The following is a 57,671-nucleotide window of genomic DNA, read 5'->3' as shown; positions in this document are numbered from 1 at the left end:
GGCAAGGCCGAGGCGCTGCTCGCGGCGGGGGTCGACACCCTGGTGGTGGACACCGCGCACGGGCACCAGGAACGGATGATGTCCGCGTTGCGGGCGGTCCGCAAGCTCGACCCCCCGGTCCCGGTGGCGGCCGGCAACGTGGTCACCGCCGAGGGGGTACGCGACCTGGTCGAGGCGGGCGCGGACATCGTCAAGGTCGGGGTGGGCCCGGGCGCGATGTGCACCACCCGGATGATGACCGGGGTCGGCCGGCCGCAGTTCTCCGCCGTGCTGGACTGCGCGGCGGCGGCCCGCGCCCTCGGCCGGCACGTCTGGGCCGACGGCGGGGTGCGTCACCCGCGGGACGTGGCGCTGGCGCTGGCCGCCGGGGCCTCCAACGTGATGGTGGGCTCCTGGTTCGCCGGCACCTACGAGTCGCCGGGTGACCTGTACACCGAACCGGACGGGCGACGCTACAAGGAGAGCTTCGGGATGGCCTCGTCCCGTGCGGTCAGCGCCCGGACCGCCGAGGACAGCGCCTTCGACCGGGCCCGGAAGGCGATCTTCGAAGAGGGCATCTCCACCGCCCGGATGTACCTGGACCCGGCCCGCCCCGGCGTCGAGGACCTGATCGACGAGATCGTCTCCGGGGTACGCAGCGCCTGCACCTACGCCGGTGCCCGCACCCTGGACGAGTTCCACGAGCGCGCCCTCGTCGGCGTCCAGAGTCACGCCGGCTACACCGAGGGCATGCCTCTCCCCACCAGCTGGTAACTCCCCCGGTCCCCTCCTGCCCTGCCCGGCCCCCGCCCCGGTCTCTGCCTCGCCCCGGCCTGACCCCGGTGATCAAGAGGTTTGCGTCATCTGCACCCCGCCGGTCGACTCTTTTCTCTTGATCACCACCCCGGTGGTCGGCGATCAAGAGGTTTGCGTCAACTCGGAGCGGTGATTTGACGCGAATCTCTTGATCACGGGGGCGAGAGGGGCGGGGCGTGAGGGGAGGCGCTGGGTGCCGGTGGGGGGTCAGGGTGGGGGGAAGAGGCGGCGGATGACGGTGCGGGCGGCGGTGCGGGGGTCGGCCTCGACGTCGGCGGGTAGTGCGCCGGAGAGCCACAGGGTGGCGAAGCCGTGCACGATCGACCAGGCGGCCAGCGCGTCCGTGCGCGCCTCGCCCGGCTCGGCCCGGTCCGGCGGCAGGGTCGCCACGCCGGTGTGCAGCGCCGCGCCGGCCCGTTCCTGGGCGGCCCGGACCTCGGCGGCGTCGGCCCGGTAGAGGTCGGGTCGGAACATCACCTCGAAGTGCGCCCGGTGACGGACGGCGAAGTCCACGTACGCCACGCCCACGTCGAGCAGGTCGTCGCCGGCTGCGGTCAGGGCGGCGGCGAGCAGGTCGAACCCCTCGACGGCGAGTGCGGTGAGCAGTCCCGCCTTGTCGCCGAAGTGATGGGTCGGGGCGGCGTGGGAGACGCCGGTGCGACGGGCGAGGTCGCGCAGGCTCAGGGCCGCCGGCCCGGCCTCCTCGATCGCCGTCACCGCCGCCTGGAGCAGGACGCGGCGCAGGTCGCCGTGGTGGTAGGGCCGGGTGACGGTCATGACACCAGGATAACTTTGCATTGACAAGAAGACCATCGACGATCCAATCTTGTCATCATAAAGATTTGCACCGAGGAGGCATCCGTGGTTCCGTTTATCGCCCTGCTCGTCGGAGCCGCCGTCGCACGCCTGGCCGGACTGGCCGGCGTGGACGCGCTCGACGGCTGGCACCCCGCACTCCGCGTCGGGCTGGCACTACTGTTCGTTATGACCGGTTTCGCCCATTTCATGTCACCCCGTCGGGAGGATCTGATCGCCATGGTCCCGCCCCGACTGCCCCGACCCGCCATGCTGGTCACCGTCACCGGGGTGCTCGAACTGGCCGGAGCGGTCGGGTTGCTGATCCCGGCCACCGCCCGTCCGGCCGCCGCCGGGCTGGCACTGCTGCTTCTGGCGATGTTCCCGGCCAACGTCTCGGCGGCCCGGCGACGCCTGACGCTGGCGGGCCGCCCGGTCACCCCGCTGGGCACACGTACGGCGATGCAGATCCTGTACGTCGGCACCGCTCTGACCATTCTGTTTGGCCCCTGACGGTCTGGGGGCTAACATACTCAGCGTGCAGAGGGAACCACTCATCGTCTTTCCCGCCGTGCTCCACGACGTGCCGCTCGGGCGACTGCTGTCGGTCGCCGGCCACCTCGTCGACCAGCACTGGGGTCGTTACCTGGCCGAACACCACGGTCTCACCCCGGCCGGGATGCGGGTGCTGTTCACCCTGAACCACCTCGACGACGCCACCCACCGGGACGTCGCCGACCGCTGCTTCGTCCGGCCGGCCACCCTCACCGGGATCGTCGACACCCTCGAACGGGACGGCTTCGTCGAGCGTCGCCGCGACGAGGCCGACCGGCGCAGCGTACGACTGGCGCTGACCGACAAGGGGCGGGAACACACCCGGTCCCTGGTCGACCGGATGCGCACCACCACCCCGCTCACCTCCGTCGACGCCGACCCGGCCCGACGCGAGGTGATCCGGGATTTCCTGATCGAGGTCATCACGACCATGTCCGACGGGGAGGACAAGAGGTTGACAACACAGCACCAGGACACGACCGACCACCCGAAGCCCGGGAGCCATCCGTGCTGATCAGCCTGCTGCGCCGCTATCTGCGGCCCTACCACCGGCCGCTGGGCGCGGTGGTGCTGCTCCAGTTCGTCGGCACGATGGCCTCGCTCTACCTGCCGAGCCTCAACGCCGACATCATCGACCTGGGGGTGGCCCGGGGCGACACCGACTACATCATCCGTACCGGCGGTTGGATGCTGCTGGTCAGCCTGGTCCAGATCGCCTGCGCGGTGACGGCTGTCTACTTCGGCGCGCGGACCGCGATGGCCTTCGGCCGGGACGTCCGGGCGGCGATCTTCGGGCAGGTCAACCGGTTCTCCGCCCGCGAGGTGGCCCGCTTCGGCGCGCCCTCGCTGATCACCCGCAACACCAACGACGTGCAGCAGGTGCAGATGCTCGTGCTGATGAGCTGCACCATGCTGGTCGCCGCGCCGATCATGAGCGTCGGCGGGGTGGTGATGGCGCTGCGGGAGGACATCGGCCTGTCCTGGCTGATGCTGGTCAGCGTGCCGGTGCTCGCCGTCGCGCTCGGCCTGGTCATCCGCCAGATGGTGCCCGGGTTCCGGCTCATGCAGACCCGCATCGACACGGTCAACCGGGTGCTCCGCGAGCAGATCACCGGCATCCGGGTGGTCCGGGCGTTCGTCCGCGAACCGTACGAGACGCAGCGGTTCGGGGTGGCCAACGCCGACCTGACCGCCACCGCCCTGCGGGTCGGTCGGCTGATGGCGCTGATCTTCCCGGTGGTGATGCTGGTGCTCAACGTCTCCAGCGTCGCCGTGCTGTGGTTCGGCGCCCAGCGGGTCGACTCGGGGCAGATCCAGATCGGCGCGTTGACCGCCTTCCTGGCGTACCTGATGCAGATCCTGATGGCCGTCATGATGGCCACCTTCATGCTGATGATGGTGCCGCGCGCGGCGGTCTGCGCCGAACGCGTCACCGAGGTGCTGGACACCGAGTCCACTGTGGTGCCACCGGCCGACCCGGTGACCCGGGTCGACGGGCACGGTGAGCTGGAGCTGCGCGGCGTCGCGTTCCAGTACCCGGGGGCCAGCGCGCCGGTGCTGCACGACATCTCGTTCCGGGCCACCCCGGGGCGGACCACCGCCGTGATCGGGTCGACCGGCGCCGGCAAGACCACCCTGCTGACCCTGATCCCCCGGCTGGTCGACCCGACCGCCGGCACCGTGCTGGTCGACGGGGTCGACGTCCGCGAGCTGGCCCCGGAGGAGCTGTGGCGGCGGATCGGCCTGGTGCCGCAGAAGCCGTACCTGTTCACCGGCACGGTGGCGAGCAACCTGCGCTACGGCAACCCCGACGCCACCGACGAGGAACTGTGGACGGCGTTGGAGATCGCCCAGGCCCGCGACTTCGTGGCCCAGATGCCAGGTGGCCTCGACGCGGCGATCGCGCAGGGCGGCACGAACGTCTCCGGCGGGCAGCGGCAACGCCTCGCCATCGCGCGGGCACTCGTCCGTAAGCCGGAGATCTACCTGTTCGACGACTCGTTCTCGGCGCTCGACCTGGGCACCGACGCCCGGTTGCGGGCCGCGCTGCGCCCGGTCACCGCCGACGCGGCAGTGGTGATCGTGGCCCAACGGGTCTCCACGATCATCGACGCCGACCAGATCATCGTGTTGGAGGACGGAGGCGTGGTCGGGATGGGCCGACACGACGAGCTGCTCGACACCTGCCCGACGTACGCCGAGATCGTGGCGTCACAGCAGACGGCGGGGGTGCCGGCATGACCGCCGTACCCGAGCAGAAGAAGGCCCCGGAGGAGACCACGCCGAAGCGGCTGCCGGCGGCCGGCCGGCGCGGCGGTGGGCCGCCGTGGATGAGCGCCGGCATGCCGGCGGAGAAGTCGATGAACTTCGGGCCGTCGGCCCGCCGGCTGCTCGGCCGGCTGCGACCGCACCGGGTGACGCTGACCGGCATCATCGCCCTGGCGGTGACCAGCGTCGGGTTCAGCGTGATCGGGCCGAAGATCCTCGGCCACGCCACCGACATCATCTTCGCCGGGGTGATCGGCCGGCAGCTTCCCCCCGGCACCACCGTCGACCAGGCGGTGTCCGGGATGCGGGCCGCCGGCAACGACAACCTCGCCGACATGGTCGCCCGGATGGACGTGGTCCCCGGGGCGGGCATCGACTTCGACGCCCTCGGCCGGACGCTGCTGTTCGCCCTCGGCCTCTACGTGGCCGCCAGCCTGCTGATGTGGTGGCAGGGCTGGCTGCTCAACGGGGTGGTCCAGGCCACCGTCCTGCGGCTGCGCGCCGAGGTGGAGGAGAAACTCAACCGGCTGCCGCTGCCCTACTTCGACAGGCAGCCGCGCGGCGAGCTGCTCAGCCGGGTCACCAACGACATCGACAACATCTCGCAGACCCTGTCGCAGACGCTGAGCCAACTGCTCACCTCGCTGCTGACCGTGGTCGGCGTGCTGGCGATGATGTTCTGGATCTCGCCGCTGCTGGCGCTGGTCGCGCTGGTCGCGGTGCCGCTGTCGGTGATCGTGACGCAGCAGATCGCCAAGCGGTCGCAGCAGAAGTTCATCGCCCAGTGGACCCACACCGGCGAGCTGAACGGCCAGATCGAGGAAGCGTTCACCGGTCACGAGCTGGTCAAGGTCTTCGGTCGCTCGCCGGAGGTGGAGGCCACCTTCCACGCCAAGAACGAGGAGCTGTTCCGGGCCAGCTTCGGCGCCCAGTTCATCTCCGGGATCATCATGCCGGCGATGATGTTCGTCGGGAACCTCAGTTACGTGGCGATCGCCGTGGTCGGTGGGCTGCGGGTGGCGTCGGGGTCGATGAGCCTCGGCGACGTGCAGGCGTTCATCCAGTACTCGCGGCAGTTCACCCAGCCACTGACCCAGGTCGCCTCGATGGCGAACCTGCTCCAGTCCGGGGTGGCCTCCGCCGAGCGGGTCTTCGCCGTGCTCGACGCCGACGAGCAGAGCCCCGACCCGGCCACCCCGGCCCGGGTCGACGTACCGCACGGCCGGGTCGAGTTCGAGAACATCTCCTTCCGGTACGACCCGCAGACCCCGCTGATCGACGATCTGTCCCTGGTCGCCGAGCCGGGTCACACCGTGGCCATCGTCGGCCCGACCGGCGCCGGCAAGACCACCCTGGTCAACCTGGTGATGCGCTTCTACGAGCTGGACTCCGGGCGGATCACCCTCGACGGGGTGGACATCACCACGCTGCGCCGCGACGACCTGCGCGGCCGGATCGGCATGGTGCTCCAGGACACCTGGCTGTTCGGCGGCACCATCCGGGACAACATCGCCTACGGCCGGCCGGACGCCACCGAGGAGGAGATCCTCGCCGCCGCGCGGGCCACCTTCGTGGACCGGTTCGTCCGTAGTCTCCCCGACGGGTACGACACCGTCATCGACGAGGAGGGCAGCAACGTCAGCGCCGGTGAGAAGCAGCTCATCACCATCGCGCGGGCGTTCCTGGCCGAACCGTCGCTGCTGATCCTGGACGAGGCGACCAGCTCGGTGGACACCCGTACCGAGGTGCTGCTGCAGCGGGCGATGGCGGCGCTGCGGTCCGACCGGACCAGCTTCGTCATCGCCCACCGGCTGTCCACCATCCGCGACGCCCACCTGATCCTGATGATGGAGAACGGGCGGATCGTCGAGCAGGGCACCCACCAGCAGCTGCTCGCCGCGCGGGGCGCGTACCACCGGCTGTACCAGGCGCAGTTCGCCGCGGCGGTGGTCGAGGACGAGGCCACGCCGGCAGCGGCGGCACCGGCTCCGGCCCGGGGCTGAGTGACAGACCGGTGCGGGGGCCGGGGGGGACGACGCCCCCGGCCCCCGCACCGTCAGCCGGCGGGGAGCAGCTCCGCCGAGCGGGCCGCCACCACCGCGCCGATCAGCCGCACCGCGTCCGCCGCCGGCATCGGGTCGAGGCTGCGGCCGTCGCGCAGCCGCAGGGCGACGGCGTCGGCGGCGGCCTCCCGGGCACCGACCACCCCGACGTACGGCACCCGGCGGTGGGCCGCGTCGCGGACCCGGGCACCCAGCGAGCCGCCTGCGTCCACCGCCACCCGCAGGCCGGCGTCGACCGCCCGCCGGGCCAGCCGGTCCACCGCACCGGCCTGCCCGGCGTCGACCGGCAGGAGCAGCAGCTGCACCGGGGCGTACCAGGGCGGGAACGCGCCCTCGTGCGCCTCGATCAGGTAGGCGAACAGCCGTTCCATGCTCCCGACCAGGCTGCGGTGCACCAGCACCGGCCGTTGCCGGGCACCCGCCGCATCGGTGTACGACAGGTCGAACTTCTCCGGTTTGTCGAAGTCGATCTGCACGGTGGAGATGGTCGACTCCCGACCGGCCGCGTCGACCACCTGGATGTCGATCTTCGGGCCGTAGAAGGCGGCCTCGCCGGGCGCCTCCACGTGGTCCACCCCGTCGAGGGCGGCCCGGAGCAGCTCCTCGGCGCGTGCCCAGGACGCGTCGTCGCCGACGTACTTCGCACCCGGCCCGCGCAGCGACAACCGGAACCCGGCCGGCCGGACGCCGAGCGCCGCGTGCGCCTGGCGGATCAGCCGCAGGATCTCCCGGACCTCGTCGCCGACCTGCTCCAGGGTGCAGAAGTTGTGCGCGTCGTTGAGCGAGATCGCCCGCACCCGGGCCAGCCCGCCGAGCACCCCGGACCGCTCCGCCCGGTACATCCCGCCCAACTCGCCGACCCGCAGCGGCAGCTCCCGGTAGGAGCGGCCCCGGGCCCGGTAGACCAGGGCGTGGTGCGGGCAGAGCGCCGGCCGGAGCAGCAACTCGTCGTCGCCCATCCGCATCGGTGGGAACATCTCGTCGGCGAAGTGGCCGAGGTGCCCGGAGAGTGCGAACAGCTCGCGCCTGCCCAGCGGTGGCGAGTACACGTGCTGGTAGCCGGCCCGGCGCTCCAGCTCGCGGACGTACTCCTCGACGGCGTGCCGGGCCGCCGCGCCGGCCGGCAGCCAGATCGGCAGCCCGGCGCCCGCCAGCGGGTCGGAGACGAACAGGTCCAGTTCGCGGCCGAGCCTACGGTGGTCGATCATGTCGCGCTCCTTGATCGGGTACGACCCGGAGGCGACCGTGCCCGCAACGCCACGAGGCCCCGGGCGGATCGCCCGGGGCCTCGTCGACGGAAGACGTCAGTGCGGCACGCCGGGATCTCCCGGCGTCGTGGTCACCACAGCACTGCGCATGCCGTCACCGTACGACCTCCGCGACGACCCGGCGACCGCATTTTTCAGCGCTTCCCGACGCGGGAGCACGCTGGACCGTGACGTGCGTACCCGTCGTGGTGGGCGGTGCGGGAAAGGGGGAGGGTCGCCGGCACGGGACCTGCCGGCGACCCTCGGCGGCCCGCTCGTCAGGAACGGGGGACCCGACGGTGTGGGGGCCGCGTACTCAACGGTACGCCGACGCCCTCCGCTTCGCCGTCCCCCTCCCGACGGCCGCGCCGGGCGGCAGCCGCCGTGCGGCGGGCGGCACACCACCCTGGTGTGCGCAGCCACGCGGTCACCGACGGTGGCCGTGGCCAGCGCGACTGGCCCGGTCTCCGGTGCGGGAAACCTCGGCAAGCTCATAAGGATCGCTTATATTTGGCAGGTGTGGGACGTCAGGCTGCATCCCGAGGTGGAGGCGTGGTTCCTCGACCTGTGCCGCGTCGATCCGGCCAGCGCGGATCTGGTGGGTGAGGCCATCGACCTGCTCGCCGAGCACGGCCCGGCGCTGGGACGTCCACTGGTGGACCGGCTCAAGGGCAGCTCGTTCCATCACATGAAAGAGCTGCGACCAGGGTCGAGTGGCACCACGGAGATCAGGATGATCTTCGCCTTCGATCCGCTACGTGAGGCGGTCTTCCTGGTCGCCGGCGACAAGTCGGGTCAGTGGCAGAGCTGGTACCGGAAGGCCGTGCCGCTCGCCGACGCAAGGTTCGAGGAACACCTGATCGCACTTAAGGAAGCGCAACGATGAGCAACGGTTCCGATTGGCGTGAGGTCAGGGCCAAGGCGCGTGAGATCGACCCATCCTGGGACGACCCCGAGCGGGTCACCCGTCGTGGTCGGTTCCGGGAAAGGATGCTCGCCTCCGTCAGCGGCGCGCAACTGGCCGACATCCGCCGACAGCTCGGCATGACCCAACAACAGCTCGCCGAGGCCGCCGGCCTGTCCCAGGCCCGAATCAGCCAGATCGAGAACGGCGAGCACACCAGCCTGGAATCGCTCCGCGCCTATGTCACCGGCCTCGGCGGCCAGGTGGACGTGGTCGCCCGCATCGGAAACATCCGGCTCAACGTGGCCTGACCGCACGCCGTCCCGGCCCGGGTCGGATATCGGCCGGAGCACGACCGACGCCCGACCCGGGTCAGGGGTCATTCGAGTTCGTGGAGCATGAGCTGACGGGCGGCCTCGGTGATCGAACCGGACAGGCTCGGGTAGATCGTGATGGTCTGGGCCAGCTCGTTGACGGTGAGGTTGTTCTCGATCGCCATGGTGATCGGCAGGATCAGCTCACTGGCCTTGGGAGCCACCACCACGCCACCGACCACCTGGCCGGTGGACGGGCGGCAGAACAGCTTGACGAAGCCGTCCGCCAGGTCGTCCATCTTCGCGCGGGCGTTACCGGTCAGCGGCAGCATCACCTGACGGGCCAGGGTACGGCCGGCGTCCGCCTCGTCCTGGGAGACGCCGACGGTGGCCAGTTCCGGGTCGGTGAAGACGTTCGCGGCGACGGTACGCAGCCGCAACGGCCGGACCGCCTCGCCGAGGGCGTGCCACATCGCGATCCGGCCCTGCATGGCGGCGACGCTGGCCAGCGGCAGGACCCCGGTGCAGTCGCCGGCGGCGTAGATGCCGGGGACGTTGGTACGCGACACCCGGTCGACGGTGACGTAACCGCCCTTGGCCAGCTCGACGCCGTACTCGGCGAGGCCGAGGTCGGCGGTGTTCGGGATCGAGCCGACGGCGATCAGGGCGTGCGAACCGGTCACCACCCGGCCGTCGGAGAGGACCACCTCGACGCCGTCGCCGACGCGTCGGACCGCGTCCGCCCGGGAGTTGTTGAGGATGGTCATGCCCCGGCTGCGGAAGACGTGCTCGATGGCCATCGCCGCGTCGGCGTCCTCGTGCGGCATCACCCGGTCCCGGCTGGAGACCAGGGTCACCTCGACCCCCATCGCCAGGTAGGCGCTGGCGAACTCGGCGCCGGTGACGCCGGAGCCCACCACGATCAGGTGGGCGGGCAGCTCGGGCAGGTCGTACACCTGCCGCCATGTGAGGATGCGCTCCCCGTCGGGCAGCGCGGTGGGAAGCTGACGCGGGGTGGCGCCGGTGGCGACCAGCACGGTGGAGGCGTCGATCGCGTACTCCGCACCGCCGTCGGCGGGGGTGACGACGACCCGGTGGGTGTGACCGAGAGTGTCCTCACCCATCCGGGCGGTGCCCGCGACGAAGGTCACACCCGCCTTGATCAGCTTGGCGTGGATGTCGCCGGACTGGGCCAGGGCGAGCCGCTTCACCCGCGCGTGCACGGCCGGCGCGTCGACCGTGACCGCCTCCAGGCCGTCGGAGTGGATGCCGAACTCGTCGGTGTCCCGGTAGCCGGTCACCACCTCCGAGCTGGCGATGAAGGTCTTCGACGGGACGCAGTCGGAGAGCACGCACGCCCCTCCCGCGCCCTCGGCCTCCACCACGGTGACGTCGGCGTCCAGCTGGGCGGCGACCAGGGCCGCCTCGTAGCCGGCCGGCCCCCCGCCGATGATCACGATGTGGCTCACAGCCCTCGCCCTTCCTCGGTGCTCACAGTGACTTTCTTCTCCCGAACCCGTCCGACACGCACTGTCGTATTCTCCCCCACCCGTTCGCCGGGCTATCGTCATCGCCGTGCGTCACTACGCGGCCTACGGCTCAAACCTGGACCCCGCCCGGATGCGGGCCTACTGCCCGCATTCGCCCATGGTGGGCGTCGGCTGGCTGGAGGGGTGGCGGCTGACCTTCGCCGGTGAGGACGTGATCGGCTGGGAGGGTTCCGTCAGCACCGTGGTCGAGTCCCCGGGTGACCGGGTCTTCGTGGCGCTGTACGACATCGACCCGTACGACGCCGCCCAGCTCGACGAGCTGGAGGGCGTCACCGCCGGCACGTACCGCAAGCTCACCGTGCGGGTCTCGACGCTGGACGGGGACGTCACCGCCTGGGTGTACGTCTTCGACGGCTACGAGGGCGGTCTGCCGACCGCCTGGTACCTGTCGGAGATCGCCAACGCCGCCGAGAAGGCGGGCGCGCCCGACGACTACGTCTCCGAGCTGCGGTCCCGCCCCACCGGCACCGCCTCGGCGTAACGCGTATCGCACCCGTCCAGTGTGCTCCCGGCGGCGGGGCGACCCGACGGCGACCCCGCCGGGCGTCACCCGGCCCACACCGGCCGGGTCCACGGCAGCCGGCCCGCACCACAGTCGGCACGCACCCGGGCTGGACCGCTCAGGCGGCGGGCACGCTGCGCTCGTACAGGTCGATCCAACGGGTCTCGTGCAGCCCGACCGACCGGTAGAGGGTGACCGGGGTGGTCGGGTTGGCCAGGTCGAAGCCGAGCCCGGCGTGTCCCCGGCCCTTGGCCGCGTAGACCGCGAACGCCCGCCGCAGCAGCGCCGCACCCACCCCGCGCCGCCGGTACGCGGGCAGCACCGACAGCGTGCGTACCCAGCCCATGTCCTGCTCCAGCGCCTGGTCCGACGAGTTGAGCGCGCCGGCCGGCGCGCCGTCGACCTCGGCGATGAACCACTCGTCCCAGACCCGCCCACCGTCGGTGAGCCGGTCCCGCCAGCCCTCGAACCCGGCCGGCTCGTAGTCCGGGGTGTCCCGGAAGGCGGTGTCGTGGATGTGGTGGAACAGCCGCAGGTCGGCCTCGTCACCGGCCCGCACCGGCCGGACGGTCACTCCGGGCGGGGGCGACGGCTCGGCGGGCAGGTCGGCCAGCGACCGGCTCATCCGCACGTACCGTTTGGCCCGGGTGAACCCGGCGGCGGTCAGCTCGCCGGCCCAGCGGGTCTCCGGCGCGCAGACGGCGGCCCGGACGGTCAGCGCGGGCCGGCCCCGCTCGGTGGCGCGTTCGGCGACCCGGTGCAGCATCCGGTCGAGCAGCACGGCCCGCAGCGCCGTCGCCCGCTCCGGGTCGACGAAGACGTCGACGTACTCGCGGCCCACCCCGGTCGGGTTGTCGACCACGCTCCAACCGACCACCCGCTGATCAGGATCGGTCAGCACCCACGAGTCGTGCTGCGGGTCGAAGAACGGCGCGCTCAGCGCGGCCCGGACGTCGTCGGCGTCGAAGTCGGGGTGGCCGATGGCGAACGTGTCGGCGGCGTGCACCACGGCGAGCAGCGCGGGCACGTCGTCCAGGGTGGGGCGGCGGGCGGTCCAACCGGCGGGAAGTGTCACGCCGCAGATCCTGGCAGCCCCGCCCGCCACCCCGCCGCCGATTTTCCGGGCCACCGGCCGGTCACGCCGGTCCGGGACCGACCACCGGCTGACCGGGCGGTCGGGGCGGCACCGGACCGGGCGTGTCGGACCCGGCCAGCGTCGGACCGGGCCGCGTCGGACCGGGCCGGGCGGCGGGTCAGCCGTCCGCGTCGGCGCGCAGCCGGGCCCGTACGTCGGTGAGCAGCTCGATCAACTCCCGGCCCTCCGCCGGGCGCAGCGCCCGGAACCCGGCCGCGGCCAGCCGGTCGGTCACCGCCTCGGCCCAGAGCCGACGCCGCACCAGCGGCCCGACCGGCGGATACGGCGGGGACCATCCGCAGGCCGCTGCCCCGGCCGCCCCCTCCGGTCCGGCCAGCACCGCCTCCAGCGGGGTCATCCCGGCGGCCCGCACGGCGAGCAGGTAGGCCCCGGTGAAGTGTTCCCGCAGCAGCAGCAGCGCCACGGCGGCGCGGGCACCCTCGGCGTGCGCGGGCAGCGGCATCGCCCGCCAGGCGGCGAACAGCGGCATGCCCGTCGCGTCGGCGGCGGCCACCACCCGTTCCAGCAGGGCGGTCAGCCGGGGTGTGCCGGGCAGGTCGTCGAGATGCTGGGCACCCCACCGGCAGCACTCGGTCAGGTGGGCGGTGGCCACCTCCAACGGCCGGACCACCCGCACGGCGGTGTCCCATCCGTCGGCGACCGCCTCCGGGGCGAGGAAGCCGAGTGCCGCCGCCACCGTCTCGGCCCGGATGTCGCCCAGTGCGCCGGCCCGCCCGGTGACGTAGAACGCCCAGCCCGGGATGCCCATCGTCCTGGCCCGGCGCAGGGTCCCCGGGCAGCGGGTGAACAACTCCCCCAGTTCCAGCACGGCGGGTTTGCTCCCGGCGGCCACCTGCTCCGGCGTCATCCCGCACGCCCGCAACACGCATTCATCGCGTTCAGTCTGCCTCCTCACCGCCCGCCGTGGGGTCCGCCTCCTCGGCGTCCACCGCCTCGATCGCGCCCTCGACCTCACCGGTGCGGCGGCGGGCCGCGGTCAGCGTCCGCTCGGCCGCCCGACGGGCCAGTTTCGCCCGGCTCAGCTCCTGTTCGGCGACGGCCCGACGACGCTCCAGTTCGGCCAGTTCCCCCTCGATCCGGTCGAGCGCCGCGACGCTGTCCCGCTCGGCCGTCGTCGTGCCGTCCAGGTCCCGTTCGGCCTGCCGCTGGGCGGCCCGCGCGGCCGTCAGCTCCCGGTCCAGGGCACGGCGGCGCTTCGCCCGTTCGGCCCGCGCGGCCCGCGCCTCCCGGGCCCGTCGCGCCCCGCCCCGGTGGGCCTCCCGCTGCGGTACGACGTCCGCCTCCCCGCCACCGGCACGCTCCGCCCCGCCACCGGCAGCCGCCGCTGCGCCACCGGTGACCAGTCGGAGCTGCGGGCGGGGGACCTCGCCGAAGCCGGAGTGGTGCACCGCCTTCAGCAGCCGTCCGGCGCGGACCTGTTCGGCGACCGCGGTGTCGGCGAGCGCCGCGTGCAGGGTGGCCTCGACCTCGGCCAGCGGGAGCCGGGCGGCGGGCGGCGCGTCGGGAAGATCGGCGGCGATCCGGCGTACCTCGGTGACCAGGGCGGCGACCAGTTCCCGCCGCTGGGCGGACAGTTCCCGCAGCCGGGGACCCTTGAGGTCACGCTGGGCGGTGCGCAGCGCCTCGGCCAGCGGCCCGAGGTCGGCGACCAGGTCGGGACGGTCCAGGGCGAGCAGGTTCACCAGCCAGGCCGCCACCGTGGGTCGTTTCCAGCCGGCGATCCGCCGGGCGGTGCCCGGGTCACCGGCCCGGCGGGCCTCGACGACGGCGGCGTCCCGGGCGGCGACGAACCGGTCGGGCGGGGTGCGGTAGAGCTGCCGGGCCAGCTCGGACTCGTCGACGGCCACGGTTCAGGCGTCGATCCGGCTGCCCGGCTCCAGCCGCTGGTAGTCGGTGCGGGACAGCGCCGTGTACTGCCGGTCGAGCACGCCGTAGCCGTTGTCGTTGAGCAGCGCGTCGTGCAGGGCGTACGCCCGGCGCGGGGCGACCGCCCGGATGAAGTCGACCACCTCGGAGAATTTCGACCAGGGTGCGTGGATCGGGGCGAAGAGGGTCTGCACCTCGACGTCGGTGGGGACGTGCAGCGCGTCGCCGGGGTGGTAGACCGTGTCGTCGAACAGGTAGCCGACGTTCTCCACCACCGGGATGTCGGGGTGGATGACGGCGTGCCGGCCGCCGACGGCGCGGACCGGGATGCCGGCGGCGGTGAAGGTGTCGCCCGGGGCGACCGGGGTGAGCGCCTGCGCCGCGTCGCCGAGCACCGCCCCGAGCGCGGCCGGCCCGTACACCGGCAGTGGTGCCCGGTCCAGCCGCCGGGTGAGCGCGGCGACGTCGAGGTGGTCGGGATGTTCGTGGGTGACCAGCACCGCGTCCGCCCCGTCCAGCGCCGCCGCCTCGCTGAACACGCCGGGGTCGACGACCAGCACCGCCCCGTCGCGTTCGATGCGGAGGCAGGAGTGCGTGTACTTGGTGAGCCGCATCGTGACTCCTCGAATATCGAATCGTGATGTCCTCAGCGCAGTCTGCCGGAACCGGAGCGGCCGTGCGCCGCGTCCGAGCTATCGCCCCGGAACCGGGGGACGGACGACGACGGGAGCGGGGATGACACTGAGGACGGCGGGAACCGGGGCGCGGGCCCTGGCGGCGATGGGGTTGGCGGCGCTGCTGCTGGCCGGGTGCGGGGCGGCCGACCGCGACGGCAGTTCGGCCGGTTCCGCGCCGCAGGAGAAGGCGCCGGCGCAGGGGGCGCCGGGGGGCGCTGCACCGGACCGGGACGCGGCGGCGGGACAGGCCGGTACGGGCGCTGCCGACCTGCGCGTCGACCAGCGGGCGATCATCTACACCGGAACCATGCGGGTGCAGGTGGACGACGTGGAGGCGGCGGCCCGGCGGGCGGTGGCGGCGGTCACCGCCAGCGGCGGGTTCGTCGGCGGGGACCAGCGGCGCAGCGTGTCGGCGTCCGCGCAGGCGGAACTGGAGCTGCGGGTGCCGGCGGCGAAGTTCACCGCGCTCGTCGACGAGCTGGCCACCTACGGACGGCAGCAGCGCCGCGAGATCCGTACCCAGGACGTCACCGAGGAGACCGTCGACCTGGACGCCCGGATCACCACGCAGCGGGCCCGGGTGGACAGTGCCCGGCGGCTGTTGGCCCGCGCCAACACGGTGTCCGAGCTGGTCTCGCTGGAGAACGAGGTGAGCCGCCGGGAGGCGGATCTGGCCTCGCTGGAGGCGAAGAAGCGTCGGCTGGCCGACCTGACGGCGCTCTCCACGGTCACGGTGACCTTCGTCGGCCGGGACGCCTCGACGGCCGACGACGGGCAGGAGGAGGACCGGACGGGTTTCATGGTGGGTCTGCGCGGCGGCTGGACCGTCTTCCTCGCCTCGATGGGCGTGCTGCTCACCGTGCTGGGGGCGTTGCTGCCCTGGCTGCTGCTCATCGGGGTGCCCGTGACGGCGGCCGTGGTGCTGCTGCGTCGGCGACGCCGCCAGCGGCGGCCCGCGCCGCCGGTGGGACCGGGCGGCGGGGGACACCCGCCGATGCCTGGTGGACCGGGCGGCGGGGGCCACCCGCCGGTGCCTAGCGGACCGCCGCCAGTGCCCGCAACGCGGTCTGCACCATGAGCCGCACCCCGACCGGGATGGCCCGCTCGTCGACGTCGAACGACGCGCGGTGCAGGTCGACGGTGGGGCCGCCGACCCGGCCGACGCCGAGCCGGGCCAACGCGCCGGGGACGTGTTCGAGGTACCAGGAGAAGTCCTCGCCGCCCATGCTCTGCGGCGTCTCCGCGATCCCCTCCGGGCCGAGCGCGGCGGCGGTGGCGGCGGTGAGGATGCCGATGGCGCGGGCGTCGTTGCTGACCGGTGGCCGACCCCGCAGGTATTCCAGGTCGACGGTGGCGCCGGTGGGCGCGATGACGTCCCGGACGACCTGAGCGACGATCTGGGGGGCCCGCTCCCAGGTGTCGCGGTCCATCACCCGCAGGGTGCCGGCCGCGCACGCCTCGGACGGGATGACGTTGTACCGGGTGCCGGCCGAGGCGTGGCCGAACACCAGCAGCAGCCCGCTGTTGGCCGGCACCCGGCGGGTGACCAGGGCCGGAACCTCGGTGACCAGGCGGCCGAGCGCGTCGACCAGGTCGACGGTCAGGTGCGGACGGGCGGTGTGCCCGCCGGGCCCGCTGAGTCTCACGGTGACGTTGTCGGCCGCCGCGGTGATCGGACCGACCCGCAGCCCCACCTTCCCCACTGGCTGGTTGGGGTCGCAGTGCAGCGCGAAGATCTGGACGACGTCCTCCAGGCCACCGGCCTCGATGACCTCCAGCGAGCCGCAGGGCAGGATCTCCTCGGCCGGCTGGAAGATCAGCCGGACCCGGCCGTCGAGCTGGCCCGCGTCGGCGAGCTGGGCCAGCAGCATGCCGACGCCGAGCAGCACCGCGGTGTGCACGTCGTGACCGCAGGCGTGGCAGACCCCCTCCACGGTGGACCGGTAGGGGACCTCCTTGGGGTCGGTCAGCGGCAACGCGTCGATGTCGGCGCGGAGCGCGACGACCGGACCGTCCGGCCGCCCGTCGATGTCGCAGATCACCCCGTTGCCCTTGGGCAGCAGTCGGGGGTGCAACCCGGCGAGGGTGAGTTCCCGGGCGATCAGCGCCGCCGTCTCGAACTCCTCCCCGGACAGTTCCGGGTGGGAGTGGAGGTGGCGGCGGGTGGCGATCAGACCGGGCACCCGCAGCGCGAGCAGGTGATCCAGATCGTGGGGCAGGGGCTGGGACCCGGACGGCGCCTCCGGCCAGGACGACGCCAGCTGGCTGCCGTTCGGCAGCGTCAACGCACTCGTCACGTCGAATTCTCGATCACTAGAAATGGATGGATCTTCAGGGAGGACAGCAGACAGCCTAGACCTCCGATGGTGACGCTGCGCAACCTCGTTACGGTAGCGATCAGAGCGCACAGCGTCACGTAAGCCCTGGTGGGAGGGCTCGAATATCTGCGGGACAGCAGGTAGATCGCGGTCGGACGCCGTCATCTGCCCCCCACCTCCTACAACGCGTAACCGATTGGGCGGTCGCGAAATCGGCGTCGATCCGGGGCCGTCGTATCCGAATTGTCGCATTGGTCGCCCCGGTTGACCGCCGGTCCGACAATTAGCCGACGCCGCCGGGTGGTCAACCGGTTCCCGACCGTGACACGGCGTCTCCGGGCCCGCCCGGACATGCTGTCCGTCCCGTTCATCCGCACCGGTTTACCCACGAACCCCGCGCCGCACGCCCCGGCCGCGCGGACCACCCACCAGCCGGGCGAACCGACCGTCACACCACCGCCAGGTCGTCACCGACGGTAGCCCCGCCCCTCCCGCCTGGCGACCCCTAGCGGCCCCGACCGGACGACGACGGCGACCCCTGCCGGCAGCGGGCTGCCGGCGGAGGTCGCCGTGTGGATCAGCATCGGGGGTCGGCGTGTGGATCGACGTCGGGGGGCGGCGCGCCCGCCGGGTCGCGGGCGGCGCACCGTCCGGACCGCGCGGTCCGGACGGGATCAGAAGCGGTCGCTCGGGCGGTACGTCCCCCAGACCTGGCGCAGCGTGCCGCAGACCTCGCCCACCGTGGCGCGGGCCCGCAGCGCCTCCTTCATCGGGTAGAGCACGTTCTCGTCGCCCTCGGCGGCGGCCCGCAGCTCGGCCAGGGCCCGGTCGACCGCCGCGCCGTCCCGCTCGGCCCGCAGCCGGGCCAGCCGCTCCGCCTGGGTCGCCTCGATCGTCGGGTCCACCCGCAGCGGCTCGTACGGCTCCTCGGTGTCGATCTGGAAGCGGTTCAGCCCGACCACCACCCGCTCCCCCGCGTCGATCTGCTGGGCGAACCGGTAGGCCGACTGCTCGATCTCCCGCTTCTGGAACCCGGCCTCGATCGCGTCCACCGCCGAACCGTGGTCGAAGACCCGGTCCATCAGGTCGTTGACCGCCGCCTCGATCTCGGCGGTCATCGCCTCCACCACGTACGACCCGGCGAACGGGTCGACGGTGGCGGTCAGGTCCGTCTCGTACGCCAGCACCTGCTGGGTGCGCAGCGCCAGCCGGGCGGCCTTCTCGGTGGGCAGCGCGATCGCCTCGTCGAAGCTGTTGGTGTGCAGCGACTGGGTGCCGCCGAGCACCGCGGCGAGCCCCTGGATCGCCACCCGGACCAGGTTCACCTCGGGCTGCTGGGCGGTGAGCTGCACCCCCGCCGTCTGGGTGTGGAACCGCAGCATCATCGACTTCGGGTCCTTCGCGCCGAAGTCGTCACGCAGCAGCCGGGCCCAGATCCGCCGGGCGGCCCGGAACTTCGCGATCTCCTCCAGCAGGGTGGTGCGGGCCACGAAGAAGAACGACAGCCGGGGGGCGAAGTCGTCCACCGCCAGCCCGGCGGCCAGCGCGGCCCGGACGTACTCCACACCGTTGGCGAGGGTGAACGCGATCTCCTGCGCGGGCGTCGCACCGGCCTCCGCCATGTGGTAGCCGGAGATGGAGATGGTGTTCCACTTCGGCACCTCCTTACGGCAGTACGCGAAGGTGTCGGCGACCAGCCGCAGCGACGGCTTCGGCGGGAAGATGTACGTCCCCCGGGCGATGTACTCCTTGAGGATGTCGTTCTGGATGGTGCCGTTGAGCGCCGAGCCGGACAGGCCGTTCTCCTCGGCGACGAGCTGGTAGAGCAGCAGCAGCACCGAGCCCGGCGCGTTGATGGTCATCGAGGTGGAGACCTTGTCCAGCGGGATGCCGTCGAAGAGCAGCCGCATGTCCTCGATGGAGTCGATCGCCACCCCGACCTTGCCCACCTCGCCGCTGGCGATGGCGTCGTCGGAGTCGTAGCCCATCTGGGTGGGCAGGTCGAAGGCGACCGACAGGCCCATCGTCCCGGCCTTCAGCAGCTGGTGGTAACGCGCGTTGGACTCGGTGGCGGTGCCGAAGCCGGCGTACTGCCGCATCGTCCACGGCCGGGAGGTGTACATCGTGGGGTAGACCCCCCGGGCGTACGGGTAACGACCCGGCTCGCCCAGGCGGGAGTCCAGCTCCGGGGGGAGGTCCGCGGCCGTGTACACACCCTTGATGGGGAACCCCGACTCGCTCGCCCGCGCTTCACTCATCCACGGATGGTAGGACGCGCGGCGGCATCGGTGGGGTGAGGGATGGCGCACATCTCGGTTCGGCATCGGTCGACGGGAGGTGAACGGCCAGGTACACACCGTTCGAGCCGACGGTGGGTACGGTCGGATAGCACAAAGGTCCGCCGCGTCGGGTTTCGCATCGGGCGTCGGAACCAGCAAGATAGAGAGGTTGTGTCCCAGCCCCCTCGACTTTCCCGGTGGCTTTTCCTGTGACTCAGATCCCGACGTGGAGCGGCGGACCAGTGAGTCCCCCCAACGGACGCGCAGCACCCGGCACCACCATCGGCGGCCGGTACGAGTTGCGCTCCTCGGTGGGCAACGGCGGCATGGGCACGGTCTGGCGCGCGACAGACACCCTGCTGCGACGAGACGTGGCGGTCAAGGAGGTCGTCCTGCCGCCGGGGCTGGCCCCCAGCGACCGGGACGCGATGTACGAACGCACCCTGCGCGAGGCGCGCGCCGCCGCCGCGATCCAGCACCCGGCAGTGGTCCAGGTGTACGACGTGGTCACCGAGGGTGGCCGGCCGTGGATCGTGATGGAGCTGCTGGACGCCCGCAGCCTCGCCGACATGGTGATCGAGGACGGCCCGGTGGCCGGGCGCGCGGTCGCCAAGATCGGCATCGCGCTGCTCGGCGCGCTGGAGGTGGCGCACGCCAACGGGGTGCTGCACCGCGACGTCAAGCCGGCGAACGTGCTGATCTGCACCGACGGCCGCTGCGTGCTGACCGACTTCGGGGTGGCCCGGATGCCCACCGACGTCCAGCTCACCACCCCCGGGATGGTGCTGGGCTCGCCGCACTTCATCTCCCCCGAACGCGCCATGGGGCAGGATTTCGGCCCGCCCAGCGACCTGTTCTCGCTCGGCGTGACCCTCTACACGGCGGTCGAGGGGCGGCCCCCGTTCGACAAGGGCGACCCGATCGAGACGATGCACGCGGTGGTCGAGGACCCGCCGGCCACCCCGCAGCGCAGCGGCCCGCTGACCCGGGTGCTGATGGGCCTGCTGGAGAAGGACCCGGCCCGCCGGCTCGACGTGCACACCGCGCGGGCGATGCTGCGCGAACTCCTCGCCGGGCCGCTGACCAGCACGGCGACGGCGGTCAACTCGATCACCGACCCGTACTCGGTGGTGCCGGTGCAGCGCCCGTCGGGGCCGCCGGCCATCGCCGCGCCGCCGGCCGACTCGAAGCCGAGCGGGCAGATCGGTGGCCGGGCGATGCTGGCCGCCGGCGAGTCGCTGACCGACCGGCTGGCGAAGCTGCGCCGGGGTGAACGCCCCGAGCCGGTGGCGACCTCCTCCGCCGCCGCCCTCGACGACACCAGCGCCGACGCGTTCGCCGGCCCGCTGCACACCCCGACCGGCGCGATGCCGCCGCCGACCGGGCCCACCGCCGGTGCGCTGCCGACCGGCCCGACCGCCGGCACGTACGGCAGGCCCGAGGCCACCCAGCGGATCACCCCGGACGCCACCCAGCGGATCGCCCCGGGCACCACGCCGGAGGCCACCCAGCGCATCGGTGGCGGCACCGCCGACGCCACCCAGCGGATCGGCACGGGCACCCCGGCCGGCCGGCCCGCCTACGGGGCGGCGGAGCCGACCCAGGCCATCTACGGCGGCGGCGGGAACGCCGAGCCGACCCAGGCGGTGTACGGCGGGCAGTGGTCCATCCCCGGCACCGGTCAGTCGTGGACGTCGCCGCCTCCGCCGCCGGGCGGGGACGGCGGTGGCGCGCTCGGCCGGGCGAAGGGTGCCGGCGGTCGCCTGGTCGGCACGGTCAAGGGCTGGCCCCGCAAGCTCCAGCTCGCGGCGGCCGGCGGCCTGGCCGTGGTGGTGCTGATCGGTGCGGTGGCGCTGTTCGGCGGCGGCGACCCGGAGTCGACCCCACCCCCGCAGGCCGGCCCGAGCGCACCCGCCGGTGGTGGTGGGTTCGAGACGCAGGCGCACGACGCCAAGGGCATCCGGGTGAACGTGCCGAAGGGGTGGGCGCGCAAGAGCGCCGGTGACTGGGTCGACTACATCGACCCGCAGGACGACACCCGCAAGGTCCGCATCCTGGTCGAGCGGGGCGGCAGTTCCTCGGTCCGCTGGGCCGAGGTGGCCGGCGACAACCTGCGTACCCGGTCCCGGTCCTGCGTGGAGCCCTACCAGCAGGTGGGGATCACCGAGAACACGCTGGCCGGTAAGCCGGCCGCCGAGCTGGAATACACCTGCGGCAAGGGCGACACCAAGCGGCACGGCGTGTGGCGGGGTCTGGTGCACGAGGGCCGGATCTACTCGTTCTACCTCACCGCCAACGACGCCAGGTTCGCCGAGAGCAAGCCGATCTTCGACGAGATGGTCAAGTCGTTCCAGCTCACCGGGTCCAGCTGAGCCGGGTCGCCGGGTGGACCGGGCCGGGCCGCCCGACAAGGTGATCCGGGTCGACCGGACCCGGCGCACCGCCGCCGTGCTATCAAGAGGCCATGGCGGCGGAAACCACTGACCTCGACCGGATTCGCGACCAGGCTCGACGCTGGCTCGACGACGACCCCGACCCGGCCAGCCGGGACGAGCTGCGGGCCGTGCTCGACCGGCTGCCGGCCAGTGCGCCGGAGCTGGCCGACCGGTTCGCCGGCCCGCTGACCTTCGGCACGGCCGGGTTGCGCGGCCCGCTGCGCGCCGGGCCGAACGGCATGAACCTCGCGGTGGTCACCCGGGCGGCGGCCGGGCTGGTCGGCTGGCTCGCCGCCGAGGGCGGCGAGGGTCCGCTGGTCATCGGGTACGACGCCCGGCACGGTTCCCGGGAGTTCGCCGAGCGCACCGCCCAGGTCGCCACCGGTGCGGGCCGGCCGGCGCTGCTGCTACCCCGGCCGCTGCCCACCCCCGTGCTGGCGTACGCGGTGCGCAAGCTCGGCGGGGTGGCCGGGGTGATGGTGACGGCCAGCCACAACCCGCCGCAGGACAACGGCTACAAGGTCTACCTGGGTGCCCAGCTCGGTGGAGCACTCGGCGCGGGGGCGCAGATCGTGCCGCCCGCCGACGCCGGTATCGAGGCGGCCATCCGGGCGGTCGGCCCGCTGGCGCAGGTGCCGTTGGGGCCGCCCGGCCAGGTGCTCGGCGACGACCTGGTCGCCGCGTACGTGGAGCGGGCCGTCGCGGTGATCACCCCGGGTGGGCCGCGTGACCTGCGGGTGGCGTACACCCCGTTGCACGGAGTGGGGGCGGCGGTGCTGACCGCGGCCTTCGCGCGGGCGGGTTTCCCGACCCCGGGGGTGGTGCCCGACCAGGCGGAACCGGACCCGGCCTTCCCCACCGTCAGTTTCCCCAACCCGGAGGAGCCCGGCGCGGTCGACCGGTTGGTGGCCCTCGCCGACGCCACCGACGCCGACCTGGCGATCGCCAACGACCCGGACGCCGACCGCTGCGCGGTGGTGGTCCGCGAGCCGTCGGGTGCCGTGGCCGGCCCGTCGGGTGCCGAGCCGGTGTCCTCGGGTGCCGGGCCGGGGTGGCGGATGCTGCGCGGGGACGAGGTGGGGGTGCTACTCGCCGACCACCTGATGCGCCGTGGCGTCGATGGCCTGTACGCGACCACGATCGTGTCGTCGTCCCTGCTCCGGGCGATGTGCACGGCCCGGGGCCGGGCGTACGACGAGACGTTGACCGGGTTCAAGTGGATCGTCCGGGCGGGGGGCGGGACGCCGCCGCTGGCGTACGGCTACGAGGAGGCCCTCGGCTACTGCGTGGCCCCCGACCACGTACGCGACAAGGATGGCATCACCGCCGCGCTGACCGTCGCCGAGCTGGCCGCCGGGCTGAAGGCGCAGGGGCGCACCCTGACCGACCGGCTGGACGAGCTGGCCGCCGAGTTCGGCGTGCACCACACCGACCAGTTGTCGGTCCGGGTGGACGACCTGCGGATCATCGCCGACGCGATGGCCCGGGTGCGGGCGGCCACGCCGACCACGCTGCTTGGTGCGCCGGTCACCGGGGCGCAGGATCTGTTGCCCGACGCCGACGTGGTGATCCTGCGGACCGCCGCCGCCCGGGTGGTGATCCGTCCCTCGGGCACCGAACCGAAGCTCAAGGCGTACCTGGAGGTGGTGGAGCCGGTCGCGGCTGGCGACGTGCCGGCGGCCCGGACCCGCGCGGCGGCGGCGCTCACCACGCTGCGCGCCGAGGTCGCCACCGCCCTCGGGATCTGACCCCGGCCCGCCGCGTGTCCTGCCGCGCCGTTCGCCGCGCGGCGAGCGCATGATCAACTCAATGGGGCCGATATAGCGGTATCCGGACGGGGTGGATACCGCTATATCGGCGACATCGTGCGGCCTTATCCACCGCATCGGTCGGCCGCGATAGGGCGGTCTCGGCCGGGGCGTGGTGCGCCCGGCCGTGCGGTCAACTCCATGTGGCCCAAATAGCGGTATCCGCGCCCGGGGATACCGCTATATCGGTGGCATGGCGCAACTCTTCCCCGAATTCGCACGATCCCACCCCGGGCTGGTTGGGCAGCCTGCCGAGGGCGGCGGGGCAGGACACGGTCAGGGCTCGCGACCTGGCACCAACAGCGGTATCACCAGGTGTCACCACTTGCACACCACCCGCTTACGTGATTAGCATCGGTGCATCGATCTCGCCATTTTCCTGACCTCACCGGTATGCGTTCTCTCTGATGTTGCATCGGCGGAGACCCGTTGTTTCATTCCAGACGGAAAGGTGTTGCACGGTGCGTGAAACAAATAGTTCGACCGTGCCACGACGGCAGCTCGGCAGGCTGCTCACCCAACTGCGGGAAGGACGCCCGGCTGAGCATCGAAGCAGCGGCCGGGGAGCTGGACTGCTCACGGCAGAAGCTCTGGCGCATCGAGCGGGGCCTGACGTCGGCCAAGACGCCTGACGTCCGGGTGCTCTGCGAGCTGTACCGGGCCACCCCCGACCAGACGAGCGTGCTGCTGGGGCTGGCCGAGGTAAGCCGGGCCGAGGGGTGGTGGCACGCGCACGGGAGCGCCGTGCCGGCCTGGTTCTCGCTCTACGTCGGCCTGGAGAACGTCGCCAGCAGTATTCGTCATTACAACGCCGAACTGGTGCCGGGGCTGTTGCAGACCCCCGGCTACGCCACCGCGCTCTTCCAGCACAACCGGCCCGAGCTGGGCGAGGAGGAGCAGAAGAGGGCGGTGACCTTCCGCATCCAGCGGCAGGGGCTGCTGGCCCGGCGGCTCCCACCGGCCCCCGCGCTGACGGTGATCCTCAGCGAGGCGGTGCTGCGCCGCCCGGTGCCCGGCCGGTCGGTGATGGCCGACCAGCTCCGGCATCTGCTGGCCGTCGGCGAGCGGCACAACATCACGATCCGGGTGCTGCCGCTGACCGCCGGGCCGCCACTGGCAGCCGAGGCCGGCACCTTCGTGCTGCTCGACTTCCCGCCCTCGGCGCTGGGCAGCCCGAGCGAGCCGCCGACCGTCTACGTCGAGGGGCTCACCGGCGCGCTCTACCTCGACCAGCCGGCGGAGATCGCCGCCTACGAGCGGGTATGGAAGGGGCTGGATTCCCTCGCCCTCGACGCGGGACAATCGACCGAGCTGATCGACGCGATCCGAGGAGAGTGCCATGAGTGACCTGACCGGTGCCCGCTGGCGCACCAGCACCCGCAGCGGCACCAACGGCGGCGACTGCGTCGAGGTGGCCGACAACCTCCCCGGCATCATCGGCATCCGGGACAGCAAGGACCCGACGGGCCCCGCCCTCACCGTCCCACCCACCGCCTGGTCCACCTTCGTCACCCACGTCAAGGCCCACCGACTCACCCACTGACGGCGGTCCGGACAGCCCACGGTGCGCCTGCGGAACCGGTCCGCGTGGCGGTCAGCTCACGGAGCGCTTGCCGAGCGCCTGGTCGACGGCTTGGCCGAGGGCGGTGACCACCAGGGCCACCGACGGACGGACCACCGACTCCTCCAGGCTGATCGTGCCGGAGAACCCGGCCCCGCCCGCGATCTCCTCCAGCCGACGCCTGGCGTCCTGCGCGGCGCTGCCGGTCAGGCCGAGCGCCGGTTCCATCCGCAGCACCGCCACCAGGGTGGCCAGCGCCGCCGTCCGCTCGTCGGGAAGCTGCTCGCCGGCCAGCGCCTCGGCCAGCCGCCGCCGGCTGTCCTGTTCCACGGACGGGTCGGTGGTCGGGTAGCGGTGCACCACGATGAAGTCCAGCTCGGTCTCCTCGACGTCACGCACCACGCCCCGCTCGACGAGGTCGCCGAGGATGCGGTCACGCAGGCCGTGCCGCAGCCGCTGCACCCAGGAGGACGGGCTGTGCGGGGTGTCGGCGGCCATCCGGCCCAGCACCCCGTCCAGGATCGGTTCGCCGACCGGCGTCGGGTCGGTCACCGCCAGGTTCCCATCGACGTACGCGATCCGGCCGGCAAGGGCCAACTCGACCAGGACGGCAGCCGCCATCCCCAGGTCGAGGCTGATCCGGGGCATGGTCGCCTTGCCGGTCTCATCGTCATACGCGAGGAGCAACAACTCCTCCGCCAGCGCAACACCAGTCATGGCCCGAGACGGTAGCGCCTGAACGCACCCCGCGCTCACCGACTCGCTCTGGGTGGGAGGGCAACGCCCACGGCCGGTCCGACCGCTCCCCCACGACCTGCCGGCCACCCACCCGCCCAGCCCGGAAACACCGGGGCCGGGCGGGCCGGAAACGGGGCCTGCCGGCCGCAAACTGAACGGGGGCACGCCGGCCGCAAGCCGGGCAGGTCAGAAGCGGGGCATCCCGCCGAACTGGCGGTCACCGGCGTCACCCAGCCCGGGGACGATGAACATGTTGTCGTTCAGCCCCTCGTCGATCGACGCGGTGACCAGCCGCAGCGGCAGCCCGGACCGCTCCAGCCGGGCGATGCCGACCGGCGCGGCGAGCACGCAGAGCACGGTGATGTCGGTGCAGCCCCGGTCGGCGAGCAGCCGGCAGCAGTGCTCCAGCGAGCCGCCGGTGGCCAGCATCGGGTCGAGCACCAGCACCGGCAGGCCGGCCAGCTCCCGGGGCAGCGACTCCATGTACGCGCGTGGCTCGTACGTCTCCTCGTCGCGGGCCAGGCCGACGAAGCCCATCGACGACTCCGGCAGCAGCCCGAGCGCCGCGTCGGCCATCCCGAGGCCGGCCCGCAGCACCGGCACCAGCAGCGGCGGGTTCGCCAGCCGGGTCCCCTCGGCACCGGTGACCGGGGTCTGCACCGGGTACTTCTCGACGGGGAAGGTGCGCGCGGCCTCGTACACCAGCATGGTGGTGAGTTCGTGCAGCGCGGCCCGGAACGACGACGAGTCGGTCCGGGCGTCCCGCATGGCGGTCAGCCGGGACTGGGCGAGCGGGTGGTCAATGACGTGTACGTCCACGATCGCTCAACCTACCGGTCCCGGTCGGCGGGCAGTACGGGTCCGCGGCGGGCGGCGACGTCGCTCACCCCCGGCCCGGCGGGTCGAACCGGCCGCCCCGAGCCGCTGTGACCAGGATCACCCGACTCGCGGCTGCGTAGTATTCGGGGCATGACGGCGACAACGACGTCGGCCCGGTCGGACCTGTCCGAGCTGGGGCGATCCGAGACCGCTTTGCGGACCTTCCTGCACGGCCTGCCCGGGGTGGACCAGGTCGGCGCGGAGCAGCGGGCGGCACAGCTCGGCACCCGCTCGATCAAGACCACCGCCAAGGCGCAGGCCATCGACCTGGCCATCCGGATGGTGGACCTGACCACCCTGGAGGGGGCCGACACCCCGGGCAAGGTCCGCGCCCTGGCCGCGAAGGCGCTGCGGCCGGACCCGGCCGATCCGACCTGCCCGCACGTCGGCGCGGTCTGCGTCTATCCGGCGATGGTGCCGCACGTGGCCGAGGTGCTGCGCGGCAGCGCCGTGCACCTGGCCAGCGTGGCGACCGCGTTCCCGTCCGGGCAGGCCCCGCTGGACGTCAAGCTCGCCGACACCCGGGCGGCCGTCGCCGCCGGGGCGGACGAGATCGACATGGTGATCAACCGGGGAGCGTTCCTGGCCGGCCGCTACGCCGAGGTCTACGACGAGATCAAGGCGGTCAAGGAGGCCTGCGGCTCTGCTGATGGCGGTCGCCAGGGGCGACCGGCTGCCCACCTCAAGGTGATCCTGGAGACCGGCGAGCTGGCCACCTACGACAACGTCCGGCGGGCCTCCTGGCTGGCGATGCTGGCCGGCGGCGACTTCATCAAGACCTCCACCGGCAAGGTCCCGGTGGCCGCGACCCTGCCGGTGACCCTGGTGATGCTGGAGGCGGTCCGCGACTTCCGGGCCGCCACCGGGCGGCAGGTAGGCGTCAAGCCGGCCGGCGGGATCAAGAACACCAAGGACGCGATCAAGTACCTGGTGATGGTCAACGAGACCGTCGGCGCCGACTGGCTGAGCCCCGACTGGTTCCGGTTCGGCGCGTCCAGCCTGCTCAACGACCTGCTCATGCAGCGCACCAAGCTGACGACCGGCACCTACTCCGGTCCCGACTACTTCACCCTGGACTGAGCATGATGTTCGAATACGCCCCTGCGCCCGAGTCGCGCGCGATCGTCGACATCAGGTCGTCCTACGGGCTGTTCATCGACGGCGAGTTCGTCGACGGCGAGACCCTCGACAAGACGGTCAACCCGGCCACCGAGGAGGTGCTCGCCGAGGTCACCTGGGCCGGCACCCAGGACGTCGACCGCGCGGTCCGCGCCGCCCGCAAGGCGTACGAGAAGGTGTGGGGTCCGATGCCGGGCCGGGACCGGGCCAAGTACCTGTTCCGGATCGCCCGGATCGTCCAGGAACGCTCCCGCGAGCTGGCGGTGCTGGAGTCGCTGGACAACGGCAAGCCGATCCGGGAGTCCCGGGACGTCGACCTGCCGCTGGTCGCCGCGCACTTCTTCTACTACGCGGGCTGGGCCGACAAGCTGCCGTACGCCGGATTCGGCGCGGACCCCCGACCGCTCGGGGTGGCCGCGCAGGTCATCCCGTGGAACTTCCCGCTGCTCATGCTGGCCTGGAAGGTCGCCCCGGCGCTGGCCGCCGGCAACACGGTGGTGCTCAAGCCGGCCGAGACCACCCCGCTGACAGCGCTGCTGTTCGCCGAGATCTGCCAGCAGGCCGACCTGCCGGCCGGCGTGGTCAACATCGTCACCGGCGCGGGCGACACCGGCCGGGCGCTGGTGGAACACCCGGGCGTGGACAAGGTCGCCTTCACCGGCTCCACCGAGGTCGGCAAGGCCATCGCCCGGTCGGTGGCCGGCACCGGTAAGAAGGTCACCCTGGAGCTGGGCGGCAAGGCCGCCAACATCGTCTACGACGACGCGCCCGTCGACCAGGCTGTCGAGGGGATCGTCAACGGCATCTTCTTCAACCAGGGCCACGTCTGCTGCGCCGGTTCCCGGCTGCTGGTCCAGGAGAACGTCGCCGAGCAGGTGCTCGACGCGCTCAAGCGGCGGATGGCGCTGCTGCGGGTCGGCGACCCGCTGGACAAGAACACCGACGTCGGGGCGATCAACTCGGCCGCCCAGCTCGCCCGCATCCGGGAGCTGTCCGACGCCGGGGCCGCCGAGGGCGCGCAGCGCTGGTCGCCGCCGTGCGAGCTGCCCGAGCGGGGGTTCTGGTTCGCGCCGACCATCTTCACCGGGGTCACCCAGGCCCACCGGGTCGCCCGCGAGGAGATCTTCGGCCCGGTGCTGTCCGTGCTGACCTTCCGCACCCCGGCCGAGGCCGTCGAGAAGGCCAACAACACGCCGTACGGGCTGTCGGCCGGGATCTGGACCGACAAGGGCTCGCGCATCCTGTGGACCGCCGACCGGCTGCGCGCCGGGGTGGTCTGGGCCAACACGTTCAACAAGTTCGACCCGACCTCGCCGTTCGGCGGCTACAAGGAGTCGGGCTACGGCCGCGAGGGTGGCCGGCACGGGCTGGAGGCGTACCTCAATGTCTGAGCGGGTCGCGGTACGCAAGACGTACAAGCTCTTCATCGGCGGGAAGTTCCCGCGCAGCGAGTCGGGACGGTCGTATCTCGTGCAGGACTCGAACGTGTCACTGGCCTCCCGCAAGGACGCGCGGGACGCCGTGGTCGCCGCCCGCGCCGCCGTCAAGGGGTGGTCCGGGGCGACCGCGTACAACCGGGGTCAGATCCTCTACCGGGTGGCCGAGATGCTGGAGGGCCGCCGCGAACAGTTCGTCGCGCTCGGCGTGCCGGCCGACGAGGTGGACGCGGCGGTCGACCGCTGGGTCTGGTACGCCGGCTGGGCCGACAAGCTCCCCCAGGTGTACGGCGGCGCGAACCCGGTCGCCGGGCCCTACTTCAACCTGTCCGCGCCCGAGCCGACCGGGGTGGTGGCCATGGTGGCCCCCGGGTCCCCGGCGCTGCTCGGCCTGGTCAGCGTGATCGCCCCGGCCATCGTCACCGGCAACACGGTGGTGGTGGCGGCCTCCCCGTCGGCTCCGCTTCCGGCGGTGACCCTGGCCGAGGTGCTGGCCACCTCGGACCTGCCCGGCGGGGTGGTCAACCTGCTCACCGGCCGGATCACCGAGACCGCGCCGACGCTGGCCGCGCACCTGGACGTCAACGCGATCGACCTGGCCGGGGTGACCGATGCCGAGCTGGCGACCGACCTGGAGGTCAGGGCGGCGGAGAACCTCAAGCGGGTGCTCCGGCCGGTCCCGGCCGACCACGACTGGACGGGCGACCCGGGCCTGGGCCGGATGACCGCGCTGCTGGAGACGAAGACGGTCTGGCACCCCAAGGGGGTGTGATCGCGGGTGTCCTGCCGTGGGAGGGGTTCTACTACCGGGGGTAGGATTACCTGGTGACTCGGTTGGGCGATCTTGAGCGGGCGGTGATGGACGTGCTCTGGGACGTGGTCCCGGGCACGTCGGACGGGGTGACCGTGCGCGAGGTCGCCGAGGCGCTGGACGGGCGCGAGTTGGCGTACACGACCGTGATGACCGTGCTGGACCGGCTCGCCGGCAAGGGCATGGTGCAGCGCGAACGCGAGGGGCGGGCCTGGCGATACCGGGCCGCCGCCAGCCGTGAGGCGCACATCGCCCAGCTCATGCTCGACGCCCTCGACCTCGGTGGCAGCCGGGACGCCGCACTGGTGCGTTTCGCCCGCTCGGTGACCGGCACCGAGGCCGAGGTGCTGCGGGCGGCGCTCGGCGCGGAGGCCGGGCTGACCGGACCCGCACCGGCCGGTCCCGACGGCGGGTCGACCGGGGCCGGGCTGACCGACCGGGTCGGGGACCCGCGCGCCGGCCGGGCCCGGGCAGTCGACGAGGCCACGGACCGGTAGGGCGACCGCCGTGGCGTACGCCGTGCACTTCGCCGGGACGGTCCTGGCCTGCTGGCTGACCGCCCAGGTACTGGCCCGCGCCACCTGGACGTGGCGGGCCCCCCGGGTCGCGATCGTCTGTTGGCAGGCGGTCGGGCTGGCGCTCGGGCTGTCCGCGATGGGCCTGCCGATGGCGTTGGGGTTGACCGCGTACGACCGGCCGACCGGCGGGGCGCTGCTGGCCCTCGCCGACGACCTGGCCCACGGCACCCTGCCGGCCGGGGTGACCGCCGTCCACCTGGGCCTGGTGGGGGTGGGTTTCGGCATCGGCGCGGTGCTGCTCGGCACGACCGTCCGCAGCGTGCACTCCACGGTGCGGGCCCAGCGCCGGCACCGGGACCTGCTCACCCTGGTCGCCCGCCGGGACCCGGCGATCCCCGGCGCGCTGGTGCTCGACCATCCCGGTGCCGCCGCGTACTGCCTGCCCGGGGTGCGGCCCCGGGTGGTGGTCAGCGCGGGCACCCTCAGCCTGCTGGACCGGGCCGAGTTGGCGGCGGTGCTCGCCCACGAGCGGGCGCACGCGCAGGAGCGGCACGACCTGGTGCTGTTGCCGTTCACCGCGCTGCGCCGCGCGCTGCCGTGGTTCCGCTGGGTCGGCGCCGCCCACGAGCGGGTCGCCCTGCTGGTCGAGATGCGGGCCGACGACAAGGCCCGTGCGCTGCACGCCGAGGCGCCGCTGGCGGGGGCGCTGCGCCGGTTCGCCGCCGCCGGGCACCGGATCACCCCGGCCGGCACGCTCGGTCTCGGTGACCGGGACATCGACGTCCGGGTGCAGCGGCTGCTGGTCGCGGACCGGCCGCCCCGGCTGCTCGGGGCCGCCGCGCTGGCGGTGACGACCACCCTGGCCGCCCTGCCGATCTCGCTGTTCCTGAGCTGACGCCCCGGGTACCGGGCGGCGGCTCCACGCGCACGAATAGGTAGCCAAGCTACGTGTAGCATTGCTACGACAAGCGGGACTACCTGTGGAGAGGTTCATGGACACCCTGCTCCTCGCGCGCCTCCAGTTCGCCACCACCACCTCGATCCACTTCCTCTTCGTGGCGGTCACCCTCGGCCTGGCCACCCTCCTGGTCGGCCTCCAGACCACCTGGGCACTCACCGGAGACCCGAAGTGGGAGCGGATGACCCGCTTCTGGGGCCAGCTCTACGTGATCAACTACGTGCTCGGCATCGCCAGCGGCCTCGTGCTGGAATTCCAGTTCGGGCTGAACTGGAGCGGGCTGTCGCGCTACGTCGGCAACGTCTTCGGGGCTCCGCTGGCGATCGAGACGCTTGTCGCGTTCTTCCTGGAGTCGACGTTCCTCGGCATGTGGATCTTCGGCTGGCACCGGCTGCGGCGCGGCGTACACCTGGCGCTGCTCTGGGGGGTCGCACTCACCGCGTACGCCTCGGCCTTCTGGATCATGGTGGCGAACGCCTGGCTCCAGCACCCGGTCGGCTACCGGGTGCGGGACGGGGTCGCCCACCTGACCGACTTCGGAGCGCTGCTCACCAACCCCACCCTCGGCATGGCGCTGGGCCACGTGATCGCCGCCAGCCTGCTCACCGGCGGCATGCTGATGGCCTCGGTCAGCGCCTGGCACCTGATCCGACGGACCGCCGACTTCGCCCTGCACCGCACCTCGCTGCGGATCGGGCTGGTCACCGCCGCCCTGTCGGTCAGCCTGGTGCAGGGGTTCGGCTTCGCCCAGTTCGGCCCGGTCGGCGAGCTGCAACCCACCAAGTTCGACGCCGGCCCGACCGCCGACGCCCGGATCGCCGAGTGGACCACCCGGTTCGGCCCCGGCGACTACACCCCGCCGGTGCTGTCCAACGTCGGTCTCGGCTTCATGATCCTGATCGGGTTCACCCTGGGCTGCGTCTGGCTGCTGCTGCCGCTGCTCTGGCGGGACCTGGTGATCCGGCTGCGGTTCCCGCTCTGGCTCGTCCTGCTCGCCCTGCCGCTGCCGTTCGTCGCGGTGATCCTCGGCTGGCTCGCCCGGGAGGTCGGCCGGCAGCCCTGGGCCGCGTACGGGCTGCTCCCCACCGACGAGGCCGTCTCCCGCGTCGACCCGGGCCTGGTGCTCGCCTCCCTGATCGGCTTCAGCCTGCTGCTCGGCGCGCTCGCCGTCACCAACTGGACGCTGCTCGCCCGGCACGCCGCCCGGGGCGCGGTCGACCCGGCGCTCGGCCGCCCGCCCGGCACGCCCGACGACGAGCGTCGACCCACCCCCGCATTCGCCTGAGAGGACCCCCCGGTGCCCCTGCTCTGGTACGCCCTGCTCGGCCTCTTCTTCGCCGGCTACCTCGTCCTCGCCGGCTACGACTACGGGGTGGGGCTGCTGCTCGCCCGGCGCGACACCCCGGCCGCCCACCGCGCCCGGCTCACCGCCCTCGGCCCGTTCCTCCTCGGCAATGAGGTGTGGCTGGTGGCCGCCGTCGGCATCCTCTTCGGCGCGTTCCCCCGCCTGGAGGGCGAACTCCTCTCCGGGCACTACCCCGCAGCGGCCGGAGCGCTGGCCGGGGTGATCCTGGTCACCACCGGGATGCAGCTCCGCAGCCGGCCGACCAGCCCGACCGCCCGCCGGGGCTGGGACCGGGTGATCGTGGCCGGCAGCGCGCTGGCCACCTTCGGCTGGGGCGCCCTGCTCGCCGGGCTGCTCCAGGGCCTGCCGATCGACGCCGCCGGCCACGTCGCCGGGCAGACCCACCTGGCCACCCCGTTCGTCGCCGCCACCGGGCTCGCCCTGCTCGCCCTGGCCGCCGCGCACGGTGCGACGTTCCTCACCCTCCGCCTGCCGGCCGCCGACGCCCAGGCGACCGCCCGGCTGGCCCGTCGGCTGCTCGTCGGGGCGCTCGCCGCGGTCGCCACGGCCACCACGCTGGGCCTGCTCTCCGACCGGGTACGCGCGGCGACCCGCCAGCCGCTGCCCGCCGTACTGCTGGTGGTGGCACTGGTCGGGGCGCTGCTGGCGGCCCGCGCGGCGCTGCGCCGGGGTCGGCCCGGGGTGGCCCTGGTCGCCACCGGCGCGACCCTCGCGCTACCGGTGGCCCTCGTCGGCGCGGCCCGCTGGCCGGCGGTGCTGGTCTCCACGGTCGACCCGGCGGCCACCGTGACCGTCACCGGGGCGGCGGCCAGCGGGCCGACGTCGCAGCTGCTGGGCTGGCTGCTGCTGCCGCTCCTGCCGGCCCTACTAGGCTTCCAGGCGATGTGCTGGTGGGTGTTCCGGGGACGGACCGACGGCAGGGCACCGGTGTACTGGTGAACCGCCGTCCCTTCGACCCGCGTCTGCTGCGCCGGGTCCCCGCGGCCCGGCGCGACCTCGCCGTGCTCGCGGCCCTCGGCGGGCTCACCGCGCTGCTGGTCGTCGGGCAGGCCACCGCCCTGGCCACGGTGCTCGCCGCCGGCATCGGCGGCCGGCTGGACACCGGCGCGCTGGCCGGCTTCGTCGCCGCCGTCGGCGGCCGGGCCCTGGTCACCTGGGGGCAGGGCACCGTCGCCGCGCGGGCCGCCGCCACCGTGAAGGCGACGCTCCGCGCCGACCTGCTCGCCGCCGTCGGCCGGCACGGGCCCGGCTGGGTCGCCGGCCAGCGGGCCGGGCAGCTCGCCACCCTCACCGGGCGCGGCCTCGACGCGCTGGACGCCTACTTCACCGGCTACCTCCCCCAACTCGTGCTCAGCGTCACCGTGCCCGCCGCCGTGCTCGCCCGGCTGGTCTTCGCCGACTGGAGTTCGGCGCTGATCATCGTGCTGACCCTCCCGCTGATCCCGGTCTTCGGCGCGCTGCTCGGCTGGCAGGCCCAGGCCGCCACCGAACGGCAGTGGCGGCGGCTGTCGATGCTCGGCGGGCACTTCCTCGACATGGTCGCCGGGCTGCCCACCCTGCGCGCGTTCGGCCGGGCGCGGGCACAGACCGGGGTGGTCCGCCGGATGGCCGACGGGCACCGCGTGGCCACCATGGGGACGCTGCGGATCGCCTTCCTCTCCGCGCTGGTGCTGGAGCTGGTCGCCACCCTGTCGGTGGCGCTGGTCGCGGTACCGGTCGGCATCCGGCTGCTCGACGGCGGGATCACCCTGGCCACCGCGCTGCTGGTGCTGCTGCTCACCCCGGAGGCGTACCTGCCGTTGCGGGCCGCCGGCAGCCGGTTCCACGCCAGCATGGAGGGGCTGACGGCGCTGGACGAGGCACTGACCGTCTCCGCCGTACCGGCCGGGTCGACAGGCGGTGCCCCGGTGGACACCGGACACGCCCGGACGCCGTCCGGCGACGGCGAGATCGTCTTCTCCGGTGTCACCGTCGCCTACGAGCGGACCACCGCCCTACGGGACGTCACGCTCACCATCCGGCCTGGCGAACGGATCGCCGTCGTCGGGCCGAGCGGCGCCGGCAAGAGCACCCTGCTCGGCCTGCTGCTCGGCTTCGTCGCCCCGACCGCCGGCCGGATCACCGTGGCCGGGGTCGACCTGGCCGACGTCGACCACGACGACTGGCGTCGGCAGATCGCCTGGGTGCCGCAGCGCGCCCACCTGTTCGCCGCCACGCTCGCCGACAACATCCGGCTCGGCGCACCCGACACCCCCGACGCCGACCTGGCCCGCGCGGTCACCGACGCCGCGCTGGACGAGGTGGTGACGGCCCTGCCCGACGGGCTGGGCACCCTGCTCGGCGAGCGCGGCCACGGGCTGTCCAGCGGCCAGCGGCAGCGGGTCGCCCTGGCCCGTGCCTTCCTGCGGGACGCCCCGCTGGTGCTGCTCGACGAGCCGACCGCCCGGCTGGACACGGCGAGTGAGACGACCGTCCTGGACGCCACCCGGCGGCTGGTCGCCGGACGTACCGCCCTGCTGGTGGCGCACCGGCCGGCCCTGCTGGCCGACGCCGACCGGGTGCTGCACGTCGACGCCGGCCGGGTCACCGAGCTGACCCCGACCGCGGAGGCCGGCCGGTGAGCACCGCCCCTGCCCCCGGCGCGGGAGGCCCGCCGCCGCGCACCGGACCCGAGCGGGTGGTGCTGCGGCTGGCCCGGCCGTACCTGGGCCGGCTGGTCGGGGCCGGGCTGCTCGCGTCGGCCACCGAACTCGCCGGGCTGGCCCTGATGGCCACCGCCACCTGGCTGCTGATGAGCGCCGCCGGCCAGCCACCGCTGGACCGGCTCACCGTCGCCATCGTCGCCGTCCGGGCACTGGCCGTCAGCCGGGGGGTGCTGCGCTACACCGAACGGCTCGCCGGTCACGACGCCGTGCTCCGCATGATCACCGACGTCCGGGCCCGGGTCTTCGCCAGCCTCGCCGCCCGTCCGGGGCCGGCCGGCCAGCGCAGCGGGGACGCCCTGAGCCGGCTGGTCTCCGACGTCGAGGCCGTCCAGGACCTGCTGCTGCGGGTGCTCGTGCCCGGGGCGGCGGCCGCCCTGGTCGGGGTGCTGGCCGTCGGCGGGGCCGCGCTGGTCTCGCTGCCCGCCGCCGGGGTGCTCGCGGTCGGGTTGCTGGTCGCCGGGGTGGTGCTGCCGGTGCTCGCCACCGCGTCGACCCGCCGGGCCGCCGACGAGGTCGCACCGCTGCGCGGCGCGCTCGCCACCGACGCCGTCGACCTCACCCACGGTGCCGCCGACCTGGCCGCCTTCGGGGCCACCGGGCAGGCGCTGCGGGCCGCGACCCGGCGCGCCGACCGGTTGGCCCGGCTGGAGCGTCGGCTCGCCGCGACCGGGTTCGCGGTGGACGCGGCCGGGGTCCTGGTGGCCGGGCTGACCGCCGCCGGGGTGGTGCTCGCCGCACTCCGCGCCGACGTGGCCGGGGTGCTGGTGGGGGTGCTCGCCGTCGGCACCCTCGCCGCGGTGGAGATCGCGTTGGCGCTGGTCGGCGCGGCGCGTCAGCACACCCAGCTCCGCGCCGGCCTGGCCCGGGTGGCCGCCCTGCTCGACGACGCCCCCGACGGTGACCCCGGGACCGGGCCCGGTCGGCGGCGACCGGCACCGGAACCCGGCACCGACGCAGCCGACGGTGTCCCGGTGGACGCGACCACGACGGGGCTCGACGTGCGGTTCGAGGGGGTCGTCGTCCGGTACCGGGAGGGGGCCGCGCCGGCGCTGGCCGGGTTCGACCTCGACCTGCCCGCCGGACGCCGGATCGCGGTGGTCGGGCCGAGCGGGGCGGGCAAGAGCACCCTGGCCGCCGTGCTGACCGGGGCGGTACGACCCGACGCCGGCCGGGTCACCCTCGCCGGCCGGGACGTCTCGGCGTACCCGCCCGAGGAGTTGCCCCGGGCGGTCGGTGGCCTGCTCGCCGAGGCGTACGTCTTCCACGCCTCGGTCCGGGAGAACCTGCTGCTCGGCCGGCCGGACGCGGGCGAGGCGGAACTGGTCGAGGCGACCCGTGCCGCCGGCTTGCTGGACTGGGTACGCGAACAGCCGGACGGCTGGGACACCGTGGTCGGCGAGGAGGGCGGTCAGCTCTCCGGCGGGCAGCGGCAGCGGCTCGCGCTGGCCCGGGCACTGCTCGCCGCGCCCGGCGTCCTGGTGCTGGACGAGCCGACCGAGGGGCTCGACCCGGTCGCCGCCGACGCGGTGCTCGCCGGGACGCTGGCGGCCACCCCCGCCGGACGCTCGGTGCTGGTGATCACCCACCGGCTCAGCGGTCTGGCCGGGCTGGACGAGATCGTGGTGCTCGACGCCGGGCGGGTCGTCCAACGGGGACGGCACACCGACCTGGTTGCCGCCCCCGGCTGGTACCGGGACCAGTGGCTGCTCCAGGCGGCCGCCGAACGCGGCTACCTGGCCCTGACGCCCTGACCGGGGCGGCGTCCCGGGGCGGCCCAGGGGCGCGGGTCCGGGGATCTCCCCGACGCGCGGGCGCACCGGCGCATGACAGGGTGGTGCTATGCGTGCCTGCGACGGGACGGGGATCGACGAGCGGCTGCGGGATCTGGGGTCCCGGCTGCGGGGTCCGGCGCGGCTGCGGACCGAACTGCTCCGCGAGGCACGCGACGCGCTGGACGACGCCACCGAGGCGTACCGGGAGCGGGGTCTGCCGGCACCGGAGGCCGAGCGGCGGGCGGTGGCCGATTTCGGTACGCCGGCCGACCTGGCCCCGACGTACCAGGCGGAACTGGCCGCCGGGGCGTTACGCGGGCTGTCCCGGCGGGCGCTGCTGATCGCCCTGGTGCTGACCCTCGGCGGTGACCTGACCTGGCAGGGGTCGAGCTGGAGCGGTGGGCCGCCCCCGCCGCCGGGCTACCAGGTGCTCGCCGCTTCGGTGGACGGGATCTGGCTGGTCGTGGCCGGGTTGGCGCTGGCGGCCCTGCTGGGCGGGCGCTGGGCGGCCCGGCGGGGCCGCGGCGGCCCGCCGGCCGAGCGGCTGCTCGGGCTCGGGCTGGCCGGCACGCTGGTCGTCGGCGCGCTCGCCGGGGTGGCGCTGTTCGCCTGGTCGGCCGGGCTGTGGGACGCGGCCCTGACCTGGCCGCCGATGATCATCGGTTCGGTGCTGGCCGGTGCTGCCTATTTCACCCTTTTCCGGGCCACCCGGCTGTGGCTGGTGGCCGCCCGCTGACGTCGCGTCCCGGCGGCGGCCCACCCGGCCGGCCGGGGGTTAGTCGCGGCCGGGGCTCAGGCGGGGCCGGGGCTCAGGCGGGGCCGGGGGGTGGGGCGGCGGGGTCGAGGAAGCGGCCGACGGTCGCGCTGAACTCGCGCCAGCCGGCCCGTTCCCCGGCCAGCGACGCCCGGCCGGAGTCGGTGAGCCGGTAGGTGCGCCGCTCCCGACCGTTGACGGTGCTCCAGGAGCTGGCCACGTGGCCGGCCCGCTCCAGCCGACGCAGCGCGGGATAGATGGTGCCGGTCGGCAGGTCGAGCTGCCCGTCGCTGCGCGCGCGCAGTGCCTCGATGACGGCGTATCCGTGCAGCTCCCCCTGCTCCAGCACGGCCAGGAGCAGGGCGTCGAGGTGACCGTGCAACGCCTGAGCCTTCATGTGTAGTTACGCTACTTGTCGACCCGCCGGACCGCCAGCGGGACACCGCCACCGGACGCCGCCGAGGTGCGGGTTCGCGCCACCGCCGGGGTGCGGGGTCCGCCGACGCAGGGACGCCCATTAGGGTATGTGCCCAGAGTCACTCGGCGACCGCGCGGTCGCCGGGTGGGTAAACCCGACGCACACGGAGGTCAGCGTGGCCCGCCAGTCGCCCCAACGGCCCGACGCCGACGAACCCGAGCTCGGCGACACCGATGGGCCGACCGGGCCCGACGTGGAGTCCGGCCCGGTCGACCGCTCGCTCTGGGAAGAGCTGAACATCGATCCGGTCGAGATCGCCCTGCCCGCCGGCACCGGCTTCACCCTCCGGGCGTACCGGCCGGCACGCGAGCTGACCCCGACGGACGTCGTCGAGCGCGACGAGGACGATCCCTTCCTGGCCCGGCGTCAGGTCGTCGAGGCCGAGGACGACGACGAGGTGATCATCCTCGACGAGGAGTTCGCCGCACTCACGGCCGAGGACGACGAGGCGGACACCAAGGCCGAGGGCGACGGCAAGGGCAAGCGGGCCGACCGCAAGCGCGACACCGCCGACGCGGACACCGACGCCGTCGACCCGGACGCCGACGCCACCGACGACGACCCGGACACCGACGACGACAGCGACGAGGACGCCGACGCCGAGGGCGACGAGGAGGTGCCGGTCTTCCTGAGCCACAAGGGCCGGCTGCTGCTGTTCAAGACGCCCGAGTCCTTGGTCAGCTTCATCCGTTCCGGCGCGCCCAACGACCTGTCTCAACTGGACGGTTGGAATGAACTGTCCGAACGGGTGGAGCCCGCCGACATCGCCCCGCGCGACGAGGACACCTACGAACTCGACCTGGTCGTGGAGAACCTGCGCGGCGGGCACGACACGTGGGACCCGACCCTGCTCATCGAGGCCGGCGAGGTCGCCCGCGACCTGTCGTACGCGCTGCGGCTACCCGCCGTGCTGGACATGCTCTCGGCCGGTTCCAGCCTCGACGACCTCGACGAGGCGCTGCGCGCTTCTGTCAACGGCGGAGTCGGTGGTTTTCTCGGCCGTAGGCGGCTGAAAAAAATCGGGGCCCAGACCGCAAGCTTGGGATGGCGCACCATTGTCGGCAAGATCTCTGCCGTCGTGGACTGGCGCGACTGACCCCGAGCGGGGAGCATCAGTGGCTGGCAGTGAATAGACCGGTGTCCCGGGAGGAGGACGACGCCTTGGCGCTCGTGCGCGTGTACTGCGGTCTGGCCTCGGCAGATCCGGCCGACCGACCGGCCTCGGCCGGATCGACGCTGACGTCCGCCGTGGTCGACGACGCAGGCCGTCTGCTGCATGTCCACGAGATCAGCGACGACGCGGCCGGCTACGCCCGGCTCGTCACGCTGTTCGTGGAGCGGTCGGGCGGGCCGAGCGGCGTGGCGATCGCGGCCGACAGCGACGACCACGCGGTCACCTCACTGCTGAGCGCGGCCGGCCGTCCACTCGCGATCGCCGACGACGACTCGGTCGACGACTTCGCCGAGCGGTTCGCCGACGACGACTCCCTGGAGGAGATGCAGTCCGCGCCGGCCGAGCGGCGGGCGGTGGGCCTGGCCCGCGCCCTCCAGGCCGGCGCGCTCTCCGCGGTCACCCTGCCGGCACCCCGGGACCTGGCCGGTTTCAAGCAGGTCCTCTCCGCCCACGCCGCCCTGTCCAGCGGCCGGCACTCCGCCGCCGTGGCCCTGCGCGAGGTGCTGCGCGAGCTCTACCCGGCGGCCCTGCGCGCCTACCCGGACCCGGCCGAGCCGGTGGCGCTGGCCGTCCTCGACGCGTTGCCCGAGCCGAACATGCTCACCGGCACGTCGGCCCGGGGGCGGGACATGTCGGTGGCCGCCGAGGCGGTCACCGCACGGCTCACCGCCGACGGGGTCGCCGAGGCCGGCGAGATCGAGGCGGCGGTCACCGCGCTGCGGGTGGCCGTCTCCGAGACCCCACGCCGGGCCACCGTCAACCGGGCGCTCACCTCCGCCGTCGCCGAGACCGTCAGGCAGTCGGTCGCTGCGGTGCGCGCCTGTGACGCCGGCTGCGAGGCCCTGGTGGGCGCGCTCGCCACCCGGGTCAGCGCCCCGAGCCCGTTGCCCGGTCGCCGCGCCGCCGCCCGTCGGGGCGAGCAGGTCGCCGAGCTGACCGGGATCAGCGGCACCGGCCCCGGGCTGCGTCCGGTCCGGCCCGCCGAGCCGGCGCCGCCGGTGCCGACCGGCCGTCGTAGTCGTCCCGAGCCGGTCCCCGGCAGCGGCATGCCGGCCGCGCCCCGACCGCTCGGCCCGCCGCCGGTGGCACCCGCCCCGATCACGCCGCCGCCGGTGGCCCCGGCACCGGTCACCCCGGCCGCTGCGGCCGGCCTGCCGACCTCGGTGCCGCCCGCGCGTACCGACCCGGGCATGCCGGCGGTCCATCGCGGATCGGACGCTCCGACCACCATGATCCCGCCGATCCGTCGCGGGATGGACGCCCCGACGAACCGGCCGGTCTCGGCCCCGCCGCCGCCTCCCCCGGGGATCACCCCGATCGCTCCGGCACAGCGCGGCACCGTGCCGCCCGCCGAGGCCGGTGAGCCGTTCCGGCCGACGCTGACCACCGCCGCGATCAACAACGCCCGCGCCGAGCGGCAGCGCACCGTGATCCCGCCCCGGCCGAAGACCGCCGGTGCGCTCTCCGCCCCCACCGGCGGATTCAGCGCCACCGACCTGAACGTCCCGGTGCCGGTCAGCCGGCCCGAGCCGGAGCAGCCCACCGCCCCGCCCGGCTCGCGGGCGAACTGGCCGCTGGTCAACAACCCGGAGGATCCGGCCGACAGCTCCGCCAACAACCCGGTGGTGCCGGCATACGGCGAGCGGGGCGGCCGGCCGGCCGACGCGCCCACCGACGCCGGTGCCGGCCGGCGCATCACCCCGCCGTGGCTCGCCGACGACCTGCCGCAGGAGCCGCCGATGTTGCGGCTGGTGGAGCCGCCACCGCTGGCCGACCGGGCCCTGCGGGACGGGCTGGACCCCCCCGCCGACCCGCACCTGGACACCCCGCCGCTGCGGCTGGTGGACCGGGACGAGGCCGGCCGGGCCGGACGACCCCACCGGGCGGAGCAGCTGGACCGCCCCACCCGGGCCGAGCGGCCCGGTCGGCTGGACCGGCCCGCCGACCGCCCCGAACGGCTCGACCGTGCGGAACGGCCGGAGCTTCTCGACCGGGTCGAGCGGCCGGCCCGCGGTGACCGGCCGGGCCTGGAGCGGCGACCGGAACCGGCCGAACGCCGTCCCGCCCCGATGGAGCACCGCCCGCCACCCGTCTCCGACGAGGGAGACGGCGACCTGCTGATCTTCGCCCAGGCCAAGTCGGCCTGGTTCGTCGGGCACAGCGACGAGAGCGACCTGGAGTGGTCGTCGACCGCCGACACCGGTTGGCAGGCCGCCGAGAAGGTGGCGCAGCCGGCCGTCGGCGCGGAGACCTCCGCCGGGCTGCCCAAGCGGGTGCCGCAGGCCAACCTGGTGCCCGGGTCGCCGCTGCGCGAGGAGCGTCCGCTGCGGATCGTCCGGGACGCGGCGAGCCTCGCCGAGAACACCACCGGCTACTTCCGTGGTTGGCGTCGTGGCCAGGAGATCGGCGGTTTCGCCGTCGGCGGCCGACCCGGCCGGGAGGCGGCTGGCGGCTGGGACTTCAGCCGCGACCCGACCGAGCGGGACGACGACCGGGAGTACGAGTTCCGCTCCGCCGGCTACCGGTCCTGACCCTCTGACGACTCACCGCTGGCCCGACCGGTTCATCCGGTCGGGCCAGCGCCGTTGTGCGGCCCTCAACGCACCCGCCCCACCCCCGGGGGTCCTCCCAGGCCGTCGACCCGCGCAGCGGCCCGCAGAGCCGGCCCGCAGAGCCGGCGCACCGGCTGGGGCACCACACCTCTGCGCCCGGCCCCAGGAATCCCCACCACGCCATGCGGACACGACCGCCGGGGACCTGCCTCTCGTGGCGCGCGGGTCACCGGCCGCGCGGGGCACGGAGAGCACGAGGGCGGAGAGCCGCCTGCCGGCATACCGGACCGGGAACACGGACGCGCCCGGTCGCGGCCGAAGCCGCCACCGGGCGCGTACGGAGTCGGTCAGGCCGGCGCGACCGCGCGCGAACGGCGCATGGTCAGCACGTACTCGACCAACGAGATGAGCACGTGCTTGGTCGACTCCCGGTTCCGGGCGTCGCAGGCGACCACCGGCACGTCGGTCGAGATCGCCAGCGCGTCCCGGACGTCCTGCGGGTCGTGGTACTGCATCCCGTCGAAGCAGTTGATCGCCACCAGGTACGGCAGCCGCCGATGCTCGAAGAAGTCGATCGCCGCGAAGCAGTCGGCCAACCGACGGGTGTCGACCAGCACCACGGCACCGATGGCACCCCGGACCAGTTCGTCCCACATGAACCAGAACCGCGTCTGACCGGGCGTACCGAACAGGTACAGGATCAGATCCCGGTCGATCGAGATACGGCCGAAGTCCATCGCCACCGTGGTCGTCGTCTTGCCCGGCACCTGCCGGGTGTCGTCGACGCCCACACCGGCGGAGGTCATGATGGCCTCGGTGGTCAGCGGCGTGATCTCCGAGACCGAGCCGACCAGCGTCGTCTTGCCGACGCCGAACCCACCGGCGATAACGATCTTCGCCGACGTCACGCGCCCGTTCGGGGCAGGCGGCCGCTGCGACATGTCAGAGCCTGCGAAGTCCACTCAGCACCCTCTCCAGCAGTTCAGTGCCCACCGCGTCGTCCGAGTCGTCCAAGATGGTCGGCTCGTGGACCGCGACCAGGCCGTCCGTCGCCATGTCGGCGATGAGCACCCGGGCCACGCCGAGCGGGAGCTGCATCCGCGCCGCGATCTCGGCGAGCGACTGCACACGTCCGTCACACAGCGCGGCGATGTACTGGTGCTCCCGGCCCTGACCGCCGTTGCCACCGGCAGCAGCGCGACCGCGCACCGTCGTCTCGACGAGCGCCTCCAGGGCGATGTCGAGCCGGGGACGGGTACGACCACGGGTCACGGCGTACGGTCGGACCAACGCCCCTGTCGGTTCGTCACGATCGACCATGTCGCCGCTCACCTCCTTCGTCCCCGGCACCGGCTCTCACCCGGTGGAACCCGTCGTTCTTGTCGTCCCGTGCCGACCAGGCGGTCAGCCCGGTCAGCCCATCATCCCGACAGCCGTACGGGCCTGCGGCGTGAGCGCGTCACCGACCCGGTCGACCAACAGCGCCATCTCGTACCCGACCTGACCGACGTCGCAGCTGCGCGCGGCCAGGACGGCGAACGACGACCCGTCCGAGATGGACATCAGGAACAGGAAACCGTTGTCCATCTCGACGACGGTCTGCAACACCGCGCCGCCCTCGAAGCAGCGGGCCGCGCCCTGGGTCAGGCTGACCAGGCCGGACGCGATCGCGGCCAGCTGGTCGGCCCGGTCCCGGGGCAGGTCACGCGACGAAGCGAGGAGCAGGCCGTCGGCGGAGACCGCGACCGCGTGCGCGACACCCGGCACCCGGTCGGCGAAGTTGGCCAGCAGCCAACCCAGATCCTGCGTAGTTGTCATCCTTCATGCTCCTTCTGCCCGCTCCCGCCCGCCAGGCCGGAGCCAGACGACGAGGATTGCTGCCCGCCCGGAGTCGCGTCCGGGTTGGTGGGGTTGTCCGAGGTGGTCCGGCCGCGTTGCACACCTCGATGGTAGGCCGAGAGCAGCCCCCTGACCGCCTCCGGCGTCCGCCGCTGCACCGACGTGGTCGGCTTCTCGATAGCCCCCGGTACGAGCTGCGCCATCGGCGTCCGCTTCGGCAGACCGGTCTGGGTGGTGCCGGCCACCGGCGCCTCGGTCGCGGCCACCGCGGCCCGCCAGCCCTCGTCGGCGGCGGTCTGCCAGCCGGCGGGCTGCGCGGCGGAACGTCGGTTCGCCGGGCTCTCGCCCCGACCGGGGAACCCGCCACCGTTCACTGTCGACCCGTTGTCACGCGGCACGCCACCGGCCGGCGCAGTGTCTGCCATCGGTGCGCTACCTGTCGTCCCTGGTGCGGTGTACTGGGCCGGGTGACCGGCGGTGTCGACGGCTGCGTGGGTGGCCGTCGTGCCGTTGGCCGCCTGCTTGACGCCGGCCGCGTCCTCGGGGCCGGGCTTACGGGTACGGAACCAGGCCGACTCCAGCTCCCGGAAGATCGGCAGCTCCATCGTCTCGTCCGCGTACCGCTGCTGGGGAACCTGCTGCGGTGCCGAGGGCCGGTTGGCCGGCGTCGTCTGGGCGGCCCGCACCGGCGGGGCGGGCTGCCGCGTGACCGGCGCCGCCGGCTCGGAGCGGGGCACCCGGGGCAGCTCGGTGGTCATGTCCAGCGCGGCGGCGAGCCGCTCGGGAACCGGCGGGGTGGCCGTGTCCCTCTCCGGGTTCGCGACCGGCGGCCAGGCCGGCGGGGCGGCGGCACCCGGCGCGGCCCCGCCCGAGGTGGGCCGGGACGGCAGCGGACCGGTGGGCGACCCGGAGACCGGCGCGACCGGGCCCGGCTGACCGGCGTACGGGGACGCCGACACCGGGTAGCCCGGGGCAGGCTGGCCCGACACCGGGTAACCGGACGTCGGCTGACCCGAGACGGGCTGACCCGAGACCGGTTGACCGGACACCGGGTAGCCGGAGACCGGCTGGCCCGAGACGGGCTGGCCGGACACCGGGGCGACCGGGTACGCGGGCGGCAGCGGCGGGGCCGACACCGGCGGCACCGACGGCACCGGCGGGGAGCTGTACGGCCGGGCCTCGGGGCTGCTCGGCAGCTGGCGCGGAATGACCGGCTGCTGGCCGGTGCTGTCCGGGTCGTCGGTGCTCCGCCGCTGCGGCAGCGGGTCGATCGCGTGCCCGTTGGTGGCCCGTGGGTTGGTGAAGCCGTCGCCGCCGTTGATCCCGCTGGCACCGGTGAGGTCGGACCAGGCGGGCATTCCGCGCCCGCCGTTGGCGGGGGCGGCCGAGCCGTTGCGCGGTGCCGGGTCGAAGGGCCGACCGCCGAGGGTGACCTGGTTGCCGGAGTCGCCCGGCCGGGGGGCCGGCGGTTGGCCGTTGCCGAGGGCGGGAAGCGCACCGAAGGCCGGCGCGGCACCGGCACCGCCGAAGGCCGGTGTGGCACCGGAGCCACCGAAGGCCGACGCGGCGCCACCGAACGCCGGGGCGGACCCGCCGCCGAACTGCGGCCCTGCGGCCGGCAGGCCCGGCGTGCCGGGGGCCCGGCCGGTGAGCGCACGGGGCACCAGTACCGACGTGGGCAGGACGACCTCGGCCACGGTGCCCCGGTCGGTGCCGGGACGCAGCTCGACCTTGACGCCGTGCCGGGACGCCAGCCGGGCCACCACGACCAGGCCCATCATCCGGGAGACGGCCACGTCGACCTGGGGTGGCGTGGCGAGCCGCTCGTTGAGGTCGGTCAGCTGCTCGGCACTGATGCCGATGCCCCGGTCCTCCACGTAGAGCGACGCGCGGTCGCCGACCCGACGGGCCTCGACCATCACCTGGGAGTCCGGCGGGGAGAACGCGGTCGCGTTGTCGAACAGCTCGGCGACCAGGTGCACCAGGTCGTTGACCGCGTGCGCGGAGACCTCGATGTCCCGGTCGATGACCCCGAACTCGATCCGGGTGTAGTGCTCGACCTCGGACTGGGCGGCGCGCAGCACGTCGATCAGGGCGGCCGGTTCACGCTGCACGCGGGTCGAGTCGGCACCGGCGAGGACCAGCAGGTTCTCGTCGTTGCGGCGCATCCGGGTGGCCAGGTGGTCGAGCTGGAACAGCTCGGCCAGGCGGTCGGGGTCCTCCTCGCCGCGTTCCAGCCGGTCGAGGTGGCCGATCAGCCGGTCGACCAGGATCTGCGAACGGCGGGCGAGGTTGACGAACATCGTCGCGACCGAGGAGCGGAGCGCGGCCTGCTCGGCGGCCGTCCGGACGGCCTCCAGGTGGACGGCGTTGAACGCCTCGGTCACCTGGCCGAACTCGTCGCGGCTGCGGACCGGCAGCGGCTCGGCGATCTGGTTGGCCAGCTGGTCCGGGGACTGCTGGCCGGTGAACTGCGGGTCGCGCAGCCGGGCCACGGCCTGTGGCAGGCCGAACTGGGCGATGGACAGGGCGCCCTGGCGCAGTTCCCGCAGGGAGCGGGCCATCGACCGGGCGACCAGGTAGGCGAAGAGGATCGCCAGCAGCAGCATGCTCAACAGCAGGCCGGTCTCCAGGAAGACCTGACGCTGCACGTCGGAGCGCAGCTCGTCGGCCTTGGCCACCACGTCGCTGTCGAGGCGCACCTCGACGGCCCGGTTGAGCTGGGCGTACGCGACCATGGCCGCGTCCCACTGGTCGGTGCTGAAGGTGAGGCCGTCGAGCTTGTCGCCGTTGAGCGCGCTGACCTGACCGGCGTAGATGTCGGCCTGCCGCCGGTCGGAGCCGGAGACGGTCTGGTCCTGGAACTCGCGTTCGGCGCGGCTCGCCACGGCCTGGAAGCTCTGCAGGGCCTGCTGCTCACCGGTGTTGCTGGAGATGTACAGCTCACGCAGGGCCGGGGTGTACGCCTTCTGGAGCAGCACCTGGTGCACCGCGATCCGGCGGACGGAGGCGTACTCCTTGGCGCGGGCCATCGCGGCGGCGGCGCGCATCTGGTCGCTGAGGTCGTTGTCGCCGGCGAGCTGGGTGGCCGAGTCACGGATGGTGATCAGGTTGTTGATCAGGCCGGTGTACCGGCTGACCGCCTCGCTGAGCCGGAGCTTGCCGTTGTAGACCTGGCTGCGGATGCCGGGCATCTCGGTCAGGTCGCTGTCGATCCGGTCGAGCTGCGTCTCCAGGGAGGCCGGCAGTCCCTCGATCTCGGCCCGCTGCTGCGAGTACGGCGCCTTGGACTGGTCGACCCGCTGGTTGACCCGGTTGTACGCCTCCTGGTATTGGGCGCGGGCCTGCCCCTTGGGCGAGCCGAGCAGGAGGACGGCGTTGGTGCGCTCGTCCTGGAGGGTGTTGACGAGGTCGCCTGAGTAACCCACCAGGTTGGCCAGGTCACCGGCCCGGTTGGCGTTGTTGAGCGTCTGCAGGTGGTCCACCAGTCCGCTGGTGCCCACGACGACCGTGGCGATGGTCGGCACGATCATGATCAGCCCGAGCTTGGACCAGATCGGCATGTCGCGGAGCCGGCCGGCCGGCCGACGCAGACGCGACAGGAAGGAGTTCGCCGTCGTTGGCCGTTTGCTCACGTCACCGCCCTCGCGATTACAGCGTCTCCGCGTTGCCACGGGCAACGCCCAGCGGCCGACCCGGCGGGTCGGACCTCCGAGATTCCATCACGCCTCCCCTGAAAGAGAAAGCCCAGGTTGTCGGTCGCCGGAGGTGTGATGAGATGTTGATGCAATTTGATCGCAATCCGTCTTTCCGGAGTTACCCAAAGTAATGGAATATCGCCACCGCGTCGTGCTCCTCGCCGGGCCCTCCGGGTCCGGAAAGTCGTACATAGCGCAACGAACCGGCCTTCCCGTGCTCTGCCTGGACGACTTCTACAAGAACGGTGATGACCCTACGTTGCCGCGACAGAACGGACTGGTCGACTGGGACGCGCCCGAGTCGTGGGACGCGGGAACAGCGGTGGAGACAATTGCCCGACTGGCCCAGCAGGGCCGGGCCGATGTGCCGGTCTATGCGATCGGTGCGGATCGACGGGTGGCCACCCGGCCATTCGAGGTGACCGGATCGCCACTCTTCATCGCCGAAGGGATTTTCGCCGCCGAGATCGTCGCGGAATGCCGCCGCCGGGGGCTGCTCGCCGGGGCGTACGCGCTGCGCCGGCCGCGCGGGGCCACCTTCGTCCGGCGGCTGGCCCGGGACCTGTCCGAACAGCGCAAGGCGCCGAGGGTGCTGATCCGGCGCGGGCTGGCGCTGCTGCGCGCCGAACCGGCGGTGCTGCGTCGGCAGACCGGCCTCGGTGCCGAGGCCGCGCACGCGCGGGAGTTCCTGCGCCGGGTGGCCGACCTGGTCGCCGGCCACCCGCACCGCTGAGTCAGCCGATCAGCTTCGCGTACGCCGGCTTGATCACCTCGTCGATGAGCGCCAACCGCTCGTCGAACGGGATGAAGGCGCTCTTCATCGCGTTGACCGTGAACCACTGGAGTTCCTTCCAGCCGTAGCCGAAGTTCTCCACCAGCAACGCCATCTCGCGCGACATCGAGGTGCCGCTCATCAGCCGGTTGTCGGTGTTCACCGTCACCCGGAACCGCAGCTCCCGCAGCAGCCCGATCGGGTGCTCGGCGATCGACGCCACCGCACCGGTCTGCACGTTCGACGACGGGCACAGCTCCAGCGGGATGCGCTTGTCCCGCACGTACGCCGCCAGCCGGCCGAGCGTCGGCACCGGCCCCGGGGTGATGTCGTCGACGATCCGCACCCCGTGGCCGAGCCGGTCCGCCCCGCACCACTGGATCGCCTGCCAGATCGACGGCAGCCCGAACGCCTCACCGGCGTGGATGGTGAAGTGGAAGTTCTCCCGCTGGAGATACTCGAAGGCGTCCAGGTGGCGGGTGGGCGGGAACCCGGCCTCGGCACCGGCGATGTCGAAGCCCACCACCCCGGCGTCACGGTGCCGGACGGCCAGCTCGGCGATCTCCTGCGACCGGGCGGCGTGCCGCATCGCGGTGAGCAGGGTGCCGACCCGGATCGGGGTGCCCGCCGCAGCGGCCTCCGCGCTGCCCTCGACGAAGCCGGCGACGACCGCCTCGACGACCTCGTCCAGGGTGAGGTTCTGCTCCAGGTGCTGCTCGGGGGCGAACCGGACCTCGGCGTACACCACGCCGTCGGCGGCCAGGTCGAGCGCGCACTCCCGGGCCACCCGACGCAGCGCCGGGGCGGTCTGCATGACCGCGACGGTGTGCGCGAACGTCTCCAGGTAGCGCTCCAGGGAACCGGAGTGCGCCGCCTCCGCGAACCATCGGCCGAGCGCGTCGGGATCGGTGCTCGGCAGCTCGTGGCCCACCTCGGCGGCCAGCTCGACGACCGTCGCCGGCCGCAGGCCGCCGTCGAGGTGATCGTGCAGCAGCGCCTTCGGGACCTTGACGATGTCCTCGTATCGGATTGCGACCATCCCCCGACCCTAGTCACGCCCCCCGCCCGCCCGCGATCAGGCTCGCGCGGGCCGACCCGCGCGCCGGACCCGCCCCGGACGCGGCCCGCACGCGCCCCGCACGCGCCCCGGACGCGCCCCGGGGACAATGTCGCCGGTACAGCGGCATCAGCGCGAGCGGACACCGCAACACCGCCCCACCTGCGTCGGGCGGGACCGTCCGAGTCCGGCGGGACCCCGAGTCCGGGCGGGACCACCCGAGCCGGGGGCACACAGGCGTCGGGCGGGCATGCCGACGGGCCGGCCGGTTGCGCGCCGTAGGCTGCTGCGGGTGACCGCGCCGCACCCGTTCGAGCAGCCCGTCGACGCGACGCACCCGCAGATCGTCGCCCGGCTGCGCTGCCCGGTCTGCGCCGAGCCGCTGGCCGCCGCCACCGACACCCGCGCCCTGCGCTGCCCCCGCCGGCACAGCTTCGACCTGGCCCGCCAGGGGTACGTCACCCTGCTCGCCGGCCGGGCCCCGCACGTCGGGGACACCGCCGAGATGGTCGCCGCCCGCGCCGACTTCCTGGCCGCCGGGCACTACGACATGATCTCGTCCGCACTGGCCGGGGCGGCGGCATCCGCACTGGCAACGCCCGCCGAAGCGCGAAAACGGGCCGAGGCGGGCGGGTCGGAGGGGATGGGCTTCGGGACGTACCCGCTGGTGGTGGAGGCCGGGGCGGGCACCGGCCGGCACCTCGCGGCGGTGCTTTCGGCGTGGCCGGACGCCGTCGGCCTGGCCCTGGACGTCGCCAAGCCGGCGCTGCGCCGCGCCGCCCGTGCCCACCCGCGCGCCGCCGCCGCGCTCGCCGACACCTGGCAGCGGTTGCCGCTGGCCGACCGGTCGGTGGCCGTGCTGCTCGACGTCTTCGCCCCGCGCAACGGCGACGAGTTCCACCGGGTGCTGCACCCGGCCGGGATGCTGCTGGTGGTCACCCCCACCGACGCCCACCTCGGCGAGCTGGTCGACGTGCTCGGGCTGCTGCGGGTCGACCCGGCCAAGGCCGACCGGGTCGCGGACAGCCTCGCCGGGCGGTTCACGCCGGAGCACACCACCGTGCACACCGCCCGGCTCACCCTCGACCGGGCCGAGGTCGGCACCCTGGTCGGGATGGGGCCGAGCGCCTGGCACACCGACCCGGCGCGGCTCGCCGCCGCGATCGACGCACTGCCCACCCCGGTCGCGGTGACCGCCTCGGTACGTCTCACCGCCTGGCGACCCCGCTGACCACGGCGCGACGGACCCGGGAGGGCGACGCCGCCGGACGCGGGAACGCTCAGGTGGAGAGGTCGACCTCTTCCCAGCCGGGCGGCTCGTCGTGGTAGGGGCCCCGCAGCATCACCGCCCACTCCAACGCCCACCGGCGCTGGCCGATCGCGTTCGCGTCCACCAGGCCGGGCAGCCGGTGCCCCGACTTCTCCACCTCCAGGTACGCCCAGTCCAGGCAGTAGTGCAGGTCGAGCAGGGCGGCGGCGTCCGCCGGGTGCTGCGGGGCGGCCAGGATGCGGGCCCGCCACTGACCGAAGGTCTCCCCGCCGGCCAGGTACGGCATCCGCTCCACCAGCCGCTCGTCCACCGGGATGGTCGGATCGAGCTGCTTGCTCAGGCCCAGCACCCAGGACAGCGAGAAGAGCGCGTCGTGGTGCAGGACGAACGAGCGGTGGTCGCCCTTGCCGCCCACCACGAACTGCCACTCGGGCGGAGTGACCATGTCGACCAGGTGGGATTCGAGCAGCCAGCTCATCGCCGTCTGCGCCGGCATCCCGAAGCAGCGGGCCAGGATCAGGTGCAGCACCGCGATGCGCGCCTCGATCTCCACGGTGGGCCGCAGTTCGATCTCGTCGCCCGGCTCCCAGACCAGGGGAAACTGGGCCGGCGGCAGGGGCAGGCGTAACCGGGACAACTCGTCGAGGCTCGCCTCGCGGACCTCGCGGGGATCGGGCGCGGCTACCAGCACGATCGGATTCCCTGTCTGCTCACGCGGCGTCACCGCCGTTCGGTCCCCCTGACCAGGGAGGATAGCGTTCCGTCGCGACCGGCACCACGTCGGTCGGCCCCTGTCGGGCCGACCGGTGTCAGGTGCCGCCGACGGTCAGCCGATCCGCTCGATGACCAGCGGCGACGCCGACGGCGCGGTGGCCGACACCCGGACCGCCAGGGCGGCCTCGGCGCGTGCGGCCGGCAGCCGCACCGTGTCGTCGGCGCGCAGCTCGTACAGCGGTTCGCCGACCCGGACCGGGTCGCCGGGCCGCTTGTGCAGCACCACCCCGGCGGCGGCACTGACCGGGTCCTCCTTGCGGGCCCGCCCCGCGCCGAGCCGCCACGCGGCCACCCCGATCGCGTACGCGTCGACGGACTCGACGAAGCCGTCGGTGTCGGCGCGGACCACTTCGACCTCGTTGGCGGTGGGCAGCTTGGCGTCCGGGTCGCCGCCCTGGGCGCGGATCATCGTGCGCCAGGCGTCCATCGCCCGCCCGTCGCGTAGCGCGGCGGCCGGGTCGGCGTCGGGCAGACCGGCCGCGTCGAGCATCTCCCGGGCCAGGGCCAGGGTCAGCTCCACCACGTCGGCCGGGCCGCCGCCGGCGAGCACCTGCACCGACTCGGCCACCTCGACGGCGTTGCCCACGGTCAGCCCGAGCGGGGTGGACATGTCGGTGAGCAGGGCGACCGTGCGCACCCCGTGGGCGTCGCCGAGCGCCACCATCGTCCGGGCCAGCTCGCGGGCGTCGGCCACGTTCTTCATGAACGCCCCGGAGCCGACCTTGACGTCGAGGACCAGTGCCCCGGTGCCCTCGGCGATCTTCTTGCTCATGATCGAGCTGGCGATCAGCGGAATCGCCTCGACGGTGCCGGTGACGTCGCGCAGCGCGTACAGCTTGCGGTCGGCCGGGGCGAGCGCGGCGCCGGCCGCGCAGATCACCGCGCCGACGTCGCGGAGCTGGGCGATGAACTCGTCGTTGCTCAACGAGGCCCGCCAGCCGGGGATCGACTCCAGCTTGTCGAGGGTGCCGCCGGTGTGCCCGAGCCCCCGGCCGGAGAGCTGCGGGACCGCGCCGCCGCACGCCGCGACCAGCGGCGTGAGCGGCAGGGTGATCTTGTCACCGACGCCGCCGGTGGAGTGCTTGTCGACCGTCGGCCGGTCCACCGCCGACAGGTCCAGCCGCTCGCCGCTGGCGATCATCGCGGCGGTCCACCTGGCGATCTCCGGCACCGACATGCCGCGCAGCAGGATCGCCATGGCCAGCGCCGACATCTGCTCGTCGGCCACCAGCCCCCGGGTGTACGCGTCGACCACCCAGTCGATCTGGCCGTCGCTGAGCACACCCCCGTCCCGCTTGGCCCGGATGACGTCGACCGCGGTAAAAGCACTCACCGTTGAGTTCCCTCTGAAGTCGTTGCAGTGACCGGCGCGAGAGCCGGACGGGTCAGGAAGCGGCCCAGCGGGCCGGGATCTCCACCGGCGGCTCGCCCTCGCCGGCCCAGAAGATGGTGCCCTCCGCGTCCACCACCACGACCCTGGGCGTCCGGGCCAGCCCCCAGGTGATCGCCTCCGCCGGGTCGCCCCAGCTCGGGCCCTCCTCCAGCACCCCGGGCCCGGCCTCGTCGCTGTCGCCCGCCGACCGTTCCCAGTACGCCGTCCAGACCTGTTGCCCGGCGGAGAGGTCCGGATGCACGAAGACGGTGCCCCGCCCCCGCCAGGCGGCCAGCCGGTCCGGCACCACCGGCACCGGGTTCTCGCCGACGACCGCCTCGATGTCGGCCACGTCGAAGGCGTGCGGCAGCAGCTCCGCCATCCGCAGCGGGCCGGTCCTCGACTCGACCAGGCACTCCGGGCCGCCGTTCTCCCAGAGCAGTTGCCGGCACCTGCCACACGGCATCAACGGCTCACCGTTCGCGTCGACGCAGGACATCGCGACCAGCCGGCCGCCGCCGGTGGCGTGCAGCGCCGAGACCACCCCGCACTCGGCGCACAGGGTCACCCCGTAGCCGGCGTTCTCCACGTTGCAGCCGACCACCACCCGGCCGTCGTCGACGAGGGCCGCCGCGCCGACCGGGAACTGCGAGTACGGCACGTAGGCGTGCCGCATCACCTCGGTCGCGGCGGCCCGCAGGCGCTCCCAGTCGATCTCGCTCATCCCCTCATTCTGCCCAGGTCACCCCACCCGGGTGCGGGAAGGGTGCCGGTCGGCCGCCCGTCGCTTCCCGGCGGCCGGCCCGGGGCCGTACCCCGGACGGCGTCCGCCGGGGACGACGCGGGCCCGGCAGGGAGGTCCCCGCCGGGCCCGCACGGGCCGGTCTCTCAGCCCTTCACGTACGGCTTGCCGTCGGCCGCGGGTGCCCGGACCCGACCGACCAGCCCGGCCACGGCCAGGATGGTCGCGAGGTAGGGCAGCATCGCCAGGAACTGGTTGGGGATGCTGCTGCCGATCGCCCCGAGGTAGGTGGCGAGCTGGTCGGCGAAGCCGAAGAAGAGCGCGGCGAGCAGCGCCCCGGTCGGGCTCCACCGGCCGAAGATCAGCGCGGCCAGGGCGATGAAGCCCTTTCCGCCGATCATGTTCTTGGTGAAGCTGTAGAGCGCCAGGGTGTACGACGCGCCGCCGATGCCGGCCACCACGCCGGCCAGCAGCACGTTGCGGTACCGCAGGCTCAGCACCTTGACCCCGAGGGTGTCGGCGGCGGTCGGGTGCTCGCCCACCGACCGGGTCCGCAGGCCCCACCGGGTGCGGAACAGCGCGAGGTGGATGACCAGCACCAGCAGCAGGCCGAGGTAGAGGAAGATGTTGCCCCGGAACAGCGCCGGGCCGAGCAGCGGGATGTCCTTCAGCAGCGGGATCTCCCAGTTGCCGAAGCGCGGCGCGCTGTTGTACGTGTCCGCGTCGGTCTGCATCAGCCGCTCGTAGAGGAAGCCGGTGACGCCGACCGCCAGCAGGTTGAGCACCACACCCATCACGACCTGGTCGACCAGGTAGCGGATGGCGAAGACGGCGAGCAGCAGCGAGATGAGCGCGCCACCGACCGCCGCCGCCACCAGGCCCACCCAGACGTTGCCGCTGAGGCTGCCGAAGAGCGCGCCGCTGAACGCGCCCATCAGCAACTGCCCCTCGATCGCGACGTTGACCACGCCGGACCGCTCGCAGAGCACCCCGGCCAGCGCACCGAAGATCAGCGGCAGGGCCAGGACGAAGGTGCCCCGGACGATGTTGACCATCGGCATGAAGTTGCGGCCCTCGGGGGCGGCGGAGACCTGCCAGCACAGGAAGCTCAGTACGAAGGCGACCAGCCCGACCCCGAGGATCAGGGTGAACCAGCGCTTCGGGACCCCGGCCAGCAGCGCGCCGCCGGCCCCGGCCGCGACGACCCCGAACAGGATCGCGCCGAGGGTCCCCTGGATCTCCAGTGCCGCGCCGCCCTCGGTCTCGCTGAGGGTGAACCGGGCCTGCTGGCCGGTGGCCAGCGCCCCGAACAGCACGGTGGCGAGCACGCCCAGCGCCAGCAGGACCGCGCCGACCTTACGGGGACGGGTCCAGAAACCCTCGTCGACCGCGGCCACGGCGACGTCGGGGACAGCGGTGGTGGACATGCCTCACCAGCCCTTCGCGAGGCTCGTCTGCAACCGGGCGGCACGGGCGGCCCGGAGCTGGAAGATCGCCTTCACCAGGGCCGGCGCGGCGATGAAGATGACGATCAGCGCCTGGAGCACGGTGACCAGCTCCAGCGAGATCCCGGAGTACGACTGCATCCGGTTGCCACCGGCCTGGAGCGCGCCGAACAGCAGCGCGGCCAGCAGCACACCCCACGGCTTCACCCGGCCGAGCAGCGCCACCAGGATGCCGTCGAAGCCGATCTGCGCGATCACCAGCGGGGTGAGCGCGTTCGCGGTGGAACCCAGCACCATCTGGCTGCCGCCGAGACCGGCGAGCATCCCGGCGATCACCATCACCAGCACGTACGTCTTGGTGACGCTGATGCCGGCGGTCCGCGCCGCGTCCGGGTTGGCCCCGACGGCCCGCAGCTCGAAGCCGAGCGTCGAGCGGTTGAGCAGCCAGGCGATGGCCCAGGTGGCCAGCACCGCGAGCAGGATGCCGGCGTGCACCCGCAGGTTGTCGCCGAGCAGCCGGGGCAGCGCGGCCGAGGAGTCGACCGGGCGGCTGATCGCGTCCGACCGGTCCGGGTTCTGCACGCCGTTCTGCACGATGATCCAGGACAGGAAGTAGACGGCGACGTAGTTGAGCATGATCGTGTTGATCACCTCGTGCGCGCCGGTCCGGGCCTTGAGGATGCCGGGGACGAAACCCCAGACCGCGCCGCCGGCCGCACCGGCGATCAACGCGACGACCAGGTGCACCACCGGGGGCAGCGGCAACGCGAAGCCGGCCACCGCGGCCAGGATCACGCCCATCGTCGCCTGGCCCTGGGCACCGATGTTGAACAGGCCGCCCCGGAAGGCGAGCGCCACCGACAGCCCGGTGAACACCAGCGGGGCGGTGTAGGTGAGGGTCTCCGAGATCGGGCTCATCGCGGCGGTGAAGCCGGACGCCTCCGGGTCGAAGACCGCCCCCTTGAACAGGTTGGCGTACGCCTCGCTGACCACCGTCCAGCTCGCGTTCAGGGCGTCGGTCGGGCGGGCCGTGATGTAGCCGTAGGTGGCCAGCACGTCCGGGTCCGACACGATGATCAGGACCGCGCCGACCAGCATCGCCAGCACCAGGGCGAGGACCGTCACGGTCACCGTGTTGGCGGCCCACAGATTGTCCAGGAAGAGCCGGCCCAGCGTGGGCCGGGGCCCCGGCGCGGGCTGCTTGGGTGAGGTCATCGTGGCGCCCCGGTCGGCTCTGCCGGTTCCGGCCAGCTCCGCCTCGGTCGCCGGTTCCTTGTCCGGGGAGCCGGACGCCGGGTTGGGGTTGCTCATGCCTCGTCCTCGTTGCCAGGGCTCTCGGGGGCCGGCGTCACACCGCCGGCCGCCTCGCCCGGGGTGGCCGCGCCGTCGGTCGGGGCCGGTGCGGGGGCGTCGGGGGTGATGCCGGCCATCAGCAGGCCGATCTCCTCGCGCGGGGTGTCCGGGCCGACGATGCCGATGATCCGGCCCCGGTACATCACCGCGATCCGGTCGGCGAGGCCGATCACCTCGTCCAACTCGCTGGAGACCACCATGACGGCGGTGCCGACGTCGCGCTCCCGGATGACCCGGCTGTGGATGAACTCGATCGAGCCGACGTCCACGCCCCGGGTGGGCTGGGCGGCGATGAAGAGCTTCAGCGGCCGGGACAGCTCCCGGGCCACGATCACCTTCTGCTGGTTACCGCCGGACAGGGTGCCGACCGCCGCGTCCGCCGACGGGGTACGCACGTCGAACTGCTCGATCCGCTCCTTCGCCGAGGCGGCGATCGCGTCCGGCCGCAGCGCCAGGCCCCTACCGAACGGCGGCCGGTCGTAGATGTCGAGGACCAGGTTCTCGGCGACGCTGAATTCCTTGACCAGGCCGTCGACGCTGCGGTCCTCGGGGACGTAGCCGACCCCGGCACGGAGCACCTTCTTGGTGGACCAGCCGTGGATCGGCTCGCCGTCGAGGGTCACCGTGCCGGCGAGCGTCGGGCGCAGCCCCATGATCGCCTCGATCAGCTCGGTCTGCCCGTTGCCCTGCACACCGGCCACGCCGAGCACCTCACCGGCGCGTACGGTCAGGTCGACGCCGTCGACCGCGCGGACCTGCCGGTCGTCGTCGACGACCAGGCCGGCGACCTCCAGGATCGGCCGGCCCGGGGTGGCGGGCTGCTTGTCGACGGTGAGCCGGACGTTGCGGCCGACCATCAGCGCGGCCAACTCGTCCCGGCTCGCCTCGGGGGAGGCGGTGCCGACGGTCCGGCCGCGCCGGATCACGGTGATCCGGTCGGCGATGGCCTTGACCTCGCCGAGCTTGTGGGTGATGAAGACGATCGACTTGCCGGCC

Annotated in this window: 49 protein-coding genes and 1 pseudogene (2 of these 50 cut by a window edge); 27 read left to right on the top strand and 23 right to left on the bottom strand. The window is 73.5% G+C overall.

What is annotated here, in order from left to right; all coding sequences use genetic code 11:
- Window positions 1-753: the 3' portion of a GuaB1 family IMP dehydrogenase-related protein gene (locus tag ACN261_RS13090; RefSeq protein WP_364310030.1), read on the top strand. Its footprint begins 687 nt before the window's first position; 753 of the gene's 1,440 nt are visible here — the last part of the coding sequence; its start codon lies beyond the left edge, outside the window; the stop codon is at window positions 751-753.
- A gap of 249 nt (window positions 754-1,002) precedes the next feature.
- Here ACN261_RS13090 and ACN261_RS13085 read toward each other — a convergent pair whose 3' ends face one another.
- Window positions 1,003-1,572, bottom strand: a complete 570-nt coding sequence (locus ACN261_RS13085) for a TetR/AcrR family transcriptional regulator (RefSeq protein WP_421485495.1) — start codon at window positions 1,570-1,572, stop codon at window positions 1,003-1,005.
- Between the two features lie 84 nt (window positions 1,573-1,656).
- Between ACN261_RS13085 and ACN261_RS13080 the strand changes: the two genes are divergently transcribed.
- Genes ACN261_RS13080 through ACN261_RS13065 form a run of 4 tightly spaced genes read left to right on the top strand, consistent with a single transcriptional unit; the run spans window position 1,657 to window position 6,416 of the window.
- Window positions 1,657-2,103 carry a DoxX family protein gene (locus ACN261_RS13080; protein ID WP_421485494.1) on the top strand — a complete coding sequence of 149 codons (447 nt, stop codon included), beginning with the start codon at window positions 1,657-1,659 and terminating at the stop codon, window positions 2,101-2,103.
- Window positions 2,104-2,128: 25 nt separating this feature from the next.
- A complete protein-coding gene (locus tag ACN261_RS13075) occupies window positions 2,129-2,659 on the top strand; it encodes a MarR family winged helix-turn-helix transcriptional regulator (protein ID WP_421485492.1) in 531 nt (176 codons plus the stop codon).
- A complete protein-coding gene (locus ACN261_RS13070; protein WP_421485490.1) occupies window positions 2,653-4,386 on the top strand; it encodes an ABC transporter ATP-binding protein in 1,734 nt (577 codons plus the stop codon). The genes ACN261_RS13075 and ACN261_RS13070 overlap by 7 nt, the downstream gene beginning before the upstream one ends.
- Window positions 4,383-6,416, top strand: a complete 2,034-nt coding sequence (locus tag ACN261_RS13065; protein ID WP_425850257.1) for an ABC transporter ATP-binding protein — start codon at window positions 4,383-4,385, stop codon at window positions 6,414-6,416. Before ACN261_RS13070 ends, ACN261_RS13065 begins: the two co-directional genes overlap by 4 nt.
- A 53-nt stretch (window positions 6,417-6,469) precedes the next feature.
- On the opposite strand, the gene thrS is transcribed toward ACN261_RS13065, so the two are convergent.
- On the bottom strand, window positions 6,470-7,684 hold the full coding sequence (thrS, locus tag ACN261_RS13060; protein WP_425850254.1) for a threonine--tRNA ligase: 1,215 nt from the start codon (window positions 7,682-7,684) through the stop codon (window positions 6,470-6,472).
- 556 nt (window positions 7,685-8,240) lie between these two features.
- On the opposite strand from thrS, the gene ACN261_RS13055 reads away from it, so the two are divergent.
- Complete coding sequence (locus ACN261_RS13055; RefSeq protein ID WP_425850252.1) at window positions 8,241-8,609, top strand: type II toxin-antitoxin system RelE/ParE family toxin; 369 nt, start codon at window positions 8,241-8,243, stop codon at window positions 8,607-8,609.
- Window positions 8,606-8,938, top strand: coding sequence for a helix-turn-helix domain-containing protein (locus ACN261_RS13050; protein WP_088643940.1), 333 nt, complete (start codon window positions 8,606-8,608; stop codon window positions 8,936-8,938). Before ACN261_RS13055 ends, ACN261_RS13050 begins: the two co-directional genes overlap by 4 nt.
- 68 nt (window positions 8,939-9,006) lie before the next feature.
- Here ACN261_RS13050 and ACN261_RS13045 read toward each other — a convergent pair whose 3' ends face one another.
- Window positions 9,007-10,410 (bottom strand): NAD(P)H-quinone dehydrogenase, encoded by a 1,404-nt coding sequence (locus ACN261_RS13045; protein WP_425850249.1) that lies wholly within the window; start codon window positions 10,408-10,410, stop codon window positions 9,007-9,009.
- 106 nt (window positions 10,411-10,516) lie between these two features.
- On the opposite strand from ACN261_RS13045, the gene ACN261_RS13040 reads away from it, so the two are divergent.
- Window positions 10,517-10,972, top strand: a complete 456-nt coding sequence (locus ACN261_RS13040) for a gamma-glutamylcyclotransferase (protein ID WP_067304651.1) — start codon at window positions 10,517-10,519, stop codon at window positions 10,970-10,972.
- 139 nt (window positions 10,973-11,111) lie between these two features.
- Here ACN261_RS13040 and ACN261_RS13035 read toward each other — a convergent pair whose 3' ends face one another.
- The 4 genes from ACN261_RS13035 to ACN261_RS13020 all read right to left on the bottom strand — a co-directional run bounded on the left by ACN261_RS13035 (window position 11,112) and on the right by ACN261_RS13020 (window position 14,629).
- Window positions 11,112-12,068 carry a GNAT family N-acetyltransferase gene (locus tag ACN261_RS13035; RefSeq protein WP_425850248.1) on the bottom strand — a complete coding sequence of 319 codons (957 nt, stop codon included), beginning with the start codon at window positions 12,066-12,068 and terminating at the stop codon, window positions 11,112-11,114.
- A gap of 178 nt (window positions 12,069-12,246) precedes the next feature.
- On the bottom strand, window positions 12,247-12,996 hold the full coding sequence (locus ACN261_RS13030) for an SCO6745 family protein (RefSeq protein ID WP_421485483.1): 750 nt from the start codon (window positions 12,994-12,996) through the stop codon (window positions 12,247-12,249).
- 31 nt (window positions 12,997-13,027) lie between these two features.
- Window positions 13,028-13,996 (bottom strand): hypothetical protein, encoded by a 969-nt coding sequence (locus tag ACN261_RS13025; RefSeq protein ID WP_425850245.1) that lies wholly within the window; start codon window positions 13,994-13,996, stop codon window positions 13,028-13,030.
- A gap of 3 nt (window positions 13,997-13,999) precedes the next feature.
- Window positions 14,000-14,629 (bottom strand): MBL fold metallo-hydrolase, encoded by a 630-nt coding sequence (locus ACN261_RS13020; RefSeq protein ID WP_204927449.1) that lies wholly within the window; start codon window positions 14,627-14,629, stop codon window positions 14,000-14,002.
- Window positions 14,630-14,750: 121 nt separating this feature from the next.
- Between ACN261_RS13020 and ACN261_RS13015 the strand changes: the two genes are divergently transcribed.
- Entirely contained in the window at window positions 14,751-15,770 is a 1,020-nt protein-coding gene (locus tag ACN261_RS13015) for a DUF4349 domain-containing protein (RefSeq protein ID WP_425850243.1), read from the top strand.
- Here ACN261_RS13015 and ACN261_RS13010 read toward each other — a convergent pair.
- Entirely contained in the window at window positions 15,727-16,989 is a 1,263-nt protein-coding gene (locus ACN261_RS13010) for an amidohydrolase (RefSeq protein WP_363654064.1), read from the bottom strand. The genes ACN261_RS13015 and ACN261_RS13010 overlap by 44 nt on opposite strands.
- A gap of 695 nt (window positions 16,990-17,684) precedes the next feature.
- Window positions 17,685-19,268: an acyl-CoA mutase large subunit family protein gene (locus ACN261_RS13005; RefSeq protein WP_204927446.1), complete on the bottom strand. Its 1,584-nt coding sequence runs from the start codon at window positions 19,266-19,268 to the stop codon at window positions 17,685-17,687.
- Between the two features lie 230 nt (window positions 19,269-19,498).
- Here ACN261_RS13005 and ACN261_RS13000 point away from each other — a divergent pair, with 230 nt between their 5' ends.
- The 4 genes from ACN261_RS13000 (at window position 19,499) to ACN261_RS12985 (ending at window position 25,075) form a co-directional block, all read left to right on the top strand.
- A complete protein-coding gene (locus ACN261_RS13000) occupies window positions 19,499-21,661 on the top strand; it encodes a protein kinase domain-containing protein (protein ID WP_421486997.1) in 2,163 nt (720 codons plus the stop codon).
- Between the two features lie 92 nt (window positions 21,662-21,753).
- Window positions 21,754-23,472, top strand: coding sequence for a phospho-sugar mutase (locus tag ACN261_RS12995; protein ID WP_421485474.1), 1,719 nt, complete (start codon window positions 21,754-21,756; stop codon window positions 23,470-23,472).
- A gap of 525 nt (window positions 23,473-23,997) precedes the next feature.
- Window positions 23,998-24,879 carry a helix-turn-helix domain-containing protein gene (locus tag ACN261_RS12990; protein ID WP_425850238.1) on the top strand — a complete coding sequence of 294 codons (882 nt, stop codon included), beginning with the start codon at window positions 23,998-24,000 and terminating at the stop codon, window positions 24,877-24,879.
- Complete coding sequence (locus ACN261_RS12985) at window positions 24,872-25,075, top strand: DUF397 domain-containing protein (RefSeq protein WP_421485471.1); 204 nt, start codon at window positions 24,872-24,874, stop codon at window positions 25,073-25,075. Before ACN261_RS12990 ends, ACN261_RS12985 begins: the two co-directional genes overlap by 8 nt.
- Window positions 25,076-25,126: 51 nt before the next feature.
- Here ACN261_RS12985 and ACN261_RS12980 read toward each other — a convergent pair whose 3' ends face one another.
- Both ACN261_RS12980 and upp read right to left on the bottom strand, forming a co-directional pair.
- Window positions 25,127-25,810 (bottom strand): GOLPH3/VPS74 family protein, encoded by a 684-nt coding sequence (locus ACN261_RS12980; RefSeq protein ID WP_421485470.1) that lies wholly within the window; start codon window positions 25,808-25,810, stop codon window positions 25,127-25,129.
- 207 nt (window positions 25,811-26,017) lie between these two features.
- Window positions 26,018-26,650, bottom strand: a complete 633-nt coding sequence (gene upp, locus ACN261_RS12975; RefSeq protein ID WP_088643926.1) for a uracil phosphoribosyltransferase — start codon at window positions 26,648-26,650, stop codon at window positions 26,018-26,020.
- 150 nt (window positions 26,651-26,800) lie between these two features.
- On the opposite strand from upp, the gene deoC reads away from it, so the two are divergent.
- From deoC to ACN261_RS12925, 10 genes are all read left to right on the top strand, one after another.
- Window positions 26,801-27,790 (top strand): deoxyribose-phosphate aldolase, encoded by a 990-nt coding sequence (deoC, locus tag ACN261_RS12970; RefSeq protein WP_421485469.1) that lies wholly within the window; start codon window positions 26,801-26,803, stop codon window positions 27,788-27,790.
- Window positions 27,791-27,795: 5 nt separating this feature from the next.
- Window positions 27,796-29,220, top strand: a complete 1,425-nt coding sequence (locus tag ACN261_RS12965; protein WP_425853591.1) for an aldehyde dehydrogenase family protein — start codon at window positions 27,796-27,798, stop codon at window positions 29,218-29,220.
- Window positions 29,213-30,037 (top strand): aldehyde dehydrogenase family protein, encoded by an 825-nt coding sequence (locus tag ACN261_RS12960; protein ID WP_425850235.1) that lies wholly within the window; start codon window positions 29,213-29,215, stop codon window positions 30,035-30,037. Before ACN261_RS12965 ends, ACN261_RS12960 begins: the two co-directional genes overlap by 8 nt.
- Window positions 30,038-30,090: 53 nt before the next feature.
- Window positions 30,091-30,573, top strand: coding sequence for a BlaI/MecI/CopY family transcriptional regulator (locus ACN261_RS12955; RefSeq protein WP_421485467.1), 483 nt, complete (start codon window positions 30,091-30,093; stop codon window positions 30,571-30,573).
- A gap of 10 nt (window positions 30,574-30,583) precedes the next feature.
- Complete coding sequence (locus ACN261_RS12950) at window positions 30,584-31,489, top strand: M56 family metallopeptidase (protein WP_421485465.1); 906 nt, start codon at window positions 30,584-30,586, stop codon at window positions 31,487-31,489.
- A 97-nt stretch (window positions 31,490-31,586) separates the two neighbouring features.
- Complete coding sequence (locus ACN261_RS12945) at window positions 31,587-32,837, top strand: cytochrome ubiquinol oxidase subunit I (RefSeq protein ID WP_425850232.1); 1,251 nt, start codon at window positions 31,587-31,589, stop codon at window positions 32,835-32,837.
- A gap of 12 nt (window positions 32,838-32,849) precedes the next feature.
- Complete coding sequence (locus ACN261_RS12940) at window positions 32,850-33,857, top strand: cytochrome d ubiquinol oxidase subunit II (protein WP_421485463.1); 1,008 nt, start codon at window positions 32,850-32,852, stop codon at window positions 33,855-33,857.
- Window positions 33,854-35,539, top strand: a complete 1,686-nt coding sequence (gene cydD / locus ACN261_RS12935; RefSeq protein ID WP_421485461.1) for a thiol reductant ABC exporter subunit CydD — start codon at window positions 33,854-33,856, stop codon at window positions 35,537-35,539. Before ACN261_RS12940 ends, cydD begins: the two co-directional genes overlap by 4 nt.
- The gene (gene cydC, locus ACN261_RS12930; protein WP_425850228.1) at window positions 35,536-37,374 is read left to right on the top strand and encodes a thiol reductant ABC exporter subunit CydC; all 1,839 of its coding nucleotides are present in this window, start codon (window positions 35,536-35,538) and stop codon (window positions 37,372-37,374) included. The genes cydD and cydC overlap by 4 nt, the downstream gene beginning before the upstream one ends.
- Window positions 37,375-37,462: 88 nt before the next feature.
- Window positions 37,463-38,131, top strand: coding sequence for a permease prefix domain 1-containing protein (locus tag ACN261_RS12925; RefSeq protein WP_421485458.1), 669 nt, complete (start codon window positions 37,463-37,465; stop codon window positions 38,129-38,131).
- Between the two features lie 73 nt (window positions 38,132-38,204).
- On the opposite strand, the gene ACN261_RS12920 is transcribed toward ACN261_RS12925, so the two are convergent.
- Window positions 38,205-38,546 carry a PadR family transcriptional regulator gene (locus tag ACN261_RS12920; RefSeq protein ID WP_421485456.1) on the bottom strand — a complete coding sequence of 114 codons (342 nt, stop codon included), beginning with the start codon at window positions 38,544-38,546 and terminating at the stop codon, window positions 38,205-38,207.
- Between the two features lie 127 nt (window positions 38,547-38,673).
- On the opposite strand from ACN261_RS12920, the gene ACN261_RS12915 reads away from it, so the two are divergent.
- Window positions 38,674-39,723: a DNA primase gene (locus ACN261_RS12915; protein WP_425850226.1), complete on the top strand. Its 1,050-nt coding sequence runs from the start codon at window positions 38,674-38,676 to the stop codon at window positions 39,721-39,723.
- A gap of 1,334 nt (window positions 39,724-41,057) precedes the next feature.
- Window positions 41,058-42,332, top strand: a pseudogene (locus ACN261_RS12910) (hypothetical protein); the annotation flags it as partial.
- A 368-nt stretch (window positions 42,333-42,700) separates the two neighbouring features.
- Here ACN261_RS12910 and ACN261_RS12905 read toward each other — a convergent pair.
- From ACN261_RS12905 to ACN261_RS12890, 4 genes are all read right to left on the bottom strand, one after another.
- Window positions 42,701-43,294 carry a GTP-binding protein gene (locus tag ACN261_RS12905; protein WP_088643912.1) on the bottom strand — a complete coding sequence of 198 codons (594 nt, stop codon included), beginning with the start codon at window positions 43,292-43,294 and terminating at the stop codon, window positions 42,701-42,703.
- Between the two features lies 1 nt (window position 43,295).
- A complete protein-coding gene (locus ACN261_RS12900) occupies window positions 43,296-43,673 on the bottom strand; it encodes a DUF742 domain-containing protein (RefSeq protein WP_088643989.1) in 378 nt (125 codons plus the stop codon).
- A gap of 93 nt (window positions 43,674-43,766) precedes the next feature.
- Entirely contained in the window at window positions 43,767-44,171 is a 405-nt protein-coding gene (locus ACN261_RS12895; RefSeq protein WP_067304724.1) for a roadblock/LC7 domain-containing protein, read from the bottom strand.
- Complete coding sequence (locus ACN261_RS12890; RefSeq protein ID WP_421485454.1) at window positions 44,168-47,827, bottom strand: nitrate- and nitrite sensing domain-containing protein; 3,660 nt, start codon at window positions 47,825-47,827, stop codon at window positions 44,168-44,170. The genes ACN261_RS12895 and ACN261_RS12890 overlap by 4 nt, the downstream gene beginning before the upstream one ends.
- Window positions 47,828-48,149: 322 nt before the next feature.
- On the opposite strand from ACN261_RS12890, the gene ACN261_RS12885 reads away from it, so the two are divergent.
- Entirely contained in the window at window positions 48,150-48,623 is a 474-nt protein-coding gene (locus ACN261_RS12885) for an ATP-binding protein (protein WP_232378532.1), read from the top strand.
- 1 nt (window position 48,624) lies between these two features.
- Here ACN261_RS12885 and ACN261_RS12880 read toward each other — a convergent pair whose 3' ends face one another.
- The gene (locus ACN261_RS12880) at window positions 48,625-49,701 is read right to left on the bottom strand and encodes an adenosine deaminase (protein ID WP_421485452.1); all 1,077 of its coding nucleotides are present in this window, start codon (window positions 49,699-49,701) and stop codon (window positions 48,625-48,627) included.
- Between the two features lie 361 nt (window positions 49,702-50,062).
- Between ACN261_RS12880 and ACN261_RS12875 the strand changes: the two genes are divergently transcribed.
- Window positions 50,063-50,950, top strand: a complete 888-nt coding sequence (locus ACN261_RS12875; protein ID WP_425853590.1) for a putative RNA methyltransferase — start codon at window positions 50,063-50,065, stop codon at window positions 50,948-50,950.
- A 49-nt stretch (window positions 50,951-50,999) separates the two neighbouring features.
- Here the strand turns inward: ACN261_RS12875 and ACN261_RS12870 are convergent, their stop codons facing one another.
- The 6 genes from ACN261_RS12870 to ACN261_RS12845 all read right to left on the bottom strand — a co-directional run.
- Window positions 51,000-51,680, bottom strand: coding sequence for a DUF4272 domain-containing protein (locus tag ACN261_RS12870; protein WP_421485451.1), 681 nt, complete (start codon window positions 51,678-51,680; stop codon window positions 51,000-51,002).
- A 135-nt stretch (window positions 51,681-51,815) separates the two neighbouring features.
- Window positions 51,816-53,096: a thymidine phosphorylase gene (locus tag ACN261_RS12865; RefSeq protein ID WP_425850221.1), complete on the bottom strand. Its 1,281-nt coding sequence runs from the start codon at window positions 53,094-53,096 to the stop codon at window positions 51,816-51,818.
- Between the two features lie 52 nt (window positions 53,097-53,148).
- A complete protein-coding gene (locus ACN261_RS12860) occupies window positions 53,149-53,859 on the bottom strand; it encodes a cytidine deaminase (protein ID WP_363654024.1) in 711 nt (236 codons plus the stop codon).
- Window positions 53,860-54,023: 164 nt separating this feature from the next.
- Window positions 54,024-55,304, bottom strand: coding sequence for an ABC transporter permease (locus ACN261_RS12855; protein ID WP_425850218.1), 1,281 nt, complete (start codon window positions 55,302-55,304; stop codon window positions 54,024-54,026).
- Window positions 55,305-55,307: 3 nt separating this feature from the next.
- Entirely contained in the window at window positions 55,308-56,633 is a 1,326-nt protein-coding gene (locus tag ACN261_RS12850) for an ABC transporter permease (protein ID WP_425850216.1), read from the bottom strand.
- A protein-coding gene (locus ACN261_RS12845) for an ATP-binding cassette domain-containing protein (protein ID WP_425853589.1) crosses the window boundary here: on the bottom strand, window positions 56,630-57,671 show its 3' portion. The gene runs 506 nt beyond the window's last position; 1,042 of the gene's 1,548 nt are visible here — the last part of the coding sequence; the start codon falls outside the window, past its right edge — the gene reads right to left on this strand; its stop codon occupies window positions 56,630-56,632. Before ACN261_RS12845 ends, ACN261_RS12850 begins: the two co-directional genes overlap by 4 nt.

The organism is Micromonospora sp. WMMD723, assembly GCF_049863385.1.
Taxonomy (GTDB): domain Bacteria; phylum Actinomycetota; class Actinomycetes; order Mycobacteriales; family Micromonosporaceae; genus Micromonospora; species Micromonospora wenchangensis.
Note: the sequence above shows the minus strand (reverse complement) of the source record. Positions and strands in the feature narration are given on the sequence as shown.

Excerpts from the sequence above, each read along its gene's own strand:
- ACN261_RS13085 (WP_421485495.1), bottom strand. The coding sequence starts at position 1,572 with ATGACCGTCACCCGGCCCTACCACCACGGCGACCTGCGCCGCGTCCTG.
- ACN261_RS12995 (WP_421485474.1), top strand. The coding sequence starts at position 21,754 with ATGGCGGCGGAAACCACTGACCTCGACCGGATTCGCGACCAGGCTCGA.
- deoC (WP_421485469.1), top strand. The coding sequence starts at position 26,801 with ATGACGGCGACAACGACGTCGGCCCGGTCGGACCTGTCCGAGCTGGGG.
- ACN261_RS12985 (WP_421485471.1), top strand. The coding sequence starts at position 24,872 with ATGAGTGACCTGACCGGTGCCCGCTGGCGCACCAGCACCCGCAGCGGC.
- ACN261_RS12850 (WP_425850216.1), bottom strand. The coding sequence starts at position 56,633 with ATGAGCAACCCCAACCCGGCGTCCGGCTCCCCGGACAAGGAACCGGCG.
- ACN261_RS12905 (WP_088643912.1), bottom strand. The coding sequence starts at position 43,294 with ATGTCGCAGCGGCCGCCTGCCCCGAACGGGCGCGTGACGTCGGCGAAG.
- ACN261_RS12915 (WP_425850226.1), top strand. The coding sequence starts at position 38,674 with ATGTGCCCAGAGTCACTCGGCGACCGCGCGGTCGCCGGGTGGGTAAAC.
- ACN261_RS13050 (WP_088643940.1), top strand. The coding sequence starts at position 8,606 with ATGAGCAACGGTTCCGATTGGCGTGAGGTCAGGGCCAAGGCGCGTGAG.
- ACN261_RS13005 (WP_204927446.1), bottom strand. The coding sequence starts at position 19,268 with ATGAGTGAAGCGCGGGCGAGCGAGTCGGGGTTCCCCATCAAGGGTGTG.
- thrS (WP_425850254.1), bottom strand. The coding sequence starts at position 7,684 with ATGATCGACCACCGTAGGCTCGGCCGCGAACTGGACCTGTTCGTCTCC.
- ACN261_RS12960 (WP_425850235.1), top strand. The coding sequence starts at position 29,213 with ATGTCTGAGCGGGTCGCGGTACGCAAGACGTACAAGCTCTTCATCGGC.
- ACN261_RS12965 (WP_425853591.1), top strand. The coding sequence starts at position 27,796 with ATGTTCGAATACGCCCCTGCGCCCGAGTCGCGCGCGATCGTCGACATC.
- ACN261_RS13065 (WP_425850257.1), top strand. The coding sequence starts at position 4,383 with ATGACCGCCGTACCCGAGCAGAAGAAGGCCCCGGAGGAGACCACGCCG.
- ACN261_RS12895 (WP_067304724.1), bottom strand. The coding sequence starts at position 44,171 with ATGACAACTACGCAGGATCTGGGTTGGCTGCTGGCCAACTTCGCCGAC.
- ACN261_RS12880 (WP_421485452.1), bottom strand. The coding sequence starts at position 49,701 with ATGGTCGCAATCCGATACGAGGACATCGTCAAGGTCCCGAAGGCGCTG.
- ACN261_RS12945 (WP_425850232.1), top strand. The coding sequence starts at position 31,587 with ATGGACACCCTGCTCCTCGCGCGCCTCCAGTTCGCCACCACCACCTCG.
- ACN261_RS13020 (WP_204927449.1), bottom strand. The coding sequence starts at position 14,629 with ATGCGGCTCACCAAGTACACGCACTCCTGCCTCCGCATCGAACGCGAC.
- ACN261_RS12855 (WP_425850218.1), bottom strand. The coding sequence starts at position 55,304 with ATGTCCACCACCGCTGTCCCCGACGTCGCCGTGGCCGCGGTCGACGAG.
- ACN261_RS13030 (WP_421485483.1), bottom strand. The coding sequence starts at position 12,996 with ATGACGCCGGAGCAGGTGGCCGCCGGGAGCAAACCCGCCGTGCTGGAA.
- ACN261_RS12980 (WP_421485470.1), bottom strand. The coding sequence starts at position 25,810 with ATGACTGGTGTTGCGCTGGCGGAGGAGTTGTTGCTCCTCGCGTATGAC.
- ACN261_RS12900 (WP_088643989.1), bottom strand. The coding sequence starts at position 43,673 with ATGGTCGATCGTGACGAACCGACAGGGGCGTTGGTCCGACCGTACGCC.
- ACN261_RS13015 (WP_425850243.1), top strand. The coding sequence starts at position 14,751 with ATGACACTGAGGACGGCGGGAACCGGGGCGCGGGCCCTGGCGGCGATG.
- ACN261_RS12920 (WP_421485456.1), bottom strand. The coding sequence starts at position 38,546 with ATGAAGGCTCAGGCGTTGCACGGTCACCTCGACGCCCTGCTCCTGGCC.
- ACN261_RS12925 (WP_421485458.1), top strand. The coding sequence starts at position 37,463 with ATGCGTGCCTGCGACGGGACGGGGATCGACGAGCGGCTGCGGGATCTG.
- ACN261_RS12860 (WP_363654024.1), bottom strand. The coding sequence starts at position 53,859 with ATGAGCGAGATCGACTGGGAGCGCCTGCGGGCCGCCGCGACCGAGGTG.